At 68.5% G+C, this 45,282-nt stretch carries 46 protein-coding genes and 2 tRNA genes; 24 read left to right on the top strand and 24 right to left on the bottom strand.

Features of this window, described 5'->3' with window-relative positions:
- On the bottom strand, positions 1-5,014 hold a 5,014-nt coding region (locus ABDV68_RS06470; RefSeq protein WP_343518910.1), incomplete at its 3' end, for an autotransporter-associated beta strand repeat-containing protein.
- Between the two features lie 418 nt (positions 5,015-5,432).
- Positions 5,433-5,509: transfer RNA gene (locus tag ABDV68_RS06465), tRNA-Pro, on the bottom strand.
- A 185-nt stretch (positions 5,510-5,694) separates the two neighbouring features.
- Between ABDV68_RS06465 and yajC the strand changes: the two genes are divergently transcribed.
- Genes yajC through ABDV68_RS06445 form a run of 4 tightly spaced genes read left to right on the top strand, consistent with a single transcriptional unit; the run spans position 5,695 to position 9,039 of the window.
- On the top strand, positions 5,695-6,039 hold the full coding sequence (gene yajC / locus ABDV68_RS06460) for a preprotein translocase subunit YajC (RefSeq protein WP_343518909.1): 345 nt from the start codon (positions 5,695-5,697) through the stop codon (positions 6,037-6,039).
- A gap of 4 nt (positions 6,040-6,043) precedes the next feature.
- Positions 6,044-7,687 carry a protein translocase subunit SecD gene (gene secD / locus ABDV68_RS06455; RefSeq protein ID WP_343518908.1) on the top strand — a complete coding sequence of 548 codons (1,644 nt, stop codon included), beginning with the start codon at positions 6,044-6,046 and terminating at the stop codon, positions 7,685-7,687.
- Positions 7,688-7,699: 12 nt separating this feature from the next.
- A complete protein-coding gene (gene secF / locus ABDV68_RS06450; protein WP_343518906.1) occupies positions 7,700-8,677 on the top strand; it encodes a protein translocase subunit SecF in 978 nt (325 codons plus the stop codon).
- The gene (locus ABDV68_RS06445) at positions 8,677-9,039 is read left to right on the top strand and encodes an Mth938-like domain-containing protein (protein ID WP_343518905.1); all 363 of its coding nucleotides are present in this window, start codon (positions 8,677-8,679) and stop codon (positions 9,037-9,039) included. The genes secF and ABDV68_RS06445 overlap by 1 nt, the downstream gene beginning before the upstream one ends.
- On the opposite strand, the gene ABDV68_RS06440 is transcribed toward ABDV68_RS06445, so the two are convergent.
- The 3 genes from ABDV68_RS06440 to ABDV68_RS06430 all read right to left on the bottom strand — a co-directional run bounded on the left by ABDV68_RS06440 (position 9,024) and on the right by ABDV68_RS06430 (position 11,042).
- Positions 9,024-10,208 (bottom strand): glycosyltransferase, encoded by a 1,185-nt coding sequence (locus ABDV68_RS06440; protein WP_343518904.1) that lies wholly within the window; start codon positions 10,206-10,208, stop codon positions 9,024-9,026. The two genes, ABDV68_RS06445 and ABDV68_RS06440, sit on opposite strands and share 16 nt — an antisense overlap.
- Positions 10,209-10,251: 43 nt before the next feature.
- Positions 10,252-10,626, bottom strand: coding sequence for a glycine zipper 2TM domain-containing protein (locus ABDV68_RS06435; protein WP_343518903.1), 375 nt, complete (start codon positions 10,624-10,626; stop codon positions 10,252-10,254).
- Between the two features lie 95 nt (positions 10,627-10,721).
- A complete protein-coding gene (locus ABDV68_RS06430; RefSeq protein ID WP_343518902.1) occupies positions 10,722-11,042 on the bottom strand; it encodes a glycine zipper 2TM domain-containing protein in 321 nt (106 codons plus the stop codon).
- A gap of 96 nt (positions 11,043-11,138) precedes the next feature.
- Here ABDV68_RS06430 and ABDV68_RS06425 point away from each other — a divergent pair, with 96 nt between their 5' ends.
- Positions 11,139-11,567 (top strand): cupin domain-containing protein, encoded by a 429-nt coding sequence (locus ABDV68_RS06425; protein ID WP_343518901.1) that lies wholly within the window; start codon positions 11,139-11,141, stop codon positions 11,565-11,567.
- A 1,605-nt stretch (positions 11,568-13,172) separates the two neighbouring features.
- Here the strand turns inward: ABDV68_RS06425 and ABDV68_RS06420 are convergent.
- The 3 genes from ABDV68_RS06420 to dnaK form a co-directional block, all read right to left on the bottom strand.
- Positions 13,173-13,511 (bottom strand): low molecular weight protein tyrosine phosphatase family protein, encoded by a 339-nt coding sequence (locus tag ABDV68_RS06420; protein WP_343518900.1) that lies wholly within the window; start codon positions 13,509-13,511, stop codon positions 13,173-13,175.
- Positions 13,512-14,275: 764 nt separating this feature from the next.
- Positions 14,276-15,391 (bottom strand): molecular chaperone DnaJ, encoded by a 1,116-nt coding sequence (dnaJ, locus tag ABDV68_RS06415; RefSeq protein WP_343518899.1) that lies wholly within the window; start codon positions 15,389-15,391, stop codon positions 14,276-14,278.
- 65 nt (positions 15,392-15,456) lie between these two features.
- The gene (dnaK, locus tag ABDV68_RS06410; protein WP_343518898.1) at positions 15,457-17,364 is read right to left on the bottom strand and encodes a molecular chaperone DnaK; all 1,908 of its coding nucleotides are present in this window, start codon (positions 17,362-17,364) and stop codon (positions 15,457-15,459) included.
- 173 nt (positions 17,365-17,537) lie between these two features.
- Here dnaK and ABDV68_RS06405 point away from each other — a divergent pair, with 173 nt between their 5' ends.
- Positions 17,538-17,975 (top strand): copper chaperone PCu(A)C, encoded by a 438-nt coding sequence (locus ABDV68_RS06405; RefSeq protein ID WP_343518897.1) that lies wholly within the window; start codon positions 17,538-17,540, stop codon positions 17,973-17,975.
- On the opposite strand, the gene ABDV68_RS06400 is transcribed toward ABDV68_RS06405, so the two are convergent.
- Positions 17,972-18,364 (bottom strand): YciI family protein, encoded by a 393-nt coding sequence (locus ABDV68_RS06400; RefSeq protein ID WP_343518895.1) that lies wholly within the window; start codon positions 18,362-18,364, stop codon positions 17,972-17,974. The two genes, ABDV68_RS06405 and ABDV68_RS06400, sit on opposite strands and share 4 nt — an antisense overlap.
- Before the next feature lie 133 nt (positions 18,365-18,497).
- Here ABDV68_RS06400 and ABDV68_RS06395 point away from each other — a divergent pair, with 133 nt between their 5' ends.
- Positions 18,498-18,656 (top strand): hypothetical protein, encoded by a 159-nt coding sequence (locus tag ABDV68_RS06395; RefSeq protein WP_343518894.1) that lies wholly within the window; start codon positions 18,498-18,500, stop codon positions 18,654-18,656.
- A 42-nt stretch (positions 18,657-18,698) separates the two neighbouring features.
- A complete protein-coding gene (locus tag ABDV68_RS06390) occupies positions 18,699-19,187 on the top strand; it encodes a vgr related protein (RefSeq protein WP_343518892.1) in 489 nt (162 codons plus the stop codon).
- Between the two features lie 15 nt (positions 19,188-19,202).
- Here the strand turns inward: ABDV68_RS06390 and ABDV68_RS06385 are convergent, their stop codons facing one another.
- Complete coding sequence (locus tag ABDV68_RS06385; protein WP_343518891.1) at positions 19,203-20,885, bottom strand: hypothetical protein; 1,683 nt, start codon at positions 20,883-20,885, stop codon at positions 19,203-19,205.
- A 143-nt stretch (positions 20,886-21,028) separates the two neighbouring features.
- Here ABDV68_RS06385 and ABDV68_RS06380 point away from each other — a divergent pair, with 143 nt between their 5' ends.
- From ABDV68_RS06380 to aac(3), 3 genes are read left to right on the top strand one after another with little or no spacing between them, the layout of a single operon-like run.
- Entirely contained in the window at positions 21,029-22,117 is a 1,089-nt protein-coding gene (locus tag ABDV68_RS06380) for an alpha/beta hydrolase (protein WP_343518889.1), read from the top strand.
- Positions 22,118-22,173: 56 nt separating this feature from the next.
- A complete protein-coding gene (locus ABDV68_RS06375) occupies positions 22,174-23,502 on the top strand; it encodes an amidohydrolase family protein (RefSeq protein ID WP_343518887.1) in 1,329 nt (442 codons plus the stop codon).
- Positions 23,502-24,293: an aminoglycoside 3-N-acetyltransferase gene (gene aac(3), locus ABDV68_RS06370; protein WP_343518885.1), complete on the top strand. Its 792-nt coding sequence runs from the start codon at positions 23,502-23,504 to the stop codon at positions 24,291-24,293. The genes ABDV68_RS06375 and aac(3) overlap by 1 nt, the downstream gene beginning before the upstream one ends.
- Here aac(3) and ABDV68_RS06365 read toward each other — a convergent pair.
- From ABDV68_RS06365 to ABDV68_RS06325, 9 genes are read right to left on the bottom strand one after another with little or no spacing between them, the layout of a single operon-like run.
- Entirely contained in the window at positions 24,283-24,642 is a 360-nt protein-coding gene (locus ABDV68_RS06365; RefSeq protein WP_343518884.1) for a peroxiredoxin, read from the bottom strand. The genes aac(3) and ABDV68_RS06365 overlap by 11 nt on opposite strands.
- Entirely contained in the window at positions 24,630-25,382 is a 753-nt protein-coding gene (moeB, locus tag ABDV68_RS06360) for a molybdopterin-synthase adenylyltransferase MoeB (protein WP_343518882.1), read from the bottom strand. Before moeB ends, ABDV68_RS06365 begins: the two co-directional genes overlap by 13 nt.
- Positions 25,379-25,819 (bottom strand): hypothetical protein, encoded by a 441-nt coding sequence (locus tag ABDV68_RS06355; RefSeq protein WP_343518881.1) that lies wholly within the window; start codon positions 25,817-25,819, stop codon positions 25,379-25,381. The genes moeB and ABDV68_RS06355 overlap by 4 nt, the downstream gene beginning before the upstream one ends.
- Complete coding sequence (gene dut, locus ABDV68_RS06350; RefSeq protein ID WP_343518880.1) at positions 25,819-26,268, bottom strand: dUTP diphosphatase; 450 nt, start codon at positions 26,266-26,268, stop codon at positions 25,819-25,821. Before dut ends, ABDV68_RS06355 begins: the two co-directional genes overlap by 1 nt.
- Positions 26,265-27,074 carry a hypothetical protein gene (locus ABDV68_RS06345; protein ID WP_343518878.1) on the bottom strand — a complete coding sequence of 270 codons (810 nt, stop codon included), beginning with the start codon at positions 27,072-27,074 and terminating at the stop codon, positions 26,265-26,267. Before ABDV68_RS06345 ends, dut begins: the two co-directional genes overlap by 4 nt.
- Positions 27,064-28,239 carry a bifunctional phosphopantothenoylcysteine decarboxylase/phosphopantothenate--cysteine ligase CoaBC gene (gene coaBC, locus ABDV68_RS06340; protein WP_343518876.1) on the bottom strand — a complete coding sequence of 392 codons (1,176 nt, stop codon included), beginning with the start codon at positions 28,237-28,239 and terminating at the stop codon, positions 27,064-27,066. The genes ABDV68_RS06345 and coaBC overlap by 11 nt, the downstream gene beginning before the upstream one ends.
- Complete coding sequence (locus tag ABDV68_RS06335; RefSeq protein WP_343518875.1) at positions 28,236-29,342, bottom strand: hypothetical protein; 1,107 nt, start codon at positions 29,340-29,342, stop codon at positions 28,236-28,238. The genes coaBC and ABDV68_RS06335 overlap by 4 nt, the downstream gene beginning before the upstream one ends.
- A 33-nt stretch (positions 29,343-29,375) precedes the next feature.
- A complete protein-coding gene (gene ubiB / locus ABDV68_RS06330) occupies positions 29,376-30,908 on the bottom strand; it encodes a 2-polyprenylphenol 6-hydroxylase (RefSeq protein ID WP_343518873.1) in 1,533 nt (510 codons plus the stop codon).
- Positions 30,905-31,636: a class I SAM-dependent methyltransferase gene (locus ABDV68_RS06325; RefSeq protein WP_343518872.1), complete on the bottom strand. Its 732-nt coding sequence runs from the start codon at positions 31,634-31,636 to the stop codon at positions 30,905-30,907. The genes ubiB and ABDV68_RS06325 overlap by 4 nt, the downstream gene beginning before the upstream one ends.
- Before the next feature lie 71 nt (positions 31,637-31,707).
- On the opposite strand from ABDV68_RS06325, the gene mutM reads away from it, so the two are divergent.
- From mutM to dnaA, 3 genes are all read left to right on the top strand, one after another.
- The gene (mutM, locus tag ABDV68_RS06320; protein WP_343518870.1) at positions 31,708-32,520 is read left to right on the top strand and encodes a bifunctional DNA-formamidopyrimidine glycosylase/DNA-(apurinic or apyrimidinic site) lyase; all 813 of its coding nucleotides are present in this window, start codon (positions 31,708-31,710) and stop codon (positions 32,518-32,520) included.
- A 267-nt stretch (positions 32,521-32,787) separates the two neighbouring features.
- Positions 32,788-33,051, top strand: a complete 264-nt coding sequence (rpsT, locus tag ABDV68_RS06315) for a 30S ribosomal protein S20 (RefSeq protein ID WP_343518913.1) — start codon at positions 32,788-32,790, stop codon at positions 33,049-33,051.
- A 452-nt stretch (positions 33,052-33,503) separates the two neighbouring features.
- A complete protein-coding gene (gene dnaA, locus ABDV68_RS06310; RefSeq protein WP_343518869.1) occupies positions 33,504-34,865 on the top strand; it encodes a chromosomal replication initiator protein DnaA in 1,362 nt (453 codons plus the stop codon).
- Positions 34,866-35,035: 170 nt separating this feature from the next.
- On the opposite strand, the gene aroB is transcribed toward dnaA, so the two are convergent.
- Positions 35,036-36,139, bottom strand: a complete 1,104-nt coding sequence (gene aroB, locus ABDV68_RS06305; protein ID WP_343518868.1) for a 3-dehydroquinate synthase — start codon at positions 36,137-36,139, stop codon at positions 35,036-35,038.
- The gene (locus ABDV68_RS06300; protein ID WP_343518867.1) at positions 36,136-36,669 is read right to left on the bottom strand and encodes a shikimate kinase; all 534 of its coding nucleotides are present in this window, start codon (positions 36,667-36,669) and stop codon (positions 36,136-36,138) included. Before ABDV68_RS06300 ends, aroB begins: the two co-directional genes overlap by 4 nt.
- Positions 36,670-37,019: 350 nt before the next feature.
- On the opposite strand from ABDV68_RS06300, the gene ABDV68_RS06295 reads away from it, so the two are divergent.
- The 4 genes from ABDV68_RS06295 to ABDV68_RS06280 are packed head-to-tail and all read left to right on the top strand — an operon-like array spanning position 37,020 to position 40,830.
- Positions 37,020-37,157, top strand: coding sequence for a hypothetical protein (locus ABDV68_RS06295; protein ID WP_265118676.1), 138 nt, complete (start codon positions 37,020-37,022; stop codon positions 37,155-37,157).
- Positions 37,138-38,934 (top strand): hypothetical protein, encoded by a 1,797-nt coding sequence (locus tag ABDV68_RS06290; protein WP_343518866.1) that lies wholly within the window; start codon positions 37,138-37,140, stop codon positions 38,932-38,934. The genes ABDV68_RS06295 and ABDV68_RS06290 overlap by 20 nt, the downstream gene beginning before the upstream one ends.
- Entirely contained in the window at positions 38,931-39,872 is a 942-nt protein-coding gene (locus ABDV68_RS06285; RefSeq protein ID WP_343518865.1) for a tyrosine recombinase, read from the top strand. The genes ABDV68_RS06290 and ABDV68_RS06285 overlap by 4 nt, the downstream gene beginning before the upstream one ends.
- Before the next feature lie 10 nt (positions 39,873-39,882).
- Complete coding sequence (locus tag ABDV68_RS06280) at positions 39,883-40,830, top strand: acetyl-CoA carboxylase carboxyltransferase subunit alpha (protein ID WP_343518864.1); 948 nt, start codon at positions 39,883-39,885, stop codon at positions 40,828-40,830.
- 123 nt (positions 40,831-40,953) lie between these two features.
- Here the strand turns inward: ABDV68_RS06280 and ABDV68_RS06275 are convergent, their stop codons facing one another.
- Positions 40,954-41,121: a Flp family type IVb pilin gene (locus ABDV68_RS06275; protein ID WP_343518863.1), complete on the bottom strand. Its 168-nt coding sequence runs from the start codon at positions 41,119-41,121 to the stop codon at positions 40,954-40,956.
- A gap of 128 nt (positions 41,122-41,249) precedes the next feature.
- Positions 41,250-41,432, bottom strand: coding sequence for a Flp family type IVb pilin (locus tag ABDV68_RS06270; protein WP_343518912.1), 183 nt, complete (start codon positions 41,430-41,432; stop codon positions 41,250-41,252).
- Positions 41,433-41,488: 56 nt separating this feature from the next.
- Between ABDV68_RS06270 and ABDV68_RS06265 the strand changes: the two genes are divergently transcribed.
- A complete protein-coding gene (locus tag ABDV68_RS06265; protein ID WP_343518862.1) occupies positions 41,489-41,932 on the top strand; it encodes a (deoxy)nucleoside triphosphate pyrophosphohydrolase in 444 nt (147 codons plus the stop codon).
- On the opposite strand, the gene ABDV68_RS06260 is transcribed toward ABDV68_RS06265, so the two are convergent.
- Positions 41,929-42,774 (bottom strand): methyltransferase domain-containing protein, encoded by an 846-nt coding sequence (locus tag ABDV68_RS06260; RefSeq protein WP_343518861.1) that lies wholly within the window; start codon positions 42,772-42,774, stop codon positions 41,929-41,931. The genes ABDV68_RS06265 and ABDV68_RS06260 overlap by 4 nt on opposite strands.
- Before the next feature lie 53 nt (positions 42,775-42,827).
- Here ABDV68_RS06260 and ABDV68_RS06255 point away from each other — a divergent pair, with 53 nt between their 5' ends.
- The 5 genes from ABDV68_RS06255 (at position 42,828) to ABDV68_RS06235 (ending at position 45,248) form a co-directional block, all read left to right on the top strand.
- Positions 42,828-43,559 (top strand): ComF family protein, encoded by a 732-nt coding sequence (locus ABDV68_RS06255; protein ID WP_343518860.1) that lies wholly within the window; start codon positions 42,828-42,830, stop codon positions 43,557-43,559.
- Positions 43,560-43,592: 33 nt separating this feature from the next.
- The gene (gene grxC, locus ABDV68_RS06250; protein ID WP_343518859.1) at positions 43,593-43,850 is read left to right on the top strand and encodes a glutaredoxin 3; all 258 of its coding nucleotides are present in this window, start codon (positions 43,593-43,595) and stop codon (positions 43,848-43,850) included.
- Positions 43,847-44,674 carry a carbon-nitrogen hydrolase family protein gene (locus tag ABDV68_RS06245; RefSeq protein ID WP_343518857.1) on the top strand — a complete coding sequence of 276 codons (828 nt, stop codon included), beginning with the start codon at positions 43,847-43,849 and terminating at the stop codon, positions 44,672-44,674. The genes grxC and ABDV68_RS06245 overlap by 4 nt, the downstream gene beginning before the upstream one ends.
- A complete protein-coding gene (locus ABDV68_RS06240) occupies positions 44,671-45,108 on the top strand; it encodes a DUF1178 family protein (RefSeq protein ID WP_343518855.1) in 438 nt (145 codons plus the stop codon). The genes ABDV68_RS06245 and ABDV68_RS06240 overlap by 4 nt, the downstream gene beginning before the upstream one ends.
- A gap of 63 nt (positions 45,109-45,171) precedes the next feature.
- A tRNA-Arg gene (locus ABDV68_RS06235) sits at positions 45,172-45,248 on the top strand.
- Positions 45,249-45,282: the final 34 nt, after the last annotated feature.

Genomic DNA, 45,282 nt, shown 5'->3' with positions numbered 1-45,282 from the left:
AGCTGCCGCCCGGCGCGACCGCCACGTCGATCGTGCCGTCGAGCGTCAAGTTCCCGCCCACGTTCACGAGATCGTTGAGCAGGCCGCCCGCGGTGTTGGCCTGACCGAACTCGAAGGCGAGCCGCGAGCCGCCGCCGAGCACGAGATTGCCGTTGATCGCCAGCGTGCCCACGCCGTTGCTGCCGGGCGCGAGCGTGCCGCCCGCGCTCATGTCGACGCTGCCGCCGATCGTGCCGGCGCCGCCCAGCGTGCCCGCCGCGCCCACGGTGGTGAGGCCGGTCGCCGCGGACTGGTCGCCATCGACCAGCAGCGTACCGGCGTTGATCAGGGTCGCGCCGCCATATGTGTTGACCCCGGTCAGGCGCAGCGTGCCGGCGCCGTCCTTGATGAGCCCGCCCGCGCCGACGAAGCGGGGCGAGATGCCGATATCGTGGCCGCCGGTGTCGATGAGCACGCCGCTCGCACCCAAGGTGACGTCGCGGGTGCCGAAGCCGTTGAAGAAATTGTCGTTGTCGTCCGTGGCGCGCAGCAGGCCGCCGTCGATCGAGACGCTGGCCGTCCCGGCGCCGGCCGTCAGGCCGGAGGTCTCCAGCACCGCGCGGTTGGCCGCGGTGCCCGTCAGGGTCAATGTTCCGCCCATGCCCGCCGTCGTGCCGAGGAGAACGCCGCCCTCGGCCCGGACGCGCCCGCCATTCTCGATCGCGAGCGAGCCGTTCGCCATATGGCCGATGGTGATGCTGAACGGACCCGCCAGCCAGTTGGACCCCGCGCCGGTCACCGTCACGCTGCCGTCGCCGCCGGGATTGGCGCCGACATAGCCCTGGTTGCTGGTGACGCTCGCGCCATTCTCGATGCGCAGGCTGCCCGTGCTGCCGAGCCCGACCGTGAGCTGGCCCACATTGCTCCAGATCGAGCCTGCTCCGGTGACGAGAACCTCGCCATGCGCGGCGCTGCCGACGACCCCGTCATTGCTCGAGACCTGGCCGCCATTCTCGATGCGCATCGTCCCGGTGCCGAACAGGCCGACATTGATGCGGCCGCTATTCTCCCAGGCGGAGCCGGCCCCGCTCACCACCACCTGGCCGACGCCGGCGGTATTCAGGCCGATGTTGCCCATGGCGCTCACGACCCTGCCGCCGGCGGTGATGTCGAGCGTGCCGGTGCCGTTGTCACCCACCGCCAGGTCGCCCGTGGTCCAGGTCGAGGCGTTGCCGCCGCCGTCGCTGCCGGTGACCACGAGAATTGCCTGCTCGCCGGCTTCGCGGCCGACGACGGTATAGGCATTGGCGAGCGTGCCGCCGTCGGCGAGGCGCAGCGTTCCCGTCCGGACGGCGAGGTCACCGGCGATGGTGCTCGTCCCGGTCAGCACCAAGGTGCCGAGGTCGGCCTTCTCCAGATTGCCCGCGCCGGTCAGGTCGGATGCGATCGTCGCGGTGAAGCCAGCGCCCGCCGCGGTACCGTCGCCCACGCGGATGATCGAATCCGCGGCCGTGAGCCCGATCGCCCCGCCGGTGATCGTATAGCCGCTGCTGGCGAACTGCATGCCCGAGGCATTTACCGCGCCCTGGCTGGTCTCCACCGTCACCGTGCCGGGCGCCGCCATGAAGATCGCGAAGGCGCCGTCTGGGTAGACGGAGTTGATCGAGCCGTCGGCGACGGTCCAGTTGTCGTTGCCGCTGCCGCCCTGCCACACGCCGTCGCCGCCGGCGAGGATGCCGTCGCCGCGCGCCCCGTTGCCGTCCCAGAAATTGACGTCGCCGCCGGCGAAGTTGACTAGGTTGACTTGGTTGGCGACCGAGGTCTGGACGGTGACGAGGCCGCCCGGCACCGAGCCCAGCACCAGCCCCTGATCGTTGAGCGAGCCGGCATAGCTGATCACGCGGTACACGCCGACGTCGAAGCTGCCGCCAGGCGTCACGGTCACGTCGAGCGTGCCGTCGAGGGTCAGGTTCCCGCCGACGTCGATGAGGTCGTTGAGCGGGCCGCCGACCACGTCGGACTGGCCGAACTCGAAGTCGAGCAGCGAGGCGGCGGTGAGCGTGAGGTCACCCGCGATGGTCAGCGTGCCCGGGCTGTTGCCCGCCGCCAGTACGCCGTCGGCGACGTTGACGCTGCCGCCGATCGTGCCCGCGCCGCCGAGCCGGCCGCCGTTCAGCACGTTGACGATGCTGGCCGCGCCGCCGAGCGTGCCGTTCACGCGCAGCGTTCCGCCCGAGACCGTGGTCGTCCCGGTGAAGCCCACGCTGTCGCCGGTGAGGTTGGTGTCGCCCGCCATCTGGTTGATCGCGCCCGCGCCGGAGATCGCGGCGCCGAAGCGATAGTCGGTGTTGGTGTGGTTGAAGTTGAGACGCGAGGTCGCGCTGCCCAGGGTGAGCGCCGGCGCGGTGAACGTGCCGACCGCCGTGGCGGCCTGACCCTCGCTGCCGCCGATGCTGAGGATACCGGTCGCGGTGCCGGCGTTGGCCAGGACCAGCGATCCGGCGAGGTTTACTGCGCCGCGATCGCTGAGGACGAGCTCGCCCGTGCCCAGGCCGCTGCCGAGCACCAGATCGCCGACGGTAGTGGCGAAACGCGAATCGGTGCCCGAGACGATCAGTCGAGCCGCACCGGTTGCCCCGGAGCTTGATCCAAAGGTGGCGTTGGTGAAGCTCGCCCCACCGCCTTGATCTACGGTGAAGGTGCCTGCGGTCATCAGCAGCGAGCTAGCGCCGGTCCAGTTCGAGCCGGGTCCGGTGATCGCGACGGCGAGCGGGTTGGTGCTGGTGGCGGTGCCGATCTGGCTGGCACCTGCGGTGCGCAGCGTGCCGCCAGCGGTGACGGTCGCGGTGAATACGTTGTTGCCGACCGCGGCTCCCTGAATTCCGCCTGCCACATCGACAAGTGACCCCGTGCCGGCGATGTTGAGTTGCGCGGAGAGGATAGGCAGAGAGCGCATCGCCAGGTCGCCGGCCGTGGTCCGGAGCGTGCCGCCGTCGGTGACGTTTACGATGGCCGAACCGCCGAGCGAGCCCACTCCGGTGAGGGAGGCGGTGCTGAAAACCGAACTCGCGCCGTCGATGCTCAGCTTGGCTCGGTTGATATTCGTGGCGCCACCGGAAATCACGGCGGCACCCCCAACGATGCGAAGCTCGCCATTCAAGCCGGTGATGCCGGTGGCGCCGCCATAGCTGCTGGAGCCGGTGAGCGTGGTGACGCCGGCGCCGGCTATAATCAGTTCGCCAGTCCCGGTGACCGAACCCGCATAAGTATAGGCGTTCGATCGGTTGAAGGTCAGCCTGCCGTTATTGAGCACGTCGCCCACGATGGAGCCGGTGGTGCCTCCATTGCCGATGATCAGCGTGCCGGCTGCGATCGTCGTGCCGCCGGTGTAGGTGTTGTCACCCACCAGGGTGAGCACGCCTGATCCGGACTTGGTCATGGCGCCGCCGTCGAGCAGCGGCTGGGAGAGGATCAGGCTTCCGGCGGCGACCTCGAAACCGCCGCCGCTTGCGCCCCAGTCGATCGTCTTCGTGATGTTTCCGGTGCTGCCGGTCCACCGGAGCGCGCCGCCATTGATGGCGACCGCGCCGGTCCCGAGCTTGGCCGCCGTGTCCACCGAAAGCTTGCCTCCGGTGATCGTGAGGCCGGAATAGGTGTAGCCTGCGCCCGCCGTTAATGTCGTCGTGCCGGTTCCGCTTTGAATGACCGCTCCGCCATTGATGCTCCCTACAGACACGTCGCTGTCTTGCTGGAAGTTCAGCGTGCCGCTGCTGATGATGTTTACGAAAAGCTGGCCGGCGGCGGTGTTTCTGTCAAACAGGAGCGTGCCCTGCTGGAGCTCCCAGACGCTGCTCGGCATTCCGGCAGCACTGCCCGTCAGCGTCCAGGTGCTGGCGCCGGACTTCACGAATCGCGTGAAATTCCGGTACTGTGCGGTGGGTCCGACCAGCGACATGTCGAAGCCGGCATCGGCTGCCCCGCCCAGCGCCAGCGTCTGAGCGAACGTTGCCGCGGCCGGGGCGATCACATTGCCCTGGATGTTCGATCCCGCCCGCAATTCGAGCAACAGCAGACTGTTGACGTTTCGGTCGAGCCGGATCGCGTCGCTCTGTCCGGCGCCGGCCCTGATGGTGCCGCTGTTGATGATCGTGACGGTCCAGCGCTGGCTGTAGTCGGAGATGGCAGCCGCCCCGTTGCCTCCCTCGATCAGCCCCGAATTGGTGATGGTGGCGATGTTGCTGCCGAAGCCGCCGATTGCGAAATTGCCGGCGACGACCCCGTTAACGTCCGACCCGCCGCGGATCGTGCCGGTATTGACGATCGAAAGGTTGCTGGTCAGCGTTCGGGCATAGACGCCCACGCCGGAGCCGTCGGCCTGGCTGTTCGAGCCCTGGATCAGGCCATTGTTGACCAGCGTGGCGCCGTTGATGATGGCGACGCCGGACCCGGCGCTGGTGCCGGTGGGACTGAGCGCGGCGGAAACCACGTCGCCGCCGCGGATGGAGCCGCCGTTCACGAAGGTGCCGGTCCCGTTGAGGGTGACCCCGAACGAGGGACTCTGACCAGCGCTCTGGGCCGCGCCACCCGTGATCGTCGCGGTGCTGTTGATCGTCCCGGACCCCGCGTTGAGGATCAGGCCTGACCCATGTCCGCCGCCGGACGCACCGTTGATCGTTCCGGTCAGATTGAGCGTCGCCGAGGAGTTGATGATATTGACCGCATTGCCCGCGGGCCCGGTCAGCACGAACCCTTGCGTGTCGATCGCGACCGGCAGGTCGGGGAGGGTGAAGACAGTGTTCGATACGCTGAAGCTGGAGCCCAGGACGATGCGGGGATTGGGATCGTTGTTAGCGACTGCGTCGAGCAGTGCCTGTCGCAGCTCGGCCTCGCTGTTGACCACATAGTCCGCCGCCGACGCGGCGGAGGGGAGGACCGACGCCAGCGCGAGCGCGGCGCCCCCGGTGCCTGCGAGCAGCCGGCGCTTGCCGCCGGAGGAACGTGAAATGCCGCTCTTGCTGCCCGACGACGCCTTCATTGGGATTCTCCTGGGGTAGATTTGCCGGGATGACCGGGATGCTCCGTGCGGAGCCGCAGGTTCAGGGGAGGGGAGGCGCGGCCTTGGTCGGGTGGCGGGCGGTGCCGCGGCCGGCGTGGATCGCGGACCCCCGGGACGATTCCCACGGCAGAGACGCGGCCCTTGTTACGCATCAGGCGACCCCCTCGTTCGTTATCGATCCGAACGTTGCGAGCCCGAAATGCCCCCTAAAAAGTTAACATAGTATATTTGTCGTACGTATTTTCACGGTTTACGCGGCGTTGCCGACGATTGCCCGGACGCCACGGCAGGCGCGGCAATTCGCTGCGCGCAGGACGATGTGCGGCGGCTCCCGCGAGGGGAGGAAGAGTGTTCAGCGATGCGGTTAACGTGCCGGCGATTTCGCTGCGGCGAAAGTTGGTCGGGGCGACAGGATTCGAACCTGCGACCCCCACACCCCCAGTGTGATGCGCTACCAGGCTGCGCTACGCCCCGACCAGAGGCACGGCCCTCTAGGCGTCCGCGGCAGGCGATGCAAGGGGGAAGGAGCGGGGCGTTGCCCGGATGCCACAGGCGCGGCAATGGTTGCGCGCCTGCAACGCCCATGGTAGCGCGCGCCGCTTGAACGGGGGCCCTGTCGCCCCCACCATTCAGGCCAGCCAAACCGGGCTCGGGGAACCATGATCATTTCACCAGCATATGCACAGGCCGCAGGCGGCGCGGCAGCCACCGGCAGCGCCGCAGGATCGTTCCTGTCGATCGCGCCGCTCGTCCTCATCTTCATCGCCTTCTACTTCCTGATGATTCGCCCGCAGCAGAAGCGGATGAAGCAGCTTCAGGCGACGATCGGCGCGATGAAGAAGGGCGACACCGTGGTCACCGCGGGCGGCCTGGTCGGCAAGGTGGTATCGGTCGACGACACCTATGCCCAGGTCGAGATCGCCACCGGCGTCAAGGTCAAGGTGGTCAAGGCGACCATCGTCGAGGTCCAGCCGCTCGGCGGCGGCAAGCCCGCGAACGACTGAACCGATGCTCGATCTCCCGAAGTGGAAGATTTGGTCGATCTGGCTGTCGATCGCTGTCTGCATCCTGCTCGCCATCCCGAGCTTCGTGCCCGAAGCGACGCGCGCGCGCCTGCCCTCTTGGGTGCCGCAGCCGACCGTCAATCTCGGCCTCGACCTCGCCGGCGGCAGCTCGATTCTGCTCGAGGCTGACGTCGCCGATCTCGCGCGCACGCGTCTCACCGCCAAGCGCGACGAGATCGAGACCGAGTTCCGCCGCCAGGATCCGCGCATCGACATCGGCGAGATCTCGATGCGCGACGGCGTGATCAGCTTCATGGTCCGCGACGTGGCGCAGGTCGACGCGGCGCGCGAGCGGCTGCTCCAGCTCACCGGCAGCGGCGCCGGCATGACCGGCCAGCGCGAATGGACGATCGAGGTGCGCGACGGCACGCGCTTCATCGTCACCCAGACCAATGCCGGGCTCGACCAGGCGGTCAAGCAGGCGATGGCCGACGCGCGCGAGGTGGTCGACCGCCGCATCAACGCGCTCGGCACGCTGGAGCCGACGATCGTGCTCGAGGGCCGCAACCGCATCCTCGTCGAGGTGCCGGGCCTCAAGGACCCGGAGTCGTTGAAGCAACTGCTCGGCAAGACCGCGCGGCTCGAGTTCAAGCTGGTCGATATCGCCGCCAACCCGGCGCAGATCGCCGCGGGCAACGCGCCGATCGGCAGCGAGCTGCTGCCCTATCCCGATGCGCCGGCGGGCCTGCCCTATGTCGCCTATCCGACGCGTGAGGGCCAGAAGCCGATGATCGCGCTCAAGCGCCAGACGATCGTCAGCGGCGACCAGCTGATCGACGCGAAGCAGGAGTTTGACGATCAGCAGCAGCCGGCCGTCGGCTTCACCTTCGACGGCCAGGGCGGACGCCGCTTCGCGCGGGTGACTCAGGAGAATGTCGGCAAGCCGTTCGCGATCATCGTCGACGGCAACGTCATCTCCGCGCCCAATATCCGCGACGCGATCCTCGGCGGCCGCGGGATCATCAACGGCGGCTTCACCGTCGAGAGCGCCAACGAACTCGCCATCGCGCTGCGCTCGGGCAAGCTGCCGGTGGCGCTCAAGGTGGTCGAGGAACGCACCGTCTCGGCCGAGCTCGGCCAGGATTCGATCGAGAAGGGCATCCTTGCCGGCGTGGTCGGCACGCTCGCGCTGATCGTCTTCATGCTGATCACCTATGTGCGGTTCGGCGTCTACACGACGTTCGCGCTGCTGGTGAATGCGGTGATGATCTTCGGCATCATGGCGTTCTTCGGGGCGACGCTGACCTTGCCCGGCATCGCCGGCTTCGTGCTGACGATCGGCGCGGCGGTCGACGCGAACGTGCTGATCAACGAACGCATCCGCGAGGAGCAGCGCATCCGCAACCGCGCCGCGGTCCCCGCGGTCGAGTTCGGCTACAAGGAAGCCAGCCGCGCGATCTTCGACGCGAACATCACCAACGTCATCTCGGCGGCGATCATGTTCGTGTTCGGTTCGGGCCCGATCCGCGGCTTCGCGGTCGTGCTCGCGATCGGCATCGTCACCTCGGTCTTCACCGGCGTCACCTTCACCCGTCTGCTCGTTGCGGACTGGCTGAAGCGCAACCGCCCGAAGACGATCAACATTTAAGGGCCGCCGGTCATGCGTCCGCTCAAGCTCGTTCCCGACAACACCAACATCCCGTTCCTCAAGTGGCGGAACGTGGCGATGGGCCTGTCGATCCTGCTGATCGTCGGCTCGATCGCGCTCTGCTTCGTCAAGGGGTTCAACCTCGGCATCGACTTCGTCGGCGGCCAGCAGACTCGCGTCACCTTCACCCAGCCGGTCGAGATCCCGCAGCTGCGCGAGCGGATCGAAGCGCTCGGCGTGGGCGAGGCGACGATCCAGCGCGCCGGGACCACCAACGAATATTCGATCCGCACCCCGCTGCCCGAGGGCGGCGAGGACGCGGCGAACAAGGCGGCGAGCGCGATCCGCGGCGCGATCGTGAAGAGCTATCCGGGCGCGCAGGTCGGCGGCGCACAGAGCGTGTCGGGTAAGGTCTCCGAAGAGCTCTTCCGCAACGGCGCGATCAGCCTCAGCCTCGCGATGATCGCGATCGCGCTGTACATCTGGTTCCGCTTCGAATGGCAGTTCGGCGTCGGCGCGCTGTTCGCGCTGTTCCACGACGTCGCGCTGACGCTCGGCTTCTTCGCGCTGACTCAGCTCGAGTTCGATCTCAACATCGTCGCGGCGGTGCTGACGATCATCGGCTATTCATTGAACGACACCATCGTCGTCTACGACCGTATCCGCGAGAACATGCGCAAATACCGCAAGATGGAGATGGAGGAGCTGCTCAACCTCTCCATCAACGAGACGCTGTCGCGCACCGTGGTAACTTCGCTGTCGATCGGCATCGTGCTGACGATCCTGCTGGTGCTGGGGCCGGACGTGATCTTCGGCTTCACCGCGGCGATGCTGCTCGGCATCGTCATCGGTACCTTCTCGTCGGTCTATGTCTCGGCGGCGATCCTGCTGTGGCTCAAGTTGCGGCCCGACAGCTTCCTGCCCAAGGAAGCGAGCGGTCCCAAGGGCGTCGAGGGCGCGGAGCGGGTCAGCTTCAAGGACATGCCCTGATGCGCATGGACCGGCCCCGCGTCGAGGGGCCGGTGGTGGCGGGTTTCTCGAGCGGCGGCTTCCGGGTCGACGACAATGTCTATCTGGGCCTGCTGCTCACCCCGGCGCGCGCCGAAAGCTGGACTCCGCCGCCGCTCGAGGCGCTGACGCCCGAGGCGTTCGCGCCGCTCGCGGCGATGGACCCGCAGCCTGAATTCCTGCTGCTCGGTACGGGAAGCACGCTGCGTCGCCCGCCGCCCGCGCTGGAGGCGGCATTGCCCTTCGGGATCGAAGTGATGGACAGCCGCGCCGCGGCGCGCGCCTGGGGCGTGCTGCGCGCCGAGCTGCGCTGGATCGCGGCCGCGCTCTACCCGCTGGACTGAGCGCGCGCCGCCACCAGCCCCGTCAGGTGATCGTAGAGCGCGGCGGTGTTCGCTTCCCAGGTGAAGCCCGCCGCGGCGGCACGCACGGCATCGCGCGGCGGCGATGCGGCGAGCAACTCGCCGATCGCCGCGGCGAAGGCAGGCGCGCTCCGTGCGGCGATGCGGCCCGCGGTGGGGGAGGTGACGACCTCCGCGGCGCCGCCGGCATCGGGGATGACGATCGGCGTGCCGCTCGCGAGCGCCTCGACCCAGGCATTGGCGAGTCCCTCGGACGATGAGGCGAGCGCCATCACGTCGGCGGCGGCGAGCAGCGGCGGCAACTCGGCATGGGCGACGCCGCCGAGCAGCTTCACCCGATCGCCGAGGCCGAGCCTTGCGATCTGCGCCGCGAGCCTGGGGCGCTCGGGTCCTTCACCGGCGATGCGCAGCTGCACGCCGGGCAGAGCGGCCACCGCGTCGATGACGATGTCGTGCCCCTTGCGCGGGATCAGCGCGCCGACCGAGACGATGAGCGGGCCGTCGATGCTCAGCTTCGCTTTTTCCGCCGCCTGATCGCGTGGCGCGAAACGGGCGAGGTCGACGCCGGTGTGATGGACGCGGATACGCTCCCGGGGCATCCCGAGCGCCGCCATGTCCGCCCGCATCGCCTGCGATACGGCGAGCAAGCCATCGGCTGCCTGTCCGGCACCGATTACCTGTCCGGCTGTCGGCGCGACGCGGCCCCAATGATGGATATCCGCACCTCGTGCCTTGATTGAGACAGGGATGCCGAAGCGCTGCCCCAGCGCGATCGCGGCGGGGCCGTCAGGGAAGAAAAAGCTCGCGTCGATCACCTCGAAAGCGAAGTCGCGCCGGATATGGGCGAGCAGCGGCGCCAGCGTGCGCGTGAGCATCGCCGCGTGGAAGCGCCCGCCGGTGCCGGGGAGATTGAGGAAGCGCGGACGCCAGGTTTCGAGGCCTTTCCAGTCTTCGTGCCGGGGCAGGTGGGCAAGCGGCGCATAGTGGCCGCGGCGGCTGAGCGGCCAGGGCGGCAGCCCCAGCGGCGCGACCAGCTTGAGCTCGACGCCGGGATGCGCGGCGAGGCCCAGGGTCTGCCGTTCGACGAACACCCCGAAATTGGGGCGCGAGGCGTCGGGAAAGAGCGAGGAAAGGGTGAGCACGCGAAGCATGGCCCCGCGTGCCTACACCCGGCGAGGTTAAAGCGCGATTAGGTCAGCGGCAGCGGATTTCGCCCGGGCGATCCGCGGTGCTGCCGATCGCTGCGCCGCCGACCGCGCCGAGGATCGTGCCCAGCGTCTTCGAGCCGCCCGGCGCGAGGACGTTGCCGAGCAGGCCACCCGCGGCGGCACCGACGATCAGCCCGGCCGAACCGTCGCTGCGCCGGCAATAATAGCGGCCGTCGCGGCCCCGATAAATGCGATCCTCGCGTGCCAGCCGGCGCTCCTCGTAGCTGCCCTCGCGATAATAGCGCGGCGCGTCCCAATAATCGTCGCTGGCGTAGCCGGGCCGGTCGTCATAGCCATAATTGGTGCAGGCGCCGGTCACCGCCATTGCGGCTGCGCTCGCTGCGATCATCAACTTCTTCATCGGGCATCTCCTGCTGCGACGTCCCGCTCGTTTCCCCAACGAAACGGGGCGCGGAAGTTTCCCTCCGCGCCCCGCAGATATCGGTTCCGCTTCGATCAGCGGCAGCGCCGCTTGCTGCCGCTGCGCTCGATCTCGCGGCCGGCGACCGCGCCGGCTGCCGCGCCCAGCACGGTGCCGAGCGTGCGGTCACCGCGCGAGTCGATCGTGCGGCCGACCAGCGCGCCGGCGACGCCGCCGACCACCAGGCCGGTCGTGCCGTCGGACTTGCGGCAATAGCGGCGGCCGTCGCGGCCGCGCCACTCGCGGTACGCATAGCGCTTCTTCTGCACCCCGGCTTCGGCCTTGGACGCGGGAAGGATGACGGCGGCGGGAACCGCCAACGAAGCGGCGCTGAGCGCCAGCATCAGATTACGCATGTCGAATACTCCATCTCTACCTGAAACCTGTGCCCCCCAACGCGCCGGTCTTCGCATCGGTTTCATGAACGTAACATTTCGTGCCATTCATACGGCATGCAGGAAGCGAAATTGATCATCGAAACCCTTGGTCTGGCCCCGCATCCAGAGGGCGGCTGGTACCGCGAGACCTGGCGTGGCGGCGCGGAAGAGGGGCAGCGCTCGCCCGGCACGGCGATCCTCTACCTGCTCGAATCGGGCTGCCGCTCGCACTGGCACCGAGTCGATGCGGACGAATTGTGGCTGTGGCATGCGGGCGCGCCGCTCGATCTGCTGATCGCCGACGAAAAGGATGCGAATCCGGTACTTGTCCCTCTTGGCGGCGAGGTGGCGCACGGCTACAGGCCCCAGGCATTGGTGCCCGCGACTCGGTGGCAGGCCGCCGAAGCGCGACACGGCTGGTCATTGGTGAGCTGCGTGGTCGTCCCCGGCTTCGACTTCGCCGGGTTCGAGCTCGCTCCGCCCGATTGGGCACCGGGGGACTGATCGCTCCCCGTTATCCACGTTATCAACAGGCCGTAACGCGTCGATTGCGGGTTTGCGCGACTCGGAAACGATGACAGCATCAGCCTTGTAAGCGGACGAAGACGCAGCGAGAAATCAAAGCCAAATCAGAAGTTTGCAACGGATCGACAAGCGCAGGTGCCTTCGGGAAACCACGCGTGACGATACGGGGACACCACCCCGGGAAACGGCCCGTCCCGCTCGCGAGAGCGGGTGGGATGGAAACGAAACGGATCCGGTGTCCAAAACGTCTCTCCGATGCTTCGGCATGGGAAAGGCGGGCCGCCAGGGCAGGAAATGCTCCCCCGGAGCATGGCCCAGCCAGGCGACCAAAACGCGAAGCCCAGGCCTTCGGGCGACAGGTGGAGCGGGTTGTCAGGGCGGACAGTGCTTCGGCGCTGTCGAGCCGGATAACCAACCGCACGGAAATTGTCTTTTTCCTGGGGCTCGCCCTTGGAAGCGGCATGGACCGGGCGGGGACATCGAAACGCGACGATCCTTCGGGATCGACGGGATTTGATGACCGAAACCGCGAAGCCGATGCCGCACGGCAAAGGTGGAGCAAAGGACATCGAGGTGGGAAGCCGATCCTTCGGGATTGCCCCCGCCCCGGTGACCGGCCGAGGGAAGGCATTCGCTGACCACCGGCCAAGCGCTCTGGTCCGCCACCCTTGCCGGCGCGGATCGGGCGATGCCGCCGACGTGAAGGCGCGCGCAGCCCTTGCGGCAGCGCGAGGTCCGAAAGTCCGGCGACACGGGGGGCTGGCGGAAACGCCGGCCCCCTTTTCCTTGCGCCTTTCTCTGTTCTTTACGTTGTATCCTGCCGCTGCCGAGAAGTTGACGAAGTTACGCGGAACGCGATTCATTCTGTCAACTTCATCGTCTTCATATGGGCGGGGTGCGTTAACCAGGCGCTGATCGACGAGATCAAAGAGCGGCGCTATGCAGCTGGTCGATGCAAGCAAACCAATTCCAACATTGCAAGCGGGGTAGTTATCGGGTGGAAAGCTGTCGCTCATTGGAACTCAGCGACGAGCTTCCACCGTTTCAAATTCGCGAAATGACGCAGTATCGGGCAAAGTAAATCCCCGGCGAGCATCAGGTTCGGCAAGGCCGGCATTGAAGTGTGTCGGCATCTTGGACCGGAGACAAGCGACAACCTCGCGATCCCTGACGGTGCTCCAACTCACAATGTGCGCGCTATGCGACCAGTTGGTTGAGAGCATCGGGAAATTGGCCCACACTGGCGAGCAATGTCGAGTAGATGAAGAAAGAACAGTCGGTCCGTTCCCTTGGGAACAGCGCCTTTCCCTTTAATTCGGCCCACTCCACCTCGCACGCCGTCAGGCAACTCGATCACCAGCAATTTGAGTCCCGGTGACGATTCGGCCGGTTGTGGCGCGGCGATGGAGGCGAAGGCCAGCAAGGCTGCAAAGAGTGACATTGCTGCAAACCCCTCCTGCCGTTTGAAATGAAACTCGCCGATGGCCGCTATGACCGCAATGGGGTCGTTTGCCGACCGTCGGCTCCTGGCGCGTCGTCGCAACGGCGGAACGGCTCGAAATGGGTGGTTAGCGGTCATTCGGTTTAAGCGGGCGAACTCATAGGGAGGTGGCGAGCCATCCGCGCTTCGAGTAGCCTGATCAATCCCGCGTCCATGAAGTCGTAATCGTCCGGGATGTCCAAGCAGATCATTCGCTTGTTACCGAGGGCGTTGTTGAATCGCTTTTGAACCTTGTTGCGGTGAGTCTTTTCCATGACGACAACGAAGTCGGCCCATCGGATAAGTTCCTCAGTCAGCGGGTTTTCGGCGTCGTTATTGGTGCCAGCCGACGCCACTTCGATGTCGGTTCGACCCGAAAAGATTTGCTCAGCCGTCGGACTTCTGAGCCGGTTCTGACTACAAATGAACAAATACCGCTTCATCGCGCCTCCAAAACAGCGGCACACTATCTTGCTCGCGAATGTCCGCAATGGGGTCGTTTGCCGCCTGACCGTTGTTAGGAAGACTTCGTCACTGCGGAACGGCTCGAATTGGGGTGGGTAGCTGCCGTCAACCAGCGGTGAAGGACGAGGGGGTAGGGCGGCGCATTAGTCGAGACACACTCATCAATGCTGCCAGAGATATAAGCACGTAACCGGAGAGCCATGCCAACGCCGGCCCACCGGACGAACTGCCCCACAACATTAGACTTGTCCGAAGCATCGGGAACGTGCTGGCAAGCACGAACAGGAAACCGCTAAGAAACACTGCTCCCTTCAATTTCGGTGCTCGCGTCAGAGATAGCACGAACGCCAGCGCGGATAGCAACATCACAAGCAGCGAGATTAGATCCCGATACAAGATCGAGATCGCGAGCATGCAAAACCGTAAGAAACAGAACGCCGGCTGCGACGGCTGTTTTCAACCCTGACACAATGCCAGCATGGCCCCGCCCTCTCATCCGGTCAAGGAAGCAAGTACGTCGTTAGCCGCTCGTGCGACTAACGACCGCTATGGGGTCGTTAGCGGTCTGACCGATTTTGAGTGAAAAGCGGGCATCAGCCCTCTCCCTTGGAGAGGTAGGGCCTAAGCAGCAAAGCTGAGTGGGAGGGCGAGGACAAGCCAGCGTCGTGCCCACCGTCACCCTTCCGCGCCTCTCTCCCCATGGCTTCGGAGGCTAGTTTGCGACGCCGCTGTCTAGCGGTGGTCAGCAGCCGCCGCCGACCGCCTTCTTGACCTTGGCGAAGAAACCGGTCGAGGCCGGACATTCCTCTCCGGTCTCGAGCGTGCGGAACTCGTCGAGCAGTTCCTTCTGGCGGGGCGAGAGCTTGGTCGGGATCTCGACCTCGAGCTTGACCACCAGGTCGCCGCGGCCGCGGCCTTGCAGCACGGGCATGCCCGCGCCGCGCTGGCGCACCTCGCGACCCGACTGGGTGCCGGGATTGATGCGGATGTTGTGCAGTTCGCCGTCGGGACCGGGGATCTCGATCTCGCCGCCCAATGCCGCCGTGGTGAAGCTGATCGGCGCGCGCGCGTAGAGCGTGGTGCCTTCGCGCTCGAAGATCGCGTGCTTGGCGACATGGAGGAATATGTAGAGATCGCCCGGAGGCGCGCCGCGCGCGCCGGCCTCGCCCTGGCCGGAGAGGCGGATGCGCGTACCCTCGTCGACGCCCGGCGGCACGTTCACCGCGAGCGTCACGGTCTTGTCGGTGCGGCCCTCGCCGCGGCAGTTGCGGCACGGATCGGTGATCGTCTGCCCCGCGCCGTGGCACGACGGGCAGGTCCGCTCGACCATGAAGAAGCCCTGTTGCGCGCGCACCTTGCCATGCCCGCGGCAGGTGCCGCAGGTCTTCGCCATGGTGCCGGGCGAGGCGCCGGTGCCGCCACACGGCTCGCAGATGCCCGAGACATCGATCGTGATGTCGGTCTGCTTGCCGTGGAAGGCGTCTTCCAGGCTGATCTCCATGTCGTAGCGCAGGTCGGCGCCGCGCTGCTGGCGCGGGCCGCCGCGGCCGCCGCCCATGAACTCGCCGAACATCGATTCGAAGATGTCGGAAAAGGCGTCGAAGCCCGGGCCCTGGCCGCCGCCCATGCCCGCCGGGCCCGCATGGCCGAACCGGTCATAAGCGGCGCGCTTCTGCGGATCCTTCAGGCAGTCATAGGCTTCGTTGATCGCCTTGAACTTCGCCTCGTGGTCCTTGCACCCGCCATTCTTGTCGGGGTGGAATTTGAGCGCGAGCTTGCGGAACGCGGCCTTGATCGTGGCGTCGTCCGCGTCGCGGGAGCAGCCTAGCAGCTCGTAATAATCAGTCTGGGTGGTCATTCACTCGGCCCCCGCCCATGCCCCCGCCATCCCCGAAATTCGAAAATGGCGGGGGCGAGCATAGCTTACGCCTTGTTGTCGTCCACCTCGGAGAATTCGGCATCGACGACATCGTCGCCGCCCTCATTCTCCGCCGGAGCCGCAGCCGAAGGCGAAGCCTCGGACTGCTGCTGCTTCTCATAGATCGCCTGGCCGAGCTTCATCGCCACCTGCGCGAGCGCCTGGCTCTTCTCGTTCATCGCATCCGAATCGCCGCTCTCGACCGCCGCCTTGGCCTCGTCGATCGCCGCCTGGATCTCGCCCTTCAGCGCATCGTCGACCTTGTCGCCATTCTCCGCGAGCTGGCGCTCGGTGGTGTGGATCAGGCTCTCGGCGTTGTTCTTCGCCTCGGCCGCGGCGCGGCGCTTCTTGTCCTCTTCGGCGAAGTTCTCGGCGTCGCGGACCATCTGCTCGATGTCGGCGTCGCTGAGGCCGCCCGAGGCCTGGATGCGGATCTGCTGCTCCTTGCCGGTGCCCTTGTCCTTCGCCGAGACGTTGACGATGCCGTTGGCGTCGATGTCGAAGGTGACCTCGATCTGCGGCACGCCGCGCGGGGCCGGGGGGATGCCGACCAGGTCGAACTGGCCGAGCAGCTTGTTGTCCGCGGCCATCTCCCGTTCGCCCTGGAAGACGCGGATCGTCACCGCCTGCTGATTGTCGTCAGCGGTGGAATAGACCTGCGACTTCTTGGTCGGGATCGTGGTGTTGCGGTCGATCATGCGCGTGAACACGCCGCCCAGCGTCTCGATGCCGAGCGAGAGCGGAGTCACGTCGAGCAGCAGCACGTCCTTGACGTCGCCCTGCAGCACGCCGGCCTGGATCGCCGCACCGATCGCGACGACCTCGTCGGGGTTGACGCCGGTGTGCGGCTCCTTGCCGAAGAAGTCCTTCACGACCTGGCGCACCTTGGGCATGCGCGTCATGCCGCCGACGAGCACGACCTCGTCGATCGCATTCGCCTTGATGCCCGCATCGGCCATCGCCTTGCGGCACGGCTCGAGCGTGCGGGTGATCAGGTCGTCGACCAGCCGCTCGAGATCGGCGCGGGTGATCGTCTTGACGAGATGCTTGGGGCCGTTCTGGTCGGCGGTGATGAAGGGCAGGTTGACCTCGGTCGTCGCGGCGGACGACAGCTCGATCTTCGCCTTCTCGGCGGCTTCCTTGAGCCGCTGCAGCGCGAGCTTGTCCTTGGTGAGGTCGATGCCTTCGGCCTTCTTGAAGTCGTCGGCCAGGAACTGGACGACCTTGCTGTCGAAGTCCTCGCCGCCGAGGAAGGTGTCGCCGTTGGTCGCCTTCACCTCGAACACGCCGTCGCCGATCTCGAGGATCGAGATGTCGAAGGTGCCGCCGCCCAGGTCATAGACCGCGATGGTCTTGCCGTCGGTCTTCTCGAGGCCATAGGCCAGCGCCGCGGCGGTCGGCTCGTTGATGATGCGCAGCACTTCGAGGCCCGCGATCTTGCCGGCGTCCTTGGTTGCCTGGCGCTGGGCGTCGTTGAAATAGGCGGGAACGGTGATCACCGCCTGCGTCACGGTCTCGCCCAGATAGCTCTCCGCGGTCTCCTTCATCTTCTGCAGGATGAAGGCGCTGATCTGGCTCGGCGAATAATCCTCGCCGCCGGCCTTGACCCACGCGTCGCCATTGGCGCCCTTCACGATCGTGTAGGGAACCAGTTCGGTGTCCTTCTTGGTGATGGGATCGTCGAAGCGGCGGCCGATCAGGCGCTTGACCGCGAAGACGGTGTTGTCGGGGTTCGTGACCGCCTGGCGCTTGGCCGGCTGGCCGATCAGACGCTCGCCATCCTTGGCGAAGGCGACGATGGAGGGCGTCGTGCGCGCGCCTTCCGCATTCTCGATCACCTTGGGCTTGCCGCCCTCCATCACCGCAACGCAGCTGTTGGTCGTGCCGAGATCGATTCCGATAACCTTACCCATGAGTCCTCTATTGGCCCCCGTGTGCTAATCCAAAAGTTTCAACGTCTTACCGAATCCCGGAAACGGCAATTCGGTTGTTACCTGCCGCGATATAGGTGGGCCGCGCCTTGCCGCAAGATTATGCGACGAATAGGAAATCCGCCGGGTTTCCCGAATCGGGAGGAGAAGGCGTGATGCGGGCGGTTTTCAGCATGATTCTGGCGGGCGCGGCGCTGGCGGGGTGCCAGCAGGCGGAACTGGGCGCGAGCGATGCCTGGGTGCGGCTGCCCGCGGTCCAAGGGCGGCCGGCTGCCGCCTATTTCACGGTGCAGGGCGGGGCGCAGGCGACCAGCCTGGTCGCCGTCTCCAGCCCGGCGGCGATCCGCGGCGAGATCCACGAGATGAAGCAGGACGGCGCGATGATGACGATGGCGCCGATCAAGGACGTGCCGGTCGCCGCGGGGGGGCGTGTCGAATTCAAGCCGGGCGGCAAGCACGTCATGCTCTACGACCTGTCGCCCGACGTACGCGTGGGCGCCACCATGCCGCTGCGTCTCGCCTTCGCCGACGGCAAGACGGTCGAGGTGCAGGCCCAGGTCCGCGCCGCGGGCGACGCGCACGACTCGCACTAGGGGCTGGCGGCGGTGGCCGCGCCGGCCCCGGTGAAGCGCGGTGTGAAATCGCGTGCCTCGCCGACGAAGATGCCCGCCTTTACCGCGGGATCGGCGGCGGCGATCGCGTCCGCGGCAGCCTGGTCGGCGGCGTGGATCAGGATCAGCCCGCCATCGGGACCCATCGGTCCGGCATAGACGATATCGCCGCGTTCGTGCAGCGCCTTCACATAGAAGAAATGGTCGCGCAGACCCTGGTCCTTCATCGGCACGCCGGGTTTCCACGCCGGCCCGGCGCGGTAGACGGTCGCGAACATCGGGCGGGCCGTCTGCTGCTGCGCCGCGCTGGTGCCGGCGGTCATCGCCAAGGCGATCGCGGCGATTCCGGCCCGTCTCGTCAGTCTGTGCATCCGACCCTCTCCTGTCATCGTATCAGCGTGAAGACCGCGCCCGGCGCGTCAAGCCGTACCGTCCCTAAGGATTACCCCAAAGGGGTAGGCCGGGGAAAACCAATCATTGACCACGCGGCGGCGAGCTAAGTGCATGAAACCGCTCACGATCATGATCATCGCGTCGCTCGCGATGGGCCCGGCGTTGTTCCGGGGCGCCTATACCGCCGAGGTGTGGGGGCTGGCCCGCGCCGAGATGCAGTCGGTGCGTGGCTTCGCCGACGCGCACACCCGGGTGATGCCGCGTGACTGAAGCGCAACGCGTGACCTGCGCCGCGCGGCGGCCTATGTGCGGATGCCGATGACCGCACATGCCACCCGCCCGCTCACGTCCGGAGAAATCGCCCTCGCCAGCAGCGTGTTCGGCGACGCGATCGACTATTCGCGTGCCGCGATCGCCAATCGCAAATGGATATTCTTCCAGCCGCGCCAGGTCGCGATGGCGCCGCTCGGCTGCATCCACTTCCATCCCAAGGGCTGCAACTACCGCGACGATTTCGCGGAGGCCTCGCTGGCGCTGCAGGGCCTGTTCATCCACGAGATGGTGCACATCTGGCAGCACCAGAAGGGCATCTTCCTGCCGCTGCGCCGCCATCCGTTCTGCCGCTATGGCTATAGCCTGAAGCCCGGCTGGCGGCTCGAACGCTACGGGCTCGAGCAGCAGGCGGAGATCGTCCGCCACGTCTTCATGCTGCGCCAGGGCGCGCTGCTGCCCGGCGCGCCGCCGCTCGAGCAATATCGCGGGATCTTGCCTTTCACCGGGATCGACGGCCGGACCGTCTGAGGGCGGCCGAGCGGATCAGTCGCGACGGCCGCGGCGTTCGCCGCCACCGCCACCGCCACCGCCACCGCCACCGCCACCGCCGCCACGTTCGGCCCGGCGCTCGGCGCGCGCCTGGACCGCGGCCTGACGTGCCTGCTGATGCTGCTGCGCTGCCTGCTGGCGCGCGGCCATCTGCTGCTGGCGTTCGGCGGCGCGCTGCTCGCGGGCGGCCGCCATCTGCTGTTGCCGGCCGGCATCCTGCTGGCGCCGCACCGCCATCGCCTGATCGCGCACCGCGCGTTGCTGGGCCCGTGCCGCCTGCATCTGCGCGCGCTGCTGGCGCTGGACCGAGTCGCGCTGCGCACGAGCGGCCGCTGCCATCTGCGAACGACGCTGCTCGGCCTGCTGGCGGCGCGCGAGCTGCGCGGAATCACGCTGCTGGCGTTCGGCGCGCTGGCGCATCTCGCCCTGACGGCGCTGCCCTTCAGCCGCCCGCTGCTGGCGTTGCGCGAGCTGCTGCGCGCGTTCGGCCTGGCGCTGGGCGCGCTGCTGCGACCGGGCCTGGAGCTGCGCTTCGCCCGTGCGGTCGGCGAGGCGCGCCTGGCGCTGCGCGGCGCGTTGGGCCTGGCGGTCGGCGCGCAATTGCTGGCGGGCGCCGTCATGCGGGTCGAGCCGCGGCTGCATGATCTCGCGGCGGCGCTGTTGGGCCGGCGTGATCTCGCGGTCGCGCCGGCCGTCCATGAACTGCGCGCGTTGCGCCTGACGCACGGCGCGGTCGGCGGCGAGCTGCTGACGCTGCACCTGGCGCTGGGCGCGCTCGGCCTGACGATCGAGGCGCTCCGTCGGGCGGCGCTGCGGCGTGTAAAGCGCGGGTACGCGTCCACGCAGCCCGTCTTCCTGCCAGCTGGCGAAGCGCTGCGCGGCGCCGCGACGAATCTCGCGCTCGGCGCGCAGCTGCTGGCGCTGCGCCCGTACCTCGGCGCGCTGGCGCCACTCGCGCCACGCCGGCTGGGTGTTGCGCGCGCCGGCCCATTGCTGGCGCGCCCGCTCGATCGCCGGGCGGCGCGCCGCCCAGACCGGCGCGGCGACGCCCCGGCGCTCGCGTCGCGCGGCCCGCCGCAGGTCATGTGCGCGGGCGTAGTAGCGCGAGCCATAGTCCACGCGCTGCCTTGCCAGGGCGAGCGGGAGCAATGCGCCCCCGGCGTCATAAACCGCGGCGATGCGCCCGTCGGAATAGCCGTAGCTGTACCAGGGATCGCGCACGAGATACGGGTAATCCGCTTCCGGTTCGTAATAATAGTAGCGGTAGTAGCCGTCGTCGATCGGCTCGGCATAGGTGATATAGCCGTTCGCGGCCTCCCAGCCCCATGGCTCGACATCGTCATAGCCGAAGCCATAATCGGGCGGCGCGTCGCCGATCACGTCGAAGATCGTGTCGGCGCGGTCGATCCAGGCATAGCCCTGATCGCCCGGATCGGCGTAAGCGAGCTGGCGCGCCGCGGGCAGCCGCTCGGCGGCGGGCGCATAGACCAGCGGCTCGGACGCCGCGGTCATCGGCAGCGCTTCGGGAAGCGGGGGCAGCGTTGCGTTGGTCAGCGCCGCGGTCTCGGTCTGCTCGACCGCGCGCGGATCGCAGGCGGACAGGGCGATCAGCGCCGCGAGCGCGCTCCCGACGACCAGTGCATTGCGCGCCCGACGGCGCGGGGCGGATGTCGACATCTTCACCTCCATTGCCCCCGGATTTGCCGCAAGACTGGCGGGGCCCGCCTGAACTCGCCGTGGCCGCGCCGTTCATGTCCGGTTGTGGAGCGTTGCGGGTGCGGGGCGCCTGGCCTAGCCATTGCGCCACAAGGAGAATCCGCATGTTCCGACGCCTCGTGCTGCTTCCGCTGATCGCTGTCGTTCCCGCCGCCGCGCAGACCGATCCCTATGCCGAGGGGCGCGCGGTGATCGCCGACATCAACCGCGTCGTCACGCCGAATGGCGTGCAGGAGACGTTCGAGGTGACGCTCGGCGGCGCGCGGCAGGTGGTCAACGTGCGCGGCGCCGACCGCGACAACCCGATCCTCCTCTTCATTCATGGCGGGCCTGGCGCCGTGGAGATGCCGATCGCGTGGAGTTTCCAGCGGCCATGGGAGGATGTCTTCACCGTAGTGCAATGGGACCAGCGCGGGGCGGGGCGGTCGTACCTGCTCGAGGATCCGGCCAAGCTCGCGCCGACGCTGACCCTCGAACGCTATCGCGACGACGCGATCGAGTTGATCGAGGATCTGCGCAAGCGCTACGGCAAGCGCAAGATCGTCCTGCTCGGCCATAGCTGGGGCAGCAGCGTCGGGCTGGCGGTCGCGGCGAAGCGGCCCGACCTGCTCTACGCTTATGTCGGCATGGGGCAGGCGATCGACTGGAAGGACAATGAGCGCGCCGGCATGGCCTGGACGCTCGCTCAGGCGAAGCAGCGCGGCGATACCGAGGCGGTGAAGGCGATCGAAGCGCTCAAGCCCTATCCCGACGGCGGCAGCTTCACGATCGACCAGGCCGATGGCTGGCGCAAATATGCGATCCGCTACGGCTCGCTCGCGGCCTATCGCGAGGACGCGAACTTCTATCTGCGCGCGCCGCGTCTCTCCCCCGAATATACGCCGGCCGACGTCAAGGCGTGGGGTGACGGCAGCCTGTTCACCGTCAAGACGCTGTGGCCGCGGCTTGCCCAGGTGAGCTTCGACGATGTCCGCCGGATCGACACGCCGGTGATCTTCTTTCTCGGCCGGCACGACCGCACCACCACTTCGAGCCTAGCCGATGCGTGGCTGAAGCGTGTCTCCGCACCGCGCAAGCAGGTGGTGTGGTTCGAGCATTCCTCTCATCTGCCGATGGTCGAGGAGCCGGGCCGCACCTTTGCCGCGCTGCTCCGGCATGTGCTGCCGCTGGCGGTCGAAGCGCCAAGAAAGTGATGGCGAGCTGAAGGCTTGCTGCTAGTTTCCCGCGAAACGAAAAGAGGGGAGCCTTTATGCGTCGTATCGCCGCCGTCACCGCCCTGTTGCTTGCCGCCACCCCGCTCGCCGCGCAGACCGCCGCGCCCAAGGTCAAGTTCATCCACGCCGGCGCGCTGCTGGCGAAGCCGGGCGAGGCGCCGCGCGGGGCGAGCACGATCGTGGTGCGCGACGGCAAAGTGGCCGAAGTGCGCGACGGCTTCGTGACGCCCGAGGGCGGGGCCGAGCTGATCGACCTCAGGGACCGCTTCGTGCTGCCCGGGCTGGTCGACATGCATGTCCACCTCTGGGGGATCGGCGGCGATCCGCTGCGCGACCGGCTGACCGCGCTCAACCGCGACGATGCCGACGACATGATGTACGCCGTCGCCAATGCGCGGGTGACGCTCGATGCGGGCTTCACCACGGTGCGCGATCTCGGCGGCAGCGCGCGCGGCATGCGGGCGCTGCGCGAGGGTGTCGAGCGCGGCACGATCTCGGGGCCGACGATCGTCAACGCGGGCAATCCGATCTCGGTCTCGGGCGGGCATGCCGACGGCACCAATGGCGTCGCCGAGGTGTTCGCCGACGCGCTGCACCAGCATCAGATCAACACCTGCGACGGCCCCGACGATTGCCGCCGTGCGGTGCGTCAGCAGGTCGCCTTGGGCGCTCAGGTGATCAAGTACATGTCGACCGGCGGCGTGCTCTCCAACGTCTCGGGCGGGCTCGGGCGCGCGATGACCGACGAGGAGATGAAGGCGATCATCGACACCGCCCACGGCCTCGGCCGCAGGGTCGCGACGCACAGCCATGCCGTGGCCGGGACCAAGGCGGCGATCGCGGCGGGCGTCGACACGGTCGACCATGGCACCTTCCTCGACGACGAGGCAATTCGGGCAATGAAGGCAAATGGCACTTGGCTTGTCCCGACCATGATGGCGCCTGCCGCCGCGCTCGAATTCGCGCGTGCCGACCTGCTCCCGCCCGCGACCATCCCCAAAGCCGAGGAGGCGGCGGCCGCCGCCTTCGCCAGCCACAGCAAGGCCCTTGCCGCGGGCGTGAAGGTGGCATTCGGCACCGACACCGGCGTGTCGAAACATGGCGACAATGCGAAGGAGTTCGCGCTGATGGTCAAGGCGGGGATGACGCCCGCGCAGGCGCTCAAGGCGGCGACGGTCAATGCGGCGGAGGCGCTCGGCCGCGCCTCGATCGGCACGATCGAGCCGGGCAAGGATGCCGACATCATCGCGGTCGCGGGCAGCCCGCTCGAGGATGTGACGCGGATGGAGAAGGTCGACTTCGTGATGCGCCACGGCGTTGTCCACAAGGCGGGCGGGAAGCGGCAGGGCTTCCCCGCCGACTGATGCGCACGCGCGACGAACTGGCGGCGGACCTGCGCGCGCTCGGCCTTGCGGCGGGCGCTCCCGTGATGGTCCACGCGGCGCTGCGCCGGATCGGGCCGGTGCTGGGGCAGGGGGACGCGGTGATCGGCGCGTTGCGCGATGCGGTCGGACCGGAGGGAACGATCGCCGCCTATGCCGACTGGGAAGCCGACTACGAGGAGCTGCTCGACGAACATGGCCGCGTGCCGATGTGGTGGAAGCCGCACGTCCCGCCGTTCGACCGCGACGCATCGCGCGCGGTGCGCGACAACGGCGTCTTTTCCGAGCTGCTGCGCACCACGCGCGGCGCGGTGGCGAGCCGCAACCCGGGCGCGCGCGTGGTGGCGATCGGCGCCGGTGCGAACTGGCTGACCGCAGAGCATCCGCTCGACTATGGCTATGGGCCGGGATCGCCCTTCGCCAGGCTCGCGCAGGTGAATGGCAAGGTGCTGATGCTCGGCGCGCCGCTCGACACGATGACGCTGATCCATCACGCCGAGCATCTCGCGGACATCGCCAAGCGGGTGATCCGCAAGGAAGTGCCGTTCGCGACCGAGCACGGCACCGAGTGGCGGACGGTCGAGGAGTTCGACACCGCCGACCCGCCCGAGGGCTTCGCCGACGATTATTTCGGGACGGTGGTCGAGGATTTCCTCGCGGCCGGACGGGGCACGCGCGGCAAGGTCGGGGACTCCGATTGCGTGCTGGTCGATGCGGCGCCGATGCTAGCCTTCGCGGTCGCCTGGATCGAGCGCAACGCGCCTAGAACGTGATCAACCGGTCCTCGCGCAGGTCGGCGAGCAGTGAGACCAGGCCGCCCGGCTCGACACCGGCCGGCAGCGCATCGAAGGCGACCCCCGCCGCGGCGAGGCCGGTCTGGCAGGCGATCAGAGTGACTCCGCTCGCCAAGGCCTCCTCGAGCAGCTGAGCTCGGCTCGCAAGACCCGCGGCGGCGCGCAGGGCGTCGTCCGGGTCCGTGCCGGGCACGAGCAGGCCAACCGCGGCCTCGTGACAGTACAGGCGCGCAGTGCCCCCCAGCGCCGCCTGCGCACAAGCAAGCGACAGCGCGGCGCGGAAGCGCTCGACATCCGCGCCGGCGGCGATGATCGTCAGCCCCCGCATGCCGGGCATCCGGGATCCTTGGGCAAGGTCAGCGTGCGGAAGCGCAGCGCCAGCGTGTCGGCGAGCAGCAGCTTGCCAGCGCTGTCCTCGCCGAACGGCGCGATCGCGCGGATCACTTCGAGCGCGGCGAGACTGCCCATCACGCCCGTAAGCGCGCCGAGCACGCCCTGCTCGGCGCAGTTGATCCCGGGCGTCTCCGGATCGGTGCCGGTGAAGCAGCGATAGCAGGGCTTGTCCACTTCCCACCCGCGGAACACGCCGAGCTGGCCCTCGAACTCGCCGACCGCCGCGCTCACCAGCGGCACGCGCTGGCGCAGCGCGGCGTCGGCGACGAGCAGACGCGTGGCGAAATTGTCGGTGCCGTCGAGCACGACGTCGGTGCCGCGGACATATTCGTCGACATTTCCGCGGTCGATGCGGTGCTGCCACGCCAACAGCTCGACATGCGGGTTGAGCGCCTGCGCGCGCGCCAGTGCGGCAACGGCCTTGGATTGGCCGGTGTCGGACGTCGCGAAAATCGTCTGCCGCTGGAGATTGGAGAGGTCGACACGGTCGTCATCGACGATCGCGATGCGGCCAACACCGGCGGCCGCGAGATACTGGATCGCGGGCGAGCCGATGCCGCCCGCGCCGATCACCAGCACCCGCGCCGCCTTGAGCCGCATCTGGCCCGCGCCGCCGATCTCCTTGAGTATGATATGGCGCGCGTAGCGTTCGAGCTCGGCGTCGGAGAGGTTCATTTCCAGACGAAGGTCACGGTGGCGCGATACCATTGCTCCGCCCCGCTGCCGCGCGCGGTCAGGTTGTTGCGCGCGAAGCTGGAGACCAGTCCTGCGGCATATTGCTCGACCACGCCGCAGCCGATCGAGCGCGGGATCGAGGCGCGCACGCCATCCTCGGGGTGGACGAGCACCGCCACCTCGACGCGCATCGCCGGGCGTCCGTCGACCAGCCGCCGCGCGCGGCACTTACGCGCGCGCACCTGGCCCTGGACATAGCTGTGCATCGCCGCGGTCATCTGCGGCGGCTGGCGATAGGGCAGGTCGGGCAGCGTTGCCCAGTCGATCCCGGCGGCTTTCTCCGCGGCGGGCGCTGCCGGCGCGGGCGTGGGCGCAGCGGGCAGGGCCTGCTGCCCCGCGGCGGCGAGCGCGAGGACCAACGCGAGCGGCTCGGCCATCACCGCCCCGTCGATCCGAACCCGCCGGCGCCGCGCGCGGTATCGTCGAGCGCCACGACTTCGGCGAACACCGCACGCTGGACCGGCGCCGCGACGAGCTGCGCGATTCGCTCGCCGCGGGCGATCGGGAAGGGCTCGCTGCCCAGATTGGCGAGGATCACCTTGACCTCGCCGCGATAATCGCTGTCGATCGTGCCGGGCGTGTTGAGGCAAGTGATGCCGTGCTTGAGCGCGAGCCCCGAGCGCGGACGCACCTGCACCTCGTAGCCGTCGGGAATGGCGATCGCGAAGCCGGTGGCGACGGCGTGGCGCGCGCCCGGCGCAAGGATCAGGTCCTCCGCCGCGACCACGTCCATGCCGGCGGCGCCCGCCGTCGCATAGGCAGGCAGCGGCAGCCCCGCGCCATGCGGCAGCCGCGCGAGCCGGATCTGGATAGCCGGCGCGCTCATTGCGGTGTCCGGGGCAGCGCCGAGGCAAGACGTCGCGTCGCTTCGATCACCTGCGGATCGCTGAGCACGTGGCTGCCTTGCTCGGGCAGGATGCGGAAGTCGGTGGCGATGCCGCGCAGGCTCAGCGCCTCGGCATAGGAGCGCGCGAAGCGGGCCGGAACGGTCTTGTCGTCGGCGCCGCTGATCAGCGCCGCGCGCAGGGTGGGGGCGATGCCGCCGGCTGTCTGCAGCGGGTCGAGGCTGTCGATCTTGGCGCGCCAAGCATCGCCGGGCTTCTCGCGCCCCGCCATGTAGCGGCGCCACTCGGGCAGCGCGCAGGGGCAGGAGACGAGCACCATGCCGTCGATCAGATCGCTTCGCAGCCCGGCGAGATTGGCGACGATCGCCGCGCCGCCGCCTTCGCCGATCGCGACGACGCGGGCGCCACGGTAGCGCTGGCGCAGCACGGCGATCGTGTCGCCGACCACCGCGATCCGGTCCGAGGTATAGTCGTCGCCGGCCCCGGCGCCGCGCGCGCCGGGTGACTGGTTGCCCGCGCCATCGGCATAGCCAGGGCGCAGCAGCCGCACGACCGCGCTCGTCGGCTCGGCGCTGGCGAGCGACTTGGCGAAGCCGCTGATGTCGATCTCGGTGCCCGCCGCGCCGTCGCCATGGACCAGCACGAACAGCGTCTCGGCATCGCGCGGCGGCGTGCCGACGGTCTCGGTGAATAGCGGCGGCGCGGCCGGGGTGGCAGGCAGCTTGCCATTGCCCGACGCGCACGCGGCGAGCAGCAGCAGCGGGAGGAGGATCAGGCTAGAGCGCATCGGCGATCCGATCCGCAAGGCGGCGCGCGACGTCCTGCTTGGACAGGCGCTCCCAGCTTTCCGTGCGGCCGCCGGTGACGAGATGGACGCTGTTGCTGTCACCGCCCATCACATCGCCCGAAACATCGTTGGCGACAATCCAGTCCACGCCCTTGCGAGTCCGTTTCGCGGTAGCGTGTTCGACGACCCGTTCTGTTTCGGCGGCGAAACCAACCACCAGCTTCGGACGATGCGGGCCATGGGCGAGCGTGGCGAGGATATCCGGGTTCTCCGTGAGCGCGAGCGCGGGGGCGGCTTCGCCCTTCTTGATCTTCTGTTCCGCGGCGCTGGCGGTGCGCCAGTCGGCGACGGCGGCCACCATCACCGCGGCGTCGGCGGGAAGCGCGGCGTCGACCGCCGCCGCCATCTCGCGCGCGGTCTCGACATCGACGCGATCGACGTGCGGCGGGGTGGGCAGGGTGACCGGGCCGGCGACCAATGTCACGCGAGCGCCGAGCTCGGCAAGCGCAGCGGCGATTTCGAAACCCTGCTTTCCCGACGAGCGGTTGGCGATGTAGCGCACCGGATCGATCGGCTCGTGCGTAGGGCCGGCGGTGACGAGGATATGCTTGCCGGAAAGCCGCCCAGCGCGCGGCGCCAGCGCGGCCTCGATCGCGGCGAGGATCGCTTCGGGCTCGGGCAGGCGGCCGGGGCCGAACTCGCCGCACGCCATCGGGCCCTCGTCAGGCTCCATCACCGTGACCCCATCGGCGCGCAGCCGGGCGACGTTGCGCACCGTGGCGGCGTGCTGCCACATCCGCACGTTCATTGCCGGCGCCGCGAGCACCGGCTTGTCGGTGGCGAGCAGCAGGGTGGTCGCGAGATCGTCGGCCTGTCCCGTCGCCATCTTCGCCAGGAGGCCGGCGGTGGCGGGTGCGACGACGACAAGGTCCGCGTTCCGGCTGAGCTGGATATGCCCCATCTCGGCCTCGTCCTTGAGGTCCCACAGGGTCGTGAACACCTGGTTCTCGGACAAGGCGGCGAGCGTCATCGGGGTCACGAAATGCTCTCCGCCGGGGGTCAGCACGCAAGTGACGCCGATCCCGGCCTTGCGCGCAAGCCGGATCAGCTCGCACGCCTTGTAGGCGGCGATCCCGCCGCCGACGATCAGGAGGATGCGCTTCATCGTTCGACCCTGTGCACCCGCACACGGCGCGTGTCGAGGGCGCGGACCCCGAGATCGCGCAGCCCGTCGGGGACGAAGGCCAGCCCCGCGAGGAAGGCGGGTGCGATCAGCAATCCCCAGTAGAAGGTGTCGAGACGCGCGAACAGGCTGATGACCAGGGCATAGGCGGTAAAGGTCGCGACGGCGCGCAGTGCGAGCGGGTCACGCCAGCTCGTCCAGCCGAACAGCGCGAGCGCGACGAGCAGTGCCGCTGCGGCCGCCGGCAGCAGCTGGAGCCCGGTCGCGAGCGTCATCGCGCGCACGAACAGGCCGAAGCCGTGCATCCCCGCCCAGCCCGGCGAGGCCGCGTCGAGCACGCCGGTGACGCCATGGACCGCGACCGCATGCGCGGCGAGCACGCCAGCGAACACGCCGAGCGCCGCCGCCCAGCCGATCGCCTCGCGCCGCTGTCCTTCGGCGAAGGCGAGACCGCACATGATCACCACGTAGAGCGCAGCGGTCTCGCGCACGAGCATCGCGATCAGCGCGATCGCGGCGGCCTCGACCCACTGTCCGGGTCGGCGCAGCGCGAGGCTGAGCGCGACGAGCAGGCCCGCCCAGATCTCGTGGAATGCGACCAGCGCGGGCTGGACGAAGGCGAGCATGCCTGCTGCGAGCAGGAATAGCGCGAGGAGGCGCGCGGGCGCGCCGGGCAGCGCCTCGGCAAGCCGGCGATACCAGACGAAGCCGGTCGCGGCGGCAAGGGCGTAGAGCAGCCCGAGCGTGACCGCCGGCGGCAGCGCGGCCTGCAAGACCGCGAGACCGGGAAGCCGGAACGTGAGGAACGGCCGCAGCGGATAGCTGCCCGCGCGCAACGCGTCGGCGGCGGCGCGGTAATAGTCCTGGCCGTGGGTGACCGCGGCGACGATGCCCTCATAGAGCGCGACATCAGTCTGGCGGTCTCCACTCGCGCCTGGAGCATCCGCCGCCGGTTGCGGCACGCCGAGCACGGCGAGCGAAGCCAGCAGCAGGATCGCGAGGGCGGCCAGCACAAGGCGCGCGCGCGTTCGCGAAAGCGCGGCGAAGCGGCTGGGGCGCGAGAGCCAGAGCGGGGAACGGGTCATCCGGGCGGGTTCTACCGCGGCCGATCGGCGCTGTCAGGTGAGCAGCAGGGCCGCGGCGACCCCCGCGCCCGCGGCGAGCAGCGCGACCGCGGCATAGCGCCAGCCGCCGCCGACGCGCACGACCTGGATTTCCCTGAGCGGCGGTGCTGGGGGCGCACCACCGGGATCGGGGAAGTGCCGCTCGATGTTGCGGATCAGCTTGGGCAGGCGGGCGAGGGTCTTGAGGTCCTCGGCCAGGCGGTCGGCGATGAACGCCTCCGGCCCCAGCTCGGTGCGGATCCACTCGCGCACGAACGGTGCGGCCGAATCCCACAGGTTGATGTCGGGGTGAAGCCGGGTCGCGACGCCCTCGACCATCACCATCGTCTTCTGCAGCAGCAGCAGGTGCGGCTGAGTCTGCATGTCGAAGTCGCGGGTGATGTTGAACAGACTGTCGAGCATCATCCCGACCGACATGTCCTTGACCGGCAGCCCGCGCATCGGCTCGCCCACCGCGCGCAGCGCCGTCGCGAACTCGGCGACATTGTGGTGTGGGGGGACATAGCCCGCCTCGAAATGGATCTCGGCGACGCGACGGTAATTGCCGGTGATCAGGCCGTAGAGAATTTCGGCGAGCCAGACGCGCGCGCGCCGGTCGATGCGGCCCATGATGCCGAAGTCGATCGCCGCGATGCGGCTGCCCGGCAGCGCAAACAGATTCCCCTGATGCATGTCGGCGTGGAAGAAGCCTTCCGAGATCGCCTGGCGCAGGAATGCGCGGACCAGGGTGTTGGCGAGCTTCTCGGTATCGTGCCCCGCGGCGATCAGCGCCTCGCGATTGGACAGCTTGATGCCGTCGATCCATTCCAGCGTGAGCACCTTGCCGGTGGTGCGCTGCCAGTCGATCCGGGGAATGGTGAAATCGGGCTCGGCCTCCATCGACTCCGACAGCTCGGACGCGGAGGCGGCTTCGCGGCGCAGGTCGAGCTCCCGCGCGGTCCAGCGCTTGAACGTCTCGATCACCAGCCGCGGGCGCAGCCGCGCGATCTCGCCGCCCTGCGCCTCGAGCTGCGCGGCGGCCCATTCATAGGTGTCGATCGCCTTGGCGAACTCGGTCTCGATGCCCGGGCGCAGTACCTTGACCGCGACCTGGCGGCCGTCGGTCGTGGTCGCGCGATGCACCTGCGCGATCGAGGCGGCGCCGATCGGCACGTCCTCGATTTCGGCGAACAGGTCCGCGATGGGCCGCTCGAAGCTTTGCTCGATCGCGGCGCGAATCACGGGGAAGGGGACGGGCGGCAGTGCGTCCTGCAGTCGCATCAGGTCGTGCGCCGCCGCCTCGCCGATCAGGTCCGCGCGGGTCGCCAGCGTCTGGCCGAGCTTGATTGCGGCGGGACCAATGGCTTGCAGAGCGTCGGCATAGCGCGGCGTCTCCGGCACGCGCGCGCCGAAGCGGGCGAGCCGGGCAAGACGGCGCACAGCGCGCGGCGTGTTGCGGTCGCGCTCGATTCCCCTGAGTGCGCCGTGGCGCGCGAGGATCCGGCCCCATTTGAGGAGGCGGAAGAGATGGACGGCGGGAGCGGTCAAATCTTCCAGCCGCTGTGAATCGCCACCAGCCCGCCCAGCATCGGCTCGACCCGGGTCTGCACGAAGCCGGCCTCTTTGATCATCCGCTCGAAGGTCGGCATGTCGGGAAAGCGCCGGATCGATTCGATGAGGTAGCGATAGCTCTCCTCGTCATTCGCCAGCAGCTTGCCGAGCTTGGGCACGAGATGGTGCGAATAGGCGTCATAGACGTCGGCGAAGCCCGGCCAGAGCGTCGTCGAGAATTCGAGGACGAAGAAGCGCCCGCCGCGCTTGAGCACGCGATGCGCCTCGCGCAGCGCCTTGGGGATGTCGGTGACGTTCCGGATGCCGAAGGCGATGGTGTAGGCGTCGAAGAAGCGATCGGGCCACTGCAGCGCCTCGGCATTGGCCTCGCTCCACACGAGGCCGTCGATGCCGCGCTTGGCAGCGCGGTCGAGGCCGACGGCGAGCATGTCCGGGTTGATGTCGGCGACGGTCACCGCCGCGCCCGATTCGGCCATGCGGAAGGCGATGTCGCCGGTGCCGCCGGCCATGTCGAGGATCGTCTCGCCTTCGCGCGGCTTCACGCGGCGAACGAACACGTCCTTCCACACGCGGTGCAGCCCGCCCGACATCGCGTCGTTCATCAGGTCGTAGCTGGAGGCGACGCTGGAGAACACGCCGCCGACGCGGCGGGTCTTCTCGTCGGGGGCGACGTCTTCGTAGCCGAAGGAGACGGTGTCGGTCATGCGCGCGGCTCTAGCCAAGGCTTGTGAACGGAGCAAACCCAACATAGCTCCGGAAAAAATCAAGGACCGCGATGCCCGAGCTTCCCGAAGTCGAGACGACCGTACGCGGCCTGGCCCCCGTGCTGGAGGGCCGGCGCATCCGCCGGGTGCAGCTGCGGCGGCCGGACCTGCGCCGGCCGATGCCCGAGGATCTCGGCCAGCGGCTCACCGGCGCGACGGTCACCGGACTCGGACGGCGCGCCAAATATGGCCTGATCGAAACCGATCGAGGCGATACGATGATCTTCCACCTCGGCATGTCGGGGCGCTGGCGAGTCGATCCGTCGGAACTGCTGCCGCACGACCATCTGATCCTCGAGACCGAGGAGGGGCGCACGATCGCGCTCAACGATCCGCGGCGGTTCGGCTCGGTCGACCTGGTGCCGACTTCTGAGCTCGGCGACTGGCCCGCGTTCAAGGCGCTCGGCCCCGAGCCACTCGGCCCGCACTTCACCGCCGACCATCTGAAGACGATGCTTGCGGGCCGCACCGCGTCGATCAAGCTGCTGCTGCTCGACCAGCGCATCGTCGCGGGACTCGGCAACATCTATGTCTGCGAAGCGCTGTACGAATCGCGCATCTCGCCCAAGCGCGCGGGCGGATCGGTGTCCACGCCGCGGCTGACGCGGCTGGTCGACGCGGTGCACGAGGTGCTCGAGGCCGCGATCGAGGCCGGCGGGTCGAGCTTGCGCGACTATGCCCGGCCCGACGGCGAGCTCGGCTATTTCTCGAAGCAGTTCAAGGTCTATGGCCGCGAGGGCGAGCCGTGCGAATGCGGCGGCACGGTTGCGCGCTACACCGAGGGCGGGCGCTCGACCTTCTGGTGCCCCCGATGCCAGAAGTGAGTGGATGATGTTCCAATCCTCCCCCGCGAGGGGGAGGTGGCGCGAAGCGTGACGGAGGGGGGAGGAAGCGCATCGCCAGTGTTCTGGCATCCGCCCCCTCCGTCAGCCTGCGGCTGACACCTTCTCTGGCGGGGAGGATTATCAATCACTCCGAGACCAGCGTTTAGGTTGACCGAATCGCCGTGCCTCGCTAAGGGGCGCGCTTTCCCGAGGCGGGGACACTGGTTCTGCGCCTCTTTTCGCATCGAAAACAGGAACGAGATCTACATGGCGAACACGCCGCAAGCCAAGAAGCGCATCCGCCGCAACGCCCGCCGCGCCGACGTCAACGGCGCGCGCGTCAGCCGCATCCGCACCTTCGTCAAGAAGGTCGAGAGCGCGCTCGAGTCGGGCGACAAGTCGGCGGCCGAGTCGGCGCTGAAGGCGATGCAGCCGGAACTGGCGCGCGGCGTGGCCAAGGGCGTGCTGCACAAGAATACGGCGTCGCGGAAGTTCTCGCGTCTGACGAAGCGCATCGCCGCGCTCGCCTGACCCTACACGATTTCAGAGGTTTACAAGCCCCGCCGGGAGACCCCGGCGGGGTTTTTCTTGCGCCTTCAAGCGCTTGAGGGATGCTAACCTGTGTAAGCCGCAGAATCGCGCGAGTCGCGTCGTCACGCGTTTGTAACGTTCGCGATTATGTTAAGTATTTCAGTTGCTTGATCGCTGAATCGCGGTTTTCCGGGCACCACACGAGTCAAGCCTACTTATTTCAGATTCTTTACACGTCACCCTCTTGATCGACTCGAAAAATGGTCCCTAAAACGACCTTCCGCCGCGACGTTCTCGCGCGTGGATTCAGCGAAGGTCACGGGCCAGTGCGGATGCGATTCCGGCTGCGGCGATCTTTTGCCTGAGCGAAATCGGCGTGCGGAAAGGGGGCGCTTTCCGCATCGGGGAAGTGCCGCTCGCATAGGCGGGCTGAAACGAGAGGGGCGTGAAGGATGGATCAAGCCAAGGCCTGGACACGCGTGCGCGGCAATCTGCGGCTTTCCGCAGGCCAGCGGCTGTTCGACCAGTGGCTGAAACCCATCGTCCTGATCGACAGCGACGATGCGGAAACCGTCCGCCTCGGCCTGCCTTCGCCCTTCATGACCAATTGGGTGAAGGGCCATTACGCCGAGCGGCTGCTGATGGAATTCCGTTCCCAGTTGCCCGAGGTGCGCACCGTCTCGATCGAGACGCTGGCGCGCGACAGCCGCGAGCTGGCGCCCGAGCCGGTCGAATCGGCGGCGCCCGAGGCCGTGCCTGCGCTCGCGGCGAAGGCGGCCTCGCCGGCCGAGCGCCCGCGCTTCGATTCGCGCTTCACCTTCGACCGCTTCGTGGTCGATGCGTCCAACCGCGTCGCGTTCAACGCCGCCAAGGCGCTGGCCGAGCCGGGCAAGCCGCGCTTCAGCCCGCTCTACCTCCACAGCTCGACCGGCCAGGGCAAGACTCACCTGATGCACGCGATAGGCCACGCCTTTCTCGAGGCATGCCCGGAGGCGAGTGCGATCTACATGCCGGCCGAGCGTTTCATGTTCGAGTTCGTCCGCGCGGTGCGCGAGAAGGATACCTTCTCGTTCAAGGCGCGGTTGCGCGGGGTCGATCTGCTGATGATCGACGACCTGCAGTTCATCGCGGGCAAGGAATCGACTCAGGAGGAGTTCTTCCACACCGTCGACGAGTTCATGCGGGAGGGGAAGCGCCTCGTCATCGCCGCCGATCGCAGCCCGCTCGCGCTCGAGGGGATCGAGGCGCGGCTGGCTTCGCGCCTCGGCGCCGGCCTCGCCGCCGACATCAAGCCTGCCGAATTGGGCCTGCGCCGCGCGATCCTCGACCGCAAGCTCGAGGACATGCCGGGCGCGTCGGTGCCCGCCGAGGTGCTCGACCTGCTCGCCGCGCGGATCAGCAGCAGCGTGCGCGAGCTCGAAGGCGCGCTTAACCGTCTCGTCGCCTATGCCCAGCTCAACGACGAGGCGGTGACGATCGAGTTCGCCGAGAGCGTGCTCGGCGAGGCGCTGCGCGGCAGCCAGCGCCGCATCACGATCGACGAGATCCAGAAGGCGGTGTCCTCGCATTTCGACGTCAAGCAGCTCGACCTCGTATCGCAGCGCCGTGCGGTGGCGATCGCGCGGCCGCGCCAGATCGCGATGTATCTCGCCAAGCGGCTGACCACGCGCTCGCTGCCCGAGATCGGCCGCAAGTTCGGCAATCGCGACCATTCGACCGTGATCCACGCGGTGCGCCGCATCGAGGAGCTGCGCGGCACCGACAGCGAGATCGACGGCGCCGTGCGCAGCCTGATGCGCCAGCTCGAAGCCTGAAGGTTCCGCTGAGCGGACGGGGGCGGGGCGGAAGGCGAAGGCCTTCCGCCCCGAGCCGTTTCTATGCCGTCACTCCAGCGAAAGCTGGGGTCTTTCGCCGCGAGCGAGCGGCTCAAGGCAGGAGATCCCAGCTTTCGCTGGAATGACGAATTACGAGGCTGGGGTGACGATCAAGGGCGCGGTTGCTCGTCGAGGAACGCCGCGACCTCGGCCAGGTCGACATGCCTGTCGAGATAGGTCGCGCCGATCCCGCGCGCGAGCAGGAAGGGCAGGGTGCCCGCATCCATCTTCTTGTCGTGGAGCATATGCTCGACGAGGCGCCCACCGCTCGCGGTGATGCCGGCGCTGGCGAGGTCGTGCGGCAGCCCGCTCGCCTCCAGATGCGCGGCGACGCGCTCGGCGTCCGCCTGCGGGCACAGGCCCTGGCGCGCCGAGAAGGCGAAGGCCAGCGCCATCCCCGCCGCGACACCCTCGCCATGGAGCAGTCTGTCGGAGAATCCGGTCTCGGCCTCCAGCGCATGGCCGAAGGTATGGCCGAGGTTGAGCAGGGCGCGCGTCCCCGTGGTCTCGCGCTCGTCCTCGCCGACGATGCGTGCCTTGGCGCCGACCGAATGCGCGATGGCATAGGCGCGCGCGTCGGGGTCGCCGGCGAGCAGCGCCTCGCCATTGCCTTCGCACCAGGCGAAGAAGTCGGCGTCGTCGATCAGGCCGTACTTGACCACCTCGGCATAGCCGGCGCGCTGTTCGCGCAGCGGCAACGTGTCGAGCAGGTCGGGGTCGATCAGCACCAGCGCCGGCTGGTGAAAGGCTCCGACCAGGTTCTTGCCCGCGCGGCTGTTGATCGCGGTCTTGCCGCCGACCGAGCTGTCGACCTGCGCGAGCAGGGTCGTCGGGACCTGCACGAAGTTGCAGCCGCGCTTGAGGATCGCACTGGCGAAGCCGACCAGATCGCCGATCACCCCGCCGCCGAGCGCGATGACGTGATCGCCGCGCTCGATGCCGAGATCGAGCAGCCGGTCGAGCAACGCCTCGAGCTGCGCCCAGCTCTTGGTGCCCTCGCCGGCGGGCAGGACGATCGTCTCGCTCGCGAGATCGGCCGCGGCGAGCACCGCGGCGAGCCGCTGCGCATGCGGCGCGACATTGGCGTCGGTGACGATCACGAACGGACGCTTGCGCGCGAGCGGCGCGAGATGCGCGGCGGCGTCGCCCAGCAGCCCGCTCGCGATCCGGACCTCGTAGCTGCGCGCGCCGAGCGCGACCGGGACCACCCTCATTGGCGCAGCGCCTCGACGATCGCATTGACCGTCGCGTCGTGCGGCGCGGACTTGCTCACCACATGGATCGGCGCGAGCGCATAGACCGGGTTGCGGACGGCGGCGAGTTCGGTGAGCACCTTGAGCGGATCCTTTCCACGAAGCAGCGGACGATGGTCGCGCTTGGACACGCGCTCGGCCAGGACATGCGGCGCCGCGTCCAGCCAGATCGCGGTCGACTGGTCAAGGATCAGCGCGCGCGTCTCGGCATTGAGGAAGGCGCCGCCGCCGGTGGCGATGACCTTGGGCCGTCCGTCGATCAGCCGCGCGATGACGCGCCGCTCGCCGTCGCGGAAATGGTCCTCGCCGAACCGCTCGAAGATCTCGGCGATGGTCATCCCCGCGGCTTCCTCGATCTCGTGATCGGCATCGACGAAGGGCAAATGGAGCCGCTGGGCGAGGCGTCGGCCGACCGTGGTCTTGCCCACGCCCATCAGGCCGATCAGCACGATCGGGCGGGACGGATGGGCGGGGTAAGGGTGTGCATTCATATGCCGGAATGGCCTGGATCGCCCGGAGAAGCGCGCTTGCTAGGGGCGCGGCGCAGACGCGTAGCTGAAGCTACGCGCAAGCGAGCGACGACGCAGGCGCGCTTCTCCGGGCGACCGCGCAGCGGCGGGCGAATTTTCGCGCATGACGTCGTCGCTCGTCGGTCACGATGGAACTCCATCGCTCCCTTCTCGCTCCTAGCCCTGCGCGAAAATTCGCTCCGTCCAGGCCGTTCCGGCATATGAATGCACACCCTAGTTTGCAGCATGGTCGCGGGGGCTATACAGCGAGGGCCGCGCTCGGGCAAAAGGCCTGATCGCCTGTACTGATATCCCGTTTTTTGAGGGGGTCGATGTCCCGTTCGCTCGTCATCATCATCGTGGTCGCCGTCCTGTTGATCGGCGGCCTGTTCTTCCTCGCCGGGCGCGATACCGAGAAGCAGCCGGTGACCGTCGAAAAGGCCGTGCCGCTTGAAAATCTCGCGAACTAGCGTCGCGCTGACTGCGTTCGGCGTGGCGCTGGCGGCTGGCGTCGGGATTCCCGCGCTGGGCCAGGACCGCCCCGAATCGCTGCTGCCGCCCGGCTTCAACGATCCGGTCGCCGAGCCTGCGCCGGCTCCCGCCCCCGCGCCGGCGCAGCCGGGCGCGCCGCGGCCCGCCGCCGCGCCGACCGGCACTGCGACGGCGGCGCCTGGTGCGCCGCTCCCGCTTGCGCTGCCCACGCCGGGCGCAACTCCGACCGGGGTGCCGGGCGAGATCGATTATGCGGTGATCCAGCGCTACGAGCTGCCCGATTTCGCCAAGCGCTCGCTCTCGCAGGTCGGTCCGTCCTCGCCCGCGAGCGATGGGCTGCCCGCCAATGCCTTCGGCCGCGCCGATGGCGGCTTTCTCGAGGCGCTGATGCGGCGGCTCGACGCGCCGGTCGCGTCGCGCTGGCTGTCGATCGCGCTGCGCCGCGCGCTGCTGTCGCGAGTCGATACCCCGGCCGGCCTCAACGGCGCGGACTTCGCCGCCGAACGCGCGTGGCTGCTGATTCGCATGGGTGAGGCCGAGGCCGCGCGCGCGATGGTGCAGTCGGTCGATATCGAGAATTACACGCCCAAGCTGTTCCAGGTCGGCATGCAGGCGATGCTCGCGACCGCCGACCCGGGCGGGATGTGCCCGATGGTCGTACCCGCGTTGCGCACCGCCCCCGACCGCAACTGGCGCTTTGCCGAGGCGATGTGCGCGGGGCTCGAGGGCGATCCCAACAAGGCCGGGCCGCTGATCGACCGCGTGCGCCGCGGCATGGGCAATTCGATCGACTTGCTGCTCGCCGAGAAGGTGGTCGGGATGGGCGTTTCGGGCCGCCGCGCGGTGACGATCGAGTGGGACGCGGTCGACCAGCTCAGCGCGTGGCGCTGGGGGCTGGCGACGGCATCGGCGACCGAGGTGCCCGCCGAGCTCTACGGCACGGTCGGCCTGCAGGTGAACTACTGGCGTGCGACCGCGCCCGGGCTGGGCTGGCGCGACCGCATCGCGGCGGCAGAGGCTGCGGCGAGCCAGGGCGTGTTCTCGAGCCAGGCGCTGACCGACCTCTATGGCGAAATCGAGGAGCAGGAGGACGCGACCACCACCGAAGTGGCGGTGGCGCGCGACCTGCGTGCCGCCTTCACCGCGGCGACCCCTGCGGAGCGCGTCGAGCGGATGCGCAGCCTGTGGGACGAGCCGCAGAGCGCGGGCGCGCGCTACAGCCGCCTGCTCCTGACGGCGCGCGCGGCGGCTCGGCTCACCCCCCACGCCGCGTTGGCCGAGGATGCCGACCGGCTGATCGCGTCGATGCTGAGCGCCGGGTTCGATCGCGCGGCGATGCGCTGGCGCAACGTCGCGGCACGCGGGAGCGAGGGCTGGGCGATGCTGCTGCTCGCCGACCCGTCGAGCCGTCCGGTCTCGGCGGGGGACGCGGGCGCCTATGGCGGCGCCAACCGCGCGCTCTACGCGGCGGCGATGGCCGGCGCGGGGCGCGTGGCCGAGGGCGACGGCGTGCAGCTGATGCGCAGCGCGGGGGTGAATTTCGAGGCCGCCAATGCCTGGACCCGCGCGCTCGGCGACGCGGCCGAGCGCGGCGAGCCGGGCACGGTGGTGCTGCTCGCCGCGGCGGGGATGCAGACTCGGGCGTGGGAGGGGGTCTCGCCCGAGGCGCTCTATCACATCACCCGGGCGCTCGAGCGGGTCGGGCTCGGCAACTATGCGCGGATGATCGCCGTCGAGGCGATCACGCGGCTTTGACCGGCGCCGGCCCGGACGACGACCGCGCGCTGATCGAGCGCTTCCTCGAGATGATGGCGGCCGAAGCGGGCGCCTCGCGAAACACGATCGCCGCCTATGGCACCGACCTGCGGCTCGCCTCCGAAGCGCTGGCCGGCGGGTTGGCGGCTGCCGACCGCGCGGGGATCGAGAAGCTCGCGCACGAATGGCGCGACCTTTCCCGCGCCACCGTCGCGCGCAAGTCCGCCGCGCTGCGCCGCTTCTTCGCCTTCCTCGCCGACGAGGGGTTACGCGCCGACGACCCTGGCGGCGCCTTGCCGCGCCCGGGGAGCGGCCGGAGCCTGCCCAAGACGCTGTCGGGCGGCGACGTCGATCGCCTGTTCGCCACGATTGCGGCGCGGATCGCGCGCGAGCCCAGAGACCCGCGCGACCTCCGGCTGCTCGCCTTGGTCGAGCTGCTCTACGGCTCCGGCTTGCGCGCGACCGAGCTGGTCTCGCTGCAGCGCAACGCGGTGCAGCCCGACAAGCCCTACCTCATCCTGCGCGGCAAGGGCGGGCGCGAGCGGCTGGTGCCGCTCTCCGACCGCGCGCGCGCCGCCGTCGCGGAATGGCGCGCGCATGTCGATGCGCAGCGGCCGTGGCTGTTCCCGTCGGGCAAGGGTCACCTCTCGCGCGTGCGCCTCTATCAGATGATCCGCGCGCTCGCCGCCGAAGCCGGGATTCCGCCCGACCGGATCAGCCCGCACGTGTTGCGCCACGCCTTCGCCACCCATCTGCTCGAGGGCGGCGCGGATCTGCGCGCGCTGCAGGCGATGCTCGGCCATGCCGATATCGCGACGACCGAGATCTATACCCATGTCGACAGCGCGCGGCTGGTGCAGCTCGTCAACGAGCGGCATCCGCTCGCCGACCAGCCCAAGGTCAAAGCGCGCGTTGACGTGAGCAAAGAGGGGGCATAGGGCCGCGCCGATGGCTACTTTCCTCGAATTCGAGAAGCCGATTGCCGAGCTTCAGGCCCGTATCGACGAGCTGCGCGACGCCGCGGCCGGCGGCGAGGTCGACATCGACACCGAAGTCGCGAAGCTCCAGGCGAAGTCGGACAAGTTCCTGCGCGACGCTTATTCGCGGCTGACCCCGTGGCAGAAGACCCTGGTCGCGCGCCACCCCGAGCGGCCGCATTTCAAGCATTATGTCTCGCGGCTGATCACCGACTTCATGCCCTTGGGCGGCGACCGCGCCTTTGCCGACGACGCCGCGATCCAGGGCGGGCTCGGCCGCTTCCGCGGGCAGCGCGTGATGGTGATCGGGCACGAGAAGGGCGACGACACCGCCAGCCGCCTCAAGCACAATTTCGGCATGGGCAAGCCCGAAGGCTACCGCAAGGCGATCCGCCTGGTCGAGCTCGCCGACAAGTTCGGCATCCCCGTGATCACCTTGGTCGACACCTCGGGCGCGTTCCCGGGCATGGAGGCCGAGGAGCGCGGCCAGGCCGAGGCGATTGCCCGCTCGACCGAGGCGTGCCTCAACGCCGGCGTGCCGCTGGTCGCGTCGATCCTGGGCGAGGGCGGCTCGGGCGGCGCGGTGGCGCTCGCTGCGGGCAATCGCGTGCTGATGATGGAGCACGCCGTCTATTCGGTGATCTCGCCCGAGGGCTGCGCCTCGATCCTGTGGCGCACCGCCGACAAGGCGCCCGAGGCGGCCGAAGCGATGAAGGTGACCGCGCAGCATCTCAAGGAACTGGGCGTAATCGATACGATCGTGCCGGAGCCGCTGGGTGGCGCGCATCGCGATCGCGATGCGGCGATCGATGCGTTGGGCGACGCCATCGAATCGGCGCTGAAGGAACTTGCCGGACAGAGCCCGGATTCGCTGCGCCAGAGCCGCCGCGCCAAGTTCCTCGCGATGGGCCGGGCCTGAGTTTCCGGGCCGGGTTCGATTTTGTCGGGCGCAGACCGGCGCGGTCTTCTTCCGGGCCCAAAAGGAAAAGGGCGGCGAACCGATGGTCCGCCGCCCAATTCTTTTTCGTGTGAACGAAGGGTCTTACGACGCCTTCATGTTCGACGAAACGTTGCCGAAGGTGGTCTTGAGCTGGTTGCCCAGGCCCTGCATCGCGGCAATCGCGGCGACGGCGATCAGAGCGGCGATCAGGCCGTACTCGATGGCGGTCGCGCCCTTCTTGTTGCCAAAAATCTTGCGGATCGTCTTCATACCGGTCTCCATCCTGTTCACTTGGCTTCAGTTACCCGGCTGTCCGCGGGTAAGGCCCGTGTCCAGCAAGGACGGAAATTACGGGGGGGAAGTTAACAAAGGACTTAGACGCGCCGAGTCGCGTCAAATCATCGAGCGGTTTGCACAGCATCGCTGACGTTGCTCCACATGGAGGTTGTGACGTCCGCGAGTCCAACGAGCGCAGCCATGACCGCGAGAACGATCAGCGCAAGGATAAGGCCGTATTCAACAGCGGTTGCAGCGCGGCGGCAATGCAATAGACGGCTGGAAACTGTTGTCGGCACGCGCATCCGCACAACCTCGTTCAAGTTGAATTACTGGAAACTAGGGAAACAAGATTAACGAAATGTCGATGCCGGATCCCAGCCACTCCGATTCGGAGGTTAAGCCGCGTGAGCTCCTGATGGTCGTTGCCGCCGCATTGGTGGATGGCGACGGCCGAGTGCTGGTTCAGCAACGCCCGCCGGGCAAGCCGATGGCAGGGCTTTGGGAGTTCCCGGGGGGGAAGGTCGATCCCGGCGAACTGCCCGAGGCGGCGCTGTGCCGCGAGCTGGAAGAGGAGCTGGGGATCGGCGTCGAACGCGCCTGCCTCGCCCCGGCGACCTTTGCCAGCGAGTCGCTTGGCGACCGCCATCTGTTGCTGCTGCTCTATGCACTGCGCAAATGGAGCGGGGTGCCGCAGGCGCACCACGCGACAGCGCTCAAATGGGTGCGCCCGCTCGAGCTGCACCGGCTGGAGATGCCGCCCGCGGACAAGCCGTTGATCGGGTTGCTGGAAGCTCTGATCTAGGGTTTGGACTTCAGCGCTTCCGCCAGCGATGTTGTGGCCGAGCCGCGGCGGGCCGGCTGTGGCTGCGAGGGATCGGGTGCCCAGCCGGTCAGGAAGATCGTGTCGAACCGCTCGGTGGTGCGCCCCTCGGCATCGGCGCGCGCGGCGAACCCCGTGGCGGCGCGTGCGACCGTCTCGCGGCTGAGCGGCGGCGAAGACGGCAACAGGCTGGTGCCGGCCATGCCGCGCAGGTCGCGCACCAGGTCGAACAGGCTGGCATAGCGGACGCTGAGCGTCTCGACGTCGGCGACGGGCAGTGCAAAGCCCGCGCGCATCAGCAGATCGCCCGCCGCACGCACGTCGACTTGCGGATGCACGCGCGCGGCGGGGCGCTCCGCCTCCGCCTCGAGCAGCACGGAACGGAGCGTTGAGAGCGTGGAACCGCCCAGGAAGGCGCCGAGGAACAAGCCGTCGGGGCGCAGGGCGCGGCGGATGAGGCTGAGCGCGCCGGGCAGGTCGTTGACCGTATCGAGGCTGCCCGCGGCGATGACGAGATCGAAGCTGGCTTCGGGGAAATGCGGCTGGTCTTCCTCGCCCTGAACACCGCCGGCCATTGCCGCAAAGCGCGCGCCCGCATCGAGCCGGGTCACACGCGCGGCGGGCGGGGGCGTGAAGCTGCCGTCGAAGCAGCCGAGGTCGAGGACGTCGGCGAAGTCGCGGCGCACCGCATCGAGCCGTTCCAATATCCCTTCCAGCATCCAGTCGCGGATGAAGGCTGCCTCGGCAAAATGGGCGGCTGCGCGATCACGGCGGGCACGGCGGCGGGCGCGATCGAAGATTTCGGGAGGAGTCGCGGCGGTCACGCGGCGGCTTGTGCCGCGTTCGTCGGCGCGCGACAAGCAGGATAGGGGGCGTCATGGGGGTAGCCGAACCGGTTCGCAAACTCGTCGCACTCGCGCTCCCGCCACGCTGTCCGGGGTGCGGGGAGGTGGTCGATGCCGATCATCGTTTCTGTGTCGCCTGCTGGACCGGGCTCACGCTGATTGCGCCGCCCTGGTGCGCCACCTGCAACCTGCCTTTCGAGTATGACCGCGGACCGGAAGCACAATGCGGCCAGTGCCTTGCCGCGCCGCCGGTGCATGATGGCGTGCGCGCGGCGGTCGCCTATGGTCCCGCGGCGCGTACGCTCGCGCTCCGGCTCAAATATGGCGGCCGCACCGCCTATGCCGCGACGGCCGCGCGGCTGATGGTGCGGTTGATCCCTGAAGGCACCGGACTCCTCGTGCCGGTGCCGTTGCACCGCTGGCGCATCTGGGGACGGGGGTTCAATCAGGCGGCCCTGATCGCGCGCGAGTTGTCGCGGCATTCGGGTGTACCGGTCGAACTGGACCTGCTCCGCCGGGTCAAGGCGACGCCGGTGCTGCGCGGTCTGGGCGCGCGCGGGCGGACAAAGGCGGTGGCGGGGGCTTTCGCGGCCGTCGTCGGGGCGCGTGACGCGCTCAAGGGAAAGGCGGTGGTGCTGGTCGACGATGTCCATACCAGCGGTGCCACCACCGAAGCCTGTGTGCGTGTGCTCAAGCGGGCGGGGGCCGCGCAGGTGACGATCCTGTGCTGGGCGCGCGTGCTCGATCCCGACGCGGAAGATTGACAAGCGCGGCCCGCGCTCTCACCTCGGAATGCGATGGCAAAGATCGAAATCTATACCAAGGCGTTCTGCGGCTATTGCGCGCGGGCCAAGGCGCTGCTCGACAGTAAGGGCGCCGATTACGAGGAATTCGACCTGACGATGGGCGGGCCAAAACGCGAGGAGATGATCCAGCGTGCGAATGGCCGCACCACCGTGCCGCAGATCTTCATCGATGGCGCGCATATCGGCGGATCGGACGATCTGGCTGCGCTGGAGCGCGAGGGCAGGCTGGACGTGCTGCTCGGCCGATGAAGGCTGCGATCCTGCAGATGACGAGCGGAATCGATCCGCTCGCCAATGCCGCCACCCTGGTCGATGGCGTCGCAAAGGCGGCGGCCGGCGGCGCGGTGATGCTCTTCACCCCGGAAATGTCCGGTCTGTTGGACCGCCAGCGTGAGCGCGCGGCGGCGAATATCCTTGTCGAGAGCGAAGATCGCGTCCTCGCCGCGGTGCGCGAAGCGGCGGCGAAGCATGGCGTCTGGGTGCATCTGGGATCGCTCGCGCTCAAGGGTGAGGGCGACGAACGCTTCGTCAATCGCGGTTTCGTGATCGACGGCAGCGGAGAAATCCGCGCACGCTACGACAAATTGCATCTGTTCGACGTGGATCTGCCGACCGGCGAGCGCTGGCGCGAATCCGATGCCTATGCCCCCGGAGCGGGTGCGGCGGTGGTCGGAACGCCGTTGGGCAAGCTCGGCCTCGCCATCTGCTACGACCTGCGCTTCCCCGACCTGTTTCGTGCACTGACCGATGCGGGCGCGACCGTGCTGGCGGTGCCCGCCGCCTTCACCCGCCCGACCGGGCAGGCGCATTGGCATGTGCTGCTGCGTGCGCGGGCGATCGAGGCGGGCGTGCATGTCATCGCCGCGGCGCAGACCGGCGAGCATGCGGATGGCCGGGCGACCTATGGCCACAGCCTCGCCATCGATCCCTGGGGCGAGGTGCTGCTCGACATGGGCGAGGGCGCGGGCCTGGGCTTTGCCGGGATCGATCCGGCGCGCGTCGCCGATGTGCGCTCGCGTGTCCCCGCGCTGGCCCATCGCCGCGCGATCCCGCCGGTGGCCGTGATCGCATGATCGTCTTCGACCTCAAATGCGGGGGTGGTCATGTGTTCGAGGCGTGGTTCGGGTCGAGTTCCGACTATGAGAGCCAGCGCGCCCGCGCCCTGATCGCCTGTCCGATGTGCGGCGACACTGCGATCGACAAGGCAGTGATGGCGCCCAATGTCGCGGCCAAGGGCAACCGGCGCAGCGATATTCAACCGCCTGCGAAACCCGATCCCAAGCAGTTGATGGCCGCGCTCGCCGAAGTGCAGGCGAAAATGCTCGAAGGCTCGCAATGGGTGGGCATGGCCTTTGCCGACAAGGCGCGCGCAATGCATCTGGGGGAGGAGGCGCATGCCCCGATCCACGGCCAGGCCAGTGCCGAAGAAGCCAGGGCGCTGATCGAGGAGGGCGTGGCCGTCGCGCCGCTGCCGCTGCCGGTCGTGCCGCCCGAACGATGCAATTGACTCTCCGTCCCTTGCAAACGGGGTTGGCCGTGGCCGCCAAAGCTGGTTATTGGGGCGTCGAGTGGCTCCGTAGCTCAGCAGGATAGAGCATCAGATTCCTAATCTGAGGGCCGCGCGTTCGAATCGCGCCGGGGTCACCATTTTTCATTCTCCTGCGGCTGGATGGTTTGACTT

The organism is Sphingomonas sp., from assembly GCF_039595165.1.
GTDB lineage: Bacteria > Pseudomonadota > Alphaproteobacteria > Sphingomonadales > Sphingomonadaceae > Sphingomonas.
This window is presented reverse-complemented; position numbering and strand designations above follow the sequence as displayed.

Coding starts and splice junctions, on each gene's coding strand:
- yajC (WP_343518909.1), top strand. CDS start 5,695: ATGATCATTTCACCAGCATATGCACAGGCCGCAGGCGGCGCGGCAGCC.
- secD (WP_343518908.1), top strand. CDS start 6,044: ATGCTCGATCTCCCGAAGTGGAAGATTTGGTCGATCTGGCTGTCGATC.
- secF (WP_343518906.1), top strand. CDS start 7,700: ATGCGTCCGCTCAAGCTCGTTCCCGACAACACCAACATCCCGTTCCTC.
- ABDV68_RS06445 (WP_343518905.1), top strand. CDS start 8,677: ATGCGCATGGACCGGCCCCGCGTCGAGGGGCCGGTGGTGGCGGGTTTC.
- ABDV68_RS06440 (WP_343518904.1), bottom strand. CDS start 10,208: ATGCTTCGCGTGCTCACCCTTTCCTCGCTCTTTCCCGACGCCTCGCGC.
- ABDV68_RS06435 (WP_343518903.1), bottom strand. CDS start 10,626: ATGAAGAAGTTGATGATCGCAGCGAGCGCAGCCGCAATGGCGGTGACC.
- ABDV68_RS06430 (WP_343518902.1), bottom strand. CDS start 11,042: ATGCGTAATCTGATGCTGGCGCTCAGCGCCGCTTCGTTGGCGGTTCCC.
- ABDV68_RS06425 (WP_343518901.1), top strand. CDS start 11,139: ATGCAGGAAGCGAAATTGATCATCGAAACCCTTGGTCTGGCCCCGCAT.
- ABDV68_RS06420 (WP_343518900.1), bottom strand. CDS start 13,511: ATGAAGCGGTATTTGTTCATTTGTAGTCAGAACCGGCTCAGAAGTCCG.
- dnaJ (WP_343518899.1), bottom strand. CDS start 15,391: ATGACCACCCAGACTGATTATTACGAGCTGCTAGGCTGCTCCCGCGAC.
- dnaK (WP_343518898.1), bottom strand. CDS start 17,364: ATGGGTAAGGTTATCGGAATCGATCTCGGCACGACCAACAGCTGCGTT.
- ABDV68_RS06405 (WP_343518897.1), top strand. CDS start 17,538: ATGCGGGCGGTTTTCAGCATGATTCTGGCGGGCGCGGCGCTGGCGGGG.
- ABDV68_RS06400 (WP_343518895.1), bottom strand. CDS start 18,364: ATGCACAGACTGACGAGACGGGCCGGAATCGCCGCGATCGCCTTGGCG.
- ABDV68_RS06395 (WP_343518894.1), top strand. CDS start 18,498: ATGAAACCGCTCACGATCATGATCATCGCGTCGCTCGCGATGGGCCCG.
- ABDV68_RS06390 (WP_343518892.1), top strand. CDS start 18,699: ATGCCGATGACCGCACATGCCACCCGCCCGCTCACGTCCGGAGAAATC.
- ABDV68_RS06385 (WP_343518891.1), bottom strand. CDS start 20,885: ATGTCGACATCCGCCCCGCGCCGTCGGGCGCGCAATGCACTGGTCGTC.
- ABDV68_RS06380 (WP_343518889.1), top strand. CDS start 21,029: ATGTTCCGACGCCTCGTGCTGCTTCCGCTGATCGCTGTCGTTCCCGCC.
- ABDV68_RS06375 (WP_343518887.1), top strand. CDS start 22,174: ATGCGTCGTATCGCCGCCGTCACCGCCCTGTTGCTTGCCGCCACCCCG.
- ABDV68_RS06365 (WP_343518884.1), bottom strand. CDS start 24,642: ATGCGGGGGCTGACGATCATCGCCGCCGGCGCGGATGTCGAGCGCTTC.
- moeB (WP_343518882.1), bottom strand. CDS start 25,382: ATGAACCTCTCCGACGCCGAGCTCGAACGCTACGCGCGCCATATCATA.
- ABDV68_RS06355 (WP_343518881.1), bottom strand. CDS start 25,819: ATGGCCGAGCCGCTCGCGTTGGTCCTCGCGCTCGCCGCCGCGGGGCAG.
- dut (WP_343518880.1), bottom strand. CDS start 26,268: ATGAGCGCGCCGGCTATCCAGATCCGGCTCGCGCGGCTGCCGCATGGC.
- ABDV68_RS06345 (WP_343518878.1), bottom strand. CDS start 27,074: ATGCGCTCTAGCCTGATCCTCCTCCCGCTGCTGCTGCTCGCCGCGTGC.
- coaBC (WP_343518876.1), bottom strand. CDS start 28,239: ATGAAGCGCATCCTCCTGATCGTCGGCGGCGGGATCGCCGCCTACAAG.
- ABDV68_RS06335 (WP_343518875.1), bottom strand. CDS start 29,342: ATGACCCGTTCCCCGCTCTGGCTCTCGCGCCCCAGCCGCTTCGCCGCG.
- ABDV68_RS06325 (WP_343518872.1), bottom strand. CDS start 31,636: ATGACCGACACCGTCTCCTTCGGCTACGAAGACGTCGCCCCCGACGAG.
- mutM (WP_343518870.1), top strand. CDS start 31,708: ATGCCCGAGCTTCCCGAAGTCGAGACGACCGTACGCGGCCTGGCCCCC.
- rpsT (WP_343518913.1), top strand. CDS start 32,788: ATGGCGAACACGCCGCAAGCCAAGAAGCGCATCCGCCGCAACGCCCGC.
- dnaA (WP_343518869.1), top strand. CDS start 33,504: ATGGATCAAGCCAAGGCCTGGACACGCGTGCGCGGCAATCTGCGGCTT.
- aroB (WP_343518868.1), bottom strand. CDS start 36,139: ATGAGGGTGGTCCCGGTCGCGCTCGGCGCGCGCAGCTACGAGGTCCGG.
- ABDV68_RS06300 (WP_343518867.1), bottom strand. CDS start 36,669: ATGAATGCACACCCTTACCCCGCCCATCCGTCCCGCCCGATCGTGCTG.
- ABDV68_RS06295 (WP_265118676.1), top strand. CDS start 37,020: ATGTCCCGTTCGCTCGTCATCATCATCGTGGTCGCCGTCCTGTTGATC.
- ABDV68_RS06280 (WP_343518864.1), top strand. CDS start 39,883: ATGGCTACTTTCCTCGAATTCGAGAAGCCGATTGCCGAGCTTCAGGCC.
- ABDV68_RS06275 (WP_343518863.1), bottom strand. CDS start 41,121: ATGAAGACGATCCGCAAGATTTTTGGCAACAAGAAGGGCGCGACCGCC.
- ABDV68_RS06270 (WP_343518912.1), bottom strand. CDS start 41,432: ATGCGCGTGCCGACAACAGTTTCCAGCCGTCTATTGCATTGCCGCCGC.
- ABDV68_RS06265 (WP_343518862.1), top strand. CDS start 41,489: ATGTCGATGCCGGATCCCAGCCACTCCGATTCGGAGGTTAAGCCGCGT.
- ABDV68_RS06255 (WP_343518860.1), top strand. CDS start 42,828: ATGGGGGTAGCCGAACCGGTTCGCAAACTCGTCGCACTCGCGCTCCCG.
- grxC (WP_343518859.1), top strand. CDS start 43,593: ATGGCAAAGATCGAAATCTATACCAAGGCGTTCTGCGGCTATTGCGCG.
- ABDV68_RS06245 (WP_343518857.1), top strand. CDS start 43,847: ATGAAGGCTGCGATCCTGCAGATGACGAGCGGAATCGATCCGCTCGCC.
- ABDV68_RS06240 (WP_343518855.1), top strand. CDS start 44,671: ATGATCGTCTTCGACCTCAAATGCGGGGGTGGTCATGTGTTCGAGGCG.